We start from the raw sequence: 57,671 nt of genomic DNA on the forward strand, positions 1-57,671 counted from the left end.
TTCCGTGATTCCCTGTTGAACCCGCCGGTATGGCAGGAAGGGGGAAGTTGGCAGTTTATTCTCGGTACTGACGATGTTGGGCGCGACATCCTTTCTCGCTTGATGTACGGAGCACGTCTCTCCTTACTGGTTGGTTGTTTGGTTGTTGTAATGTCGCTGGTGATGGGGATTATTCTGGGATTGCTGTCGGGCTATTTTGGTGGAATTGTTGATACTGCCATTATGCGAATAGTCGATATCATGCTGGCCTTGCCAAGCCTGTTATTAGCATTGGTATTGGTGGCTATCTTCGGCCCATCGATTGTCAATGCGTCACTGGCGCTGACATTTGTTGCACTGCCTCATTATATTCGACTGACAAGGGCGGCAGTATTAGTTGAAGTGAATCGTGACTATGTGACCGCTTCTCAGGTTGCTGGTGCGGGGGCAATGCGTCAGATGTTCATCAATATTTTGCCAAACTGCCTTGCTCCCCTGATTGTACAGGCCTCATTAGGGTTCTCGAATGCGATTCTCGACATGGCTGCCCTGGGTTTTCTGGGAATGGGGGCACAGCCACCAACACCAGAGTGGGGAACTATGTTGTCAGATGTCTTGCAGTTTGCCCAGAGTGCGTGGTGGGTCGTGACTTTCCCTGGGTTAGCTATCCTTTTGACGGTACTGGCATTTAACCTGATGGGGGATGGGTTGCGTGACGCGCTCGATCCTAAGCTCAAGCAGTAGGGGTATGAAATGGCATTGTTAAATATAGACCAATTATCGGTGCACTTCGGTGATGAAGATACACCATTCCGCGCCGTTGACCGTATCAGCTACAGCGTTGAGCAGGGCCAGGTTGTCGGTATTGTTGGGGAGTCTGGTTCGGGCAAATCTGTCAGCTCACTGGCGATTATGGGGTTGATAGATTATCCGGGCAAAGTCATGGCAAAGAAGTTGGAGTTTGATGGCTGTGATCTGACAAAAATTTCCGAAAAAGAGCGCCGCCAATTGGTTGGTGCAGAAATTTCGATGATTTTTCAGGACCCAATGACCAGCCTTAACCCTTGTTACACTGTGGGATATCAGATCATGGAAGCGCTGAAAGTCCATCAGGGAGGAAACCGGAAAACCCGTTATCAACGAGCCATTGATCTGCTGACTCAGGTAGGAATTCCTGATCCAGCCTCTCGCTTAGATGTATATCCGCATCAATTATCAGGTGGAATGAGCCAGCGTGTGATGATCGCGATGGCGATTGCTTGTCGTCCGAAGCTGTTGATTGCTGATGAACCGACAACAGCATTGGATGTGACTATTCAGGCACAAATCGTCGAATTGTTACTGGAGTTACAGCAGCAGGAAAACATGGCACTGGTCTTGATCACCCATGATTTGGCTCTGGTTGCGGAAGCTGCTCAGCATATTATTGTGATGTATGCAGGGCAGATAGTGGAAATTGGTAAGTCGGATGAAATATTCAGAGCACCACGTCATCCTTATACACAGGCATTGTTGCGGGCATTGCCAGAATTTGCGGTAGATAAATCCCGTCTGGCTTCGTTGCCGGGCGTTGTGCCGGGTAAATATGACCGTCCGACAGGATGTCTGCTCAATCCTCGCTGCCCTTATGTCAATGAGCATTGCTGCCAAGTAGAGCCGGAATTGAAAGTTGTTGGAGAACGTCAGGTTAAATGTCATATGCCACTGGATGATGAGGGGAGGCCGACAGTATGAGTGCTCAAGAAGTAGTTATTCAACAACAAAACGGGCAGAAAAAAGACACGGTTCCTTTGCTAAAAGCCACTGAACTGAAAAAATATTATTCGGTTAAAACAGGCATATTTTCACCGGAGAGGATAGTAAAGGCACTGGATGGTGTCTCATTTGAACTGGAGAAAGGTAAGACACTGGCAGTTGTTGGAGAATCAGGTTGTGGGAAATCCACCTTAGGGCGTTTGCTGACCATGATAGAAAAACCAACAGAAGGCGAACTTTATTATTTGGGGCAAGACTTACTATTACCAGATAAGGCAGCACCAGATAAAAAAGCAGAAAAACTCCGACGCCAGAAAATCCAGATCGTATTTCAGAATCCTTACGCATCCTTGAATCCGCGTAAAAAAGTGGGTCAGATTCTGGAAGAACCTTTGCTTATCAATACATCACTGGCACCGACTGAACGCAAGGGAAAAGTTCTGGAAATGATGGAAAAGGTGGGATTAAAGCCTGAACATTACCAGCGTTATCCTCATATGTTTTCTGGCGGCCAGCGTCAGCGCATTGCGATTGCTCGTGGGTTGATGTTAAATCCTGATGTGGTGATTGCGGATGAGCCAGTTTCTGCTCTGGACGTTTCCGTACGGGCGCAGGTTTTGAACCTGATGATGGACTTACAGCAGGAATTGGGGCTGTCATATGTATTTATTTCCCATGACCTCTCAGTGGTTGAACATATTGCCGATGAAGTCATGGTTATGTATTTGGGACGTTGTGTTGAAAAAGGTGCGAAGGAAGCGATTTTCAATAACCCACGTCATCCTTATACGCAGGCATTGTTGTCTGCAACGCCGCGATTGAATCCGGCACTGCGGCGTGAACGTATCAAACTGACAGGGGAATTGCCAAGCCCGATGAATCCACCTCCGGGGTGTGCTTTTGCAGCCCGTTGCCGTCATGCATTTGGCCCATGCACTCAATTCCACCCTAAACTAAAGCAATATGGTGAGCGACTTGTTGCCTGCTTTGCCGTTGAGCAAAATACAAATCCACCTGCATAATTGTGTCAGATCGTAGTATAACGTTATCTGATTCATATCGAATGGACTTCAAGTGACTGTACAACGTTAAATGAGTCACTCCCCGGAAGCTGAAGGTTATAGGATAAGGTTACAGTCATAAAACCTATGTGACCGGGGAGAATGAATATAGTTAATAAAGCAGTAACTTGAAGATGAAAGGGATGAACGTCACAAAAAGCAAATACTATATTGCAGTCATTTATCTCACTTGCATTTATCAAGACAAGACGATAGCAAGAAAAATCAAGTATACTCAGTCGCATTATTAAGGTGTGGTAGCCAGTCTTTGGTCAAGTATTGGTTTGGATAAAATGAAATTGCGAGTCAAACGTTCGTTAACCATTAAACAAATGGCGGCAGTGACAGGAGTCACTTTGGTCACTCTTGCTATTTTCATTACTATCCAATTATCGCATTTGTTGCAGCAACGAAAAGATGATTATATTAACCAGCTCAATAATGCAGCAGTTCAGATCCAGGCTCCTTTGACAGATGCTTTGCTGAGATCTGATCTCAATAAAGCGAAAACGCTACTGATTGGGTTAAAAACGTCGGGCATCTTAGGGCGAGCTGAACTGATATCGCAGAATAACTCCCGGATTATGAGTTTGGACTTCGCGACTCATCGGCCTATACCTGAACTGGCAAAGCGGGTTTTTGGTATTCCGGTTGAGTTAAATATTCCTTTACATGTTTATGGTATTTCATCAAAAGACATAGCATCGCAGGGGCATCTTATCTTGCAGGTTGATTCCAACCGTGTGTACCGATTTGCTTTGAACACACTGGCATTAATGTTAACCACTTATTTATTGCTTGCACTTATTCTTACCGTGTCGATAAGTTGGTGTGTAAATCGTATCGTCATACATCCGTTGCGTGACATCGCACGAGAACTGAATGAAGAGCATGTTCCTGCCCCTATGCCTTGTCCCAAAAATCACCAAGATGATGAATTGGGGTTGTTGATGAAAGGTTATAATCGTCAAGTTAGTAAGCAAAAACCTCCATCAAAATGAAACCTTATAAGGTGAATAAAGGTCTAATTTTCGGTGATAATATCCAGAGGCCTTTTATTGGTTCAAACAAGGATAAAACTAAATAGGTAGGGGTAAGTAAGAATGCAAGGCAAGAAAATCGGATATCTTATTGGTGGCACCATTCTGGCTACGACTTACTTTGCTCAGGCGGAAACCTTACAGCCTGATCCAGCCTGGCAACAAGGCAAACTGGAAAATGGGTTCAGTTGGCAAATCCTGCAAACTCCACAACGTCCCAATGACAAAATACAGTTGCGTTTAATGGTGAAAACGGGCTCTTTGGCAGAGAAAAATCAGCAGCAAGGTTACACCTACCTTATTCCCAAGATCGTCTTATCTTCCAGTAAAGATTTATCTTCACAAAAATTAGAAAATCTGTGGTACAACGCAGTAGATAGCAAAAACCCCCTTCCCCCTGCCATAGTTTCATATGATTTTACTCTCTATAGCCTGAGCTTACCCAATAACCGCCCTGAATTATTACAGGATGCGCTGATCTGGTTATCCGATATTGCGGGAGGGGCAGTATTTACGCCACAGACTTTGGCTCAGGCTATGAAAACGTCTGAACATCTGGTATCGACTTTGCCAGCAGATGTCCAGGATCCGGCATGGCGTATGCGCCTGCAAGGTTCGACCCTGCTTGGTCATGATCCCGGAGTGCATGTATCAACATCTGTAGATGTGAAAAAAGTCGAAGAATTCTATCGGCAGTGGTATACGCCGGATGCAATGACATTATATGTTGCCGGCAACGTTGATAGTCGGGTATTGCCAGAACGGCTTAATCAGATATTTTCATCATTAGAAGGCAAACGTCAGACACCTGTTGTTGTTCCCAGTCTGTTGCCAGTAAAAGCAGAAGTATTGGGAGTGAAAAGTGATAAAGCTAAACAAGATCGGCTTTCTTTAGTTTGGGATTTGAACTGGCAACCGATTAATAACTCTCAGGCATTACTTCAGCATTGGTCAAACGAACTTGCCCGCGAAGCTTTTTACCGTTACTTACAATTGTGGCTGAAAGAAAAGCAAAATGACGCAAAATTAGATCTGGATTGTCGGGTCGTTTACCAGCGGGCGAATTGCTATCTGAATCTGGACACATCATCGGATAAATTGACGGAATCCACACTTTACCTGGCCTCCGCGCTGGTGTCATTACGTGAAAACGGATTGCCACAAAAACAATTCGATGAACTGTATAATCAGAAACGCCTTCAGCTTCAGCACCTCTTTGCAGCATATGCGCGTACAGACACGGATATATTGATTAACCAGCGTCTGCTTTCCCAACAAAATAATGTGATAGATATTGCCCCTGAGCAATATCGCAGATTGCGGCAGATGTTTTTGTCTTCCCTTACGCCACAGGTTTTGAACAAAAAACTGAAAGAGATGTTATCTCAGGAAACGGCATTTATTCTGGTGCAACCTAAAGGTGAAGCGGCTGTTGATGTGAATCAGCTCAGGAACAGTTTTAATCAGATTATGAGACCAGGACCGCTGCCGGAAGAGCCGAAGACTGGGGTAGCTGAGGCCCAAAAAACTGAAGGTTAGTCATTATAATGATAGTTAATTTGGACAGTTTTTTGGCAATCCTTGCAATAATAGCGAGGTAAATAAAGCTGCTAAAACAGAACGTTATTATACCGTGGGATACGTGCCGCAGAATGACAAGGCCACAGCCCCGCCCGCAATACACCTTAAAGGCCAGTGGCTTAAGGCGGCAGGGTTTGATAAGGGCTGTACCCTCACGGTCAAAATTATGGACGGCTGTCTGGTGCTCATCCCTGACAGTGATGACACCCGCGCTATCCGGCAACAGTACCCGCGTCAGCAAGACCAGCTCAGTGAGATCAAGCTGAGAATGCGGGAACTGCTTGGCCGTCATGCGGCCCGCATCATCATATTCAAATAAATGCTGGCCGAGTTGGCCTAACCGGTGGCACCAAAAATTCTCCCTGGTTTATCCGCCACCGACTTATTTGGCAGCACGGTCACGCTGTTCAATCGCATGACGCAGGCGGTCATAACGGCCGAGCAGAGCGTTAAAACGGTCATCGATTCCTTTCATCAGTACAGGCGGAACAGCTTCACCTTTTTCCGCATGGGTGCTCAACTGGCGCAACAGCTCTTCCAGCGGTACTTCGCTGCCGTGGCTGCGCTGGATGTCGTAAATAGCAGTCTTAAGATAAGAGAGGGTAAAACTGCCACGGGTGCGTTCCTGCAACAGAATTTTGTCCGCCAGTTGCTGGAGTTGATCACGAGTGGTGTACCAACTGCCTTTCAACGGTACGCTGTCGATACGGGCAGTCATTTGTTGTTGCCAGTGACGGGTGGCGTTAACCTGCTCTGCCGATTGGGGCCACTGTTTCTCAGCGGTTGTTGTTACTGTCCGGGCAGCCTCCCATGTGGCGAGTGGAGATGTCTCTGCCAAACGATCAAGTTGGAATGAGTAGTCTGTTAAGGCCGGCTGGTAAAGCCACGCCAACCGTGAGCCTGCGGGTTGTTCTGTAATGGCATTCAGTTGCTGTTGTAACGGTTTGTAGAGCAGCAACCAGCACCCTATCAGTACCAATATCCCCAACAATGCCCCAAGCCCAAAGCCCTGCCATGCTGTCAGGCCGCGCGGCGGTTGTTCAGGAAACTGCACTTTGACCCTCTGTTGGTTATCCGTCGGAATACTTTCAGGATGCGTCGGTAGAGAAGATGGTGATGTTTCCGGCTCTGATTCGGATTTAGACAAGTAGACCAGTGGTGGCATCTGTACCGGTTGTTGTACCGGTTTCGCGGCCTGGCGTGGTTTTTCCAGTTTTTTCGCCGCGTTCTGGAAGAACCACAGTAAGTTCTCCACCCTCGGTAGGCGTTTCAGATCGGATTGCTGTAATCGGTCAACAATAAGCTGGAGTGCACGCTCGGCACGATAAATCATCCGCAGGTCACTGGCGGCAAAGTCCAGTTGACGCAGTATGCTACCGGTACGGTTGTGGAACCATTCCAGCAAATCAGTACGTACCTGCGGTTGCGGCGGCCACAAAGCATCCCATTCACTGACGATAACACCCGCCAGCAATTCACAGCCCTCGGTGAATCCCGCCAGTCCGTTTAGCTGCATTCTGGCTAATGTGTAATAAATTGCCGTCTGTAAATCGACGCCATTGGTTTTGAACAAGGTCAGTGACAGCGATTCCACCAGCATCCAGTTCACTTCCGGTTGTGACGGATGACTGGTTTTATTGATTTCGTCGCGGATAACCGCGAATTCCGGCAAGTTCAGTGGACTGCCACCCGCCCGGATAATGAGATTTTCAGGGTGCCCGCTCATGTCTGTTTTTTCTCCTTAAAAAACCCCTGCCCGAAGGCAGGGGGAATTTTGCTTTCAAGACTGACCCACACTTTCACCTCAATAGAGGGTGTCCGGCAGTTTGAACTGGCTGAACAACCCACCGGCAAACGGATTGTCCGATTCATCCACGTAGATGCGGTAGGTCACCTCACCCCCCTCTACGCTAAAGCGTACGTCGAAGGAACCCGGTTGAACGTTGGTCAGCTTGCCGCTGTTAATCAACCGTAATTGCGCCCACGGCCCCACATAGCTGACAGAACGCGGTGCCTGGTTGCTTCTGTCCGGCATCAGAGTCAGCTTACTTTCTGTACCCGCACGCATGGTGTTCGGCCATATCAGACGCGCAACATTACTGCGGCCGTGGGTATAATCCACCAACTGACCATCAAGGTTCAGCAGAGCTCGGCGTTTGTTGCCGGTCAGATTCACTGGCTCAATGGCAAACTGGGTTCCCAATCCGTTTTGTGGTGAGAAGAAAGTGGTGCGAATGCGGTTCGCATTCTCCAATTGTTTCAACACGTCAGGGCGGATCAATTCACGACCATCCGTACCCGTAGTGAGGTTGTTCGCCACAAACGGTTTCAGGCTCTGCTTGTAGAAAGTATCCAGTGTGCCGTCTGGCCGGAAGAAGCGCTCAAATTCGCTTAACGGTACTTCTTCTTTAGCATCTGGATTGAACGGGTAACGGCCAGCCAGATAGGTGTTGTACTGTTTGACGACAGTATTTTGCCATTCCACTTCCAGTGAGCGTACCGCCTCCATCATCACCACACGCCACGCCTGATTAGCTAGCTCCCCAACCCAACGATCCAATGGCTCAGGCAGATTTTTCGCCATTTGCTGTACTTCAAAAATCGCATCACTGTTGTTCTTATCCAAACGCATCTGAACTGCTTGCAGTGCCGCTTTACCGGGAGTTGGTGAATTCTGGATAGCCAGCAGATAACGATGCAATGCCATCAATTTCTGGTAGACGCTTTGCAATGTACTGCCCTTATCACCATGCTCAATCAATACACCGGTTTCCTGTGCAAAACCACGGCTGATATCTGTCAATAAGCTGTAATCCTTCTTCTCCAACAACGCATTTCTTTCCGTGTTGCCCAATGAGCTGTCGATCATCGGCGGATTGGTGTTATCGCTCAGGATTTGTAACGCCCGTTTGATCGGCTGTTCACCACTAATCACCTGTTCAATCGCACTGATAGCCTGTGGCAAATCCTCAAAATCACGGACTTCGAGGTTGTTCATTGCTGCCCGCCATGTTGCGGTGTAATCTGCCAGATACAGTTCAGTGATTTCACTCTCGATCCTTTCTCGATCTGCTTTACTGTAATTGTCCTTACGCTGTGACGGCTCCGACTCTTTGTATTGTTCTTTATTCTTCGATAAGTTCAGCACCCAACTATCCATCTCGGTCAGCTCTACCAACTTATCACTCTGCTGGACGAAGTAATCCATAAGGCCATGACGGGTCAGGAACTGAGGTATCACCAACCGTTTTTCGTTACTGGCGACAAACACGCTGTCAAAACTTGGGCCAATCTGATCACGCAGATTGATAGGCGCTGACAGAGTATCCTGAGCCTTGATACGCAGGTTCTGATAAACCCGTTGTTTGACGGAGAGCGTACTCAGTTCCTGCTGAGCCTGTCGGATTGGTTTCGCAAACGGAACGAAGCTATCAATGGCCTCCCTATCGCCTGCATCACGTTTCTCTTTCCATTTAGAAAGATCCAACGCGTAATTCAGGTGGGTCAGCAGGGCATCCTGCACATCACGCTGGCCATAGAACGCTTTACTCCAGCGCTCACGCATATACTGTGCCACCAACCCTTTATTACGTTTACTCTCATCTTCCATCATGCGCATGACACGCAGAATTTCGAGTTTTTCCTCACTGCCTGTCGGTGCCTTATTCAGGTCATCCAACAGAACACGCATCAGGGATGGCAGGAAATGCTGCTCCAGCAGATTCAGATACGTGTTTTCCACTTTCTTCCCTACACGGCTGCCCTGATACAACCCCATATCCGTCAGGAAAGATTTGTTCTCATAATAGTTGCCGTAAGCCAGTGTTGCGTCACGGATCGGGTTCAGCAATGGCAGTTGGAGACTACCGTAGTTGTCATCGCCTTTCGGAGCAGGTACAGAGAGGAATTTTTTCGCCTCTGCCAGTACCTCTTCCCCGGCCCGATAGTTTTTCTGGTAGAAGTAATGCCAGCCCCCCCACATTGTCAGTATGACCAGTGCACTAACCGTGGAGAAGGTGTACAACTGGCGGCGATTGCGACTCAGCCAGATACGGTTTTCTGCCGCCAGATTCGGTTCTGCCAGCAATACGTCTTCAAACAGGGATTGAGTGAAGTATGGCAAAGTGTCACCCGTCGGCCATGTCGGAAACGCCTGCGTACCGAGGTGATACTGCGCCGAGGCCGATTGAGTAAATATATCGTCCATCTGTCCCACCTGATGGGCGGAAGTCAGGTAAACTCCGCGCAGCTTCGGACGATGGTTTTCGTCGTTGTACAGGATGTCTTCCAGCATCTGCACGATATAACTGTGCAGGCCCTGAATCTGACGGGTGAAACTGAACAATGCGCTGCGCTGGTTGGCATCAACACTGTTCAGCATCATGTCCGGCATTGCACCGTTCAGGTTGTTCATCCACTGTTGCCAGAATTGTTCCAGCTCACTGCGCCATGCTTTTTCATCACGGCTGCTAAGGTGATTGTTGAGACTGAAAGTCACACCGAGGATCTGATCACGCTGTTTGCGATCCAGTGACTGGTACATTGCCTCAAAGCCGTGCAACAGGTCAATCTTGGTCATTACCAGATAGAGCGGCAACTGACTGTGGAAAGTCAGACGGATTTCTTGCAAACGTTGGTGGATTTCCCGTACGTAACGATCCCGTTGTTCGCGGTTATCCGTCAGTAAACGCAAGGTATCTACGGTCAGAATAATCCCGTTAAGCGGCTGACGCTGGCGGTTTTCCGATAACCAGTTCAGCAGGGCTTCCCACAAGCGACTGTTGATCTGCGGTTTGTCACTGTTCAGCGGAATAGGCTGGTCAATCAGACGGCCTCTGGGGTCAATGATGACGGCTTTTTCCCCCAACCAGCAACGCAGCAACAGAGGGATTTCCCCGTCCTGACGCAGATATTCTGGTGCAGCAATTTCAGACAGTTTGTAACCTTCCTTAATCAGGGAGGTTTTACCGCTCTGTTGGCTACCGATCACCATGTACCACGGACGTTCATACAGGTAGTTGTAAGAATCCAGGTGGCGCTGTAACTGAGATTTCCAGTGATCAAGGTAACGGTCTTGGTATTCAATATCTACACGTACCGGATCAACCACTTTCAGTTCAACGTCAAGGTTCAGTTTTTCAAGCTGACGCAAGCGACGCCATGCTTTCATGCCGATCCAACCTAGCACAGCCATAATGATAATGGCCGTCGCCAACCAACGGGCAGCAAGGCTTTCCAGCGGGTAATCTTCACGTATTTTCCATTCCGGTCCCCACCACCAGACCGCTATCAGAAGCAGACAGGGAATAAGCGCCAGAATAAGTGCTGTTGTTGCCTTAAGGCGTGGCATGGATTTAAATTTCCCTAGCGCCGGCAAAACCGATTTCAATTGAGAGATTGATGACAAAGAGGGCCATTTCATGGGTTAACGCTCCTGTTTGAAGCAGTATCCTTATCAAGCGAAGGGATTTTTTCAGCCAGTAAAGTTAGCAAGCCGGGTTCCCATTGAGTCAATAACATGTGTTGTCCAGTGTGTAACAAATTCCGGTAATGTTGCTGTGCCAGTGCTGTCATGCCGGCTTCTTCAAGAAGTTGAGCATTGAGCAACTGACCATAGAATTGATCACGGGGTTCCGTGAGTTGTTGCTGGTGCTCTTCCAGCATCTTTAGGGCGGCTTCCAGCCCTTGTTGCTGGAAACATTGCCAGATAGCCTCCTGATCAGCGGACATCGAACCGCCTCCGGTTGATGCAGTCGGTTCAGGTGCCAGCCAATTCAGGGTCTCTGTAGAAATGAACGGACTCATATCGGAAAAATTTAAGGTTTTTAATATGGGTAACCGTTCTAAAAACGCATTCAGTTCGTTACGAATGGCCTGTGCAACATTTTTATAGCCCAGTTGTAACGCTGCCTGAGCTGCAATGGCGTGCCCATCCAGCCAGTAAGGTGCAAGCGTCAGGCTCTGCTCAATCTGAGTCAGCAGCTTGTTATCCGCTGTTGGCAACCTTGACAAATAATCAGCAGTGCGATCAGCAGAAGTTGGTGCCAACGGTGTTTTGCCCGTGGTATTCGCCATGGGTGCCGTCGTGATGGTATGCCAGACGGCATGTCGGCGCAGACAATAACCGATAGGTGATTCTGGATATCGTTCACAAAGCAAATCAGAAACCGTCATCAGAGTCTGCTTCCACGCTTTTTCGCTGGAGCTATTGACGTCCACTTCCGGCATCGGTGCAATTTCATTTACCGGATGTGAATCTGTCTGATGTGAACCTGTCTGATATGAATGTGCTCCAGTCTCCGCTTTGGGTGCCGTTGATACCGCAGAAACAGGCTGTAATGGTGCTGTGCCTGTTTCTGGCTGACGGTTATAACGGGTACGCAGTTGATCAATTTCTTTTGCCAGATCAGGTTCACTGGCGTGCCAGCACTGTGCAAGATGAGCTAATACTCCTTGAGCATCATTCCGTTGATTTTTGCTGGATTGCTCTGTAAAGACTGTCTGAGCAGAATCAAATCGTTTGATCACCTGCTGTGCAAGACGGCGCTTTAACAACGGCTTGCTTGGCCATGCTTTTTCCCAGTAGTTTTTCACGTATTCAGTCAGCAGCTCCATCGCCAAGAGCAATTCAGCAGGATGCCCTGCGTGTTGCAGCGTTCGCAGCAAGTGCACCATCAACCGAAAATCTTTGCTGGTTTCGCTGAAAAGTTGCAGAGCCTGTCGCTGGATTTCTCCAATATCCAGCGAGCCATGCGATAGCGAGCCGAATTTAATCATTTCACCATCAATAAATTCCCATGCGGGCTCATTGTCATCCAGAGCTTTGCCAATTTGTTCGTCGGACAGTGGGGCCAGCAGGGAGCCGAACCAGTCGAATTGTGTTCTGATATCCATGTCGATTACCAACGACAGGCTTCGCGCAATGGTTTCGCGGCCTGCTCCAACTGAGAAATGTTAAAGGTTATCTGGCTACCTTGATTTGGTGTGATAGTCATCTGGTCGCTGCCCATTAAGCGTTTGATTTCATCAATCCCCGGCAAGCCACGGCTGGATTCCCATAAGTAACCACGTTCCCGCAGGAACCATTCGGTTTTAAACTGGGTTTTGTTTGTCATGATAGTGACCTCCCCCGACTCTGCCGGTTTAGGCAGAGCTACCTGCAAACGGGTGATGCGATCAATACAGCTCAACATCAAGACAGGACGCGGTGGCGGAACCCCGATTGCAGGGGTAGTCAGGACTATCCGGGTTGTACCGTTTTCCCCCTGCGTGACGATGAAACCAGTGGAATAATCGGTACGTTGCATTTCCTGCTCCATCGCCTGCCGCCACAAAGGTCCCATGTTTTCCAGTGTCACTGGCAAGGCATTGACCTTAAGGTTATCCAACTCCTTGTCATAACATGCCAGCCGGATAAGAGGAGATGGCTCGAAACGGCATTGTTGCAGTGCATCTAATTGTTTTTCCTGTTGTACAACCACTTCTTGTACAACCACTTCCTGTGGCTTGGACTCTGCGATTTCTTTTTCCCCTGCCATTTCCGCAAGTTTGGGATCGCCTGCCAATGACGCAAGTAATGAACTGATAATTAAAACAATATTCATAATCTACACCCGTATTTTGCCAGTTTGTAAACCAACGTGCGCTGAGCAATGCCCAGACTTTGAGCAATCAGTCTGGTGTCATTGCCGTACTGACGCTGACGTTGAACCAACACGGCACTTTCAAATTCTTCTATGGCCTTTGGCAGATTATCGATGTGACTGTAATCCACGGAGATACTGCCTGCCCTTGAGTTTTTCGATTCACTCAGGGAGGCAAGCAGTTCATCCAATTGTTTTTCTTTTTGGCGCTGGACCTGAAATACCTGACGGATCTGGCGTAACTGCCCACGCAGTTGTTCAAGCTCCTGCAACTTTTTCAGACGGTGCTGCATAACATGGCAATAGATGCCGAACATGTTTTCATTGTTGGTAAAATGGCTGACATTTTCGGCAAAAATGGCAATCACACCGCAAGCTTGTTCGTTGTGGTCAAACAGAGGAATACCATACAACCCGCAGTTATGCGGCAGCTCTGCAATGAATGTGCGGAAGTGAATATCGTCAATACGTGCCCCGTGGTTAAGGGAATCCCATAACGTTGGGGTTCCCTTACGCAACACTTGTATCAATGGGTTATTAACATCATCAATATCCACATGCAGCTTGCGAGAGTTGGTTTGCTGATGTTCTGGTAAGTTCAGATCTGGCAGACTAATGTTTGGCAGATTGATGTTTGGCAAATTACAGCATTCCAGCCTGTTTTCATTGATGTTAAGCAGGAAAACCAAAAGGGCATCAAAACGCGAGCTTTGGCTCACCAGCAAAAAATGGTCAACCAGTTGTTCAATGGTGTTATGTTCCAATAACGCTAACGCGCTTTTCAGCCTCTGTTTCATTATTCTGCCTCCTCAACCTCTGCGTGGAACTCATGCTCTGCCACGGTTAACCGAATGGCACTGATTGGGGTGCCTGTTGCCATTTTCTGCAATAGCAATAGTGAAACCGGTGGCAACAGTGCGCCATCAATGATGGATTCCAGCATACGGGCACCGTTTTCCGCACGGGTAGCGCGTTGCAGGATCTCTTCTGCCACATCATCGCTGATGGTGACTTCCGCGTTGAAGCGCTGTGACAACAGGTTGTCCAGTCTGTCCAACTTGGCCCGAATGATAGTCTTCAGCGTTTCATGGCCAAGCGGCAAGTAAGGGATCACTTCCATACGAGCCAGCAGGGCAGGTTTGAAGAATGCCGCCAGTTCCGGGTAAAGCTGATCATTGATCTGCTCTGGTTGCTCGGCGTAATCAACAATGGTTTGGTAACCCAGATTGGAGGTCAGGAAGAACACAACGTTTTTACAGTCGATGATACGGCCTTCACCATCTGCCAGTTCACCTTTATCGAATGCCTGATAGAACAGATTCAAGACATCAGGGTGAGCTTTTTCCACTTCATCCAACAAGACAACGGAATAAGGTTTCTGACGGATAGCTTCGGTCAACACGCCGCCTTCTCCGTATCCCACATAACCCGGAGGAGAACCGATCAGACGTGAAACCGTGTGTTTCTCCTGAAACTCAGACATATTGATTGTCGTGAGGTACTGACGGCCACCAAACATCAGTTCGGCAAGTTGCAATACTGTTTCGGTTTTGCCGACACCACTTGGCCCTACCAACAGGAATGCTCCCAGAGGACGCCCCGGACGACGCAGATCAGCACGCGCGGTCAACAGGTGTTTATGCAGGTATTGAATAGCAATCTCCTGCCCTTTGATGCTTTGGCCCAAATGGATAGGTAATTCAGTCACAATTGATAATTCGCTCTGTGACAGACGGTTCAACGGAACCCCTGTCCATTCCGCGATAACAGCGGCAATCTGGGTTTTGTCCACATGCGGAGAAACCAGTGTTTGTTGCTGCTGAAGTTCAGCCAATTGTGCGTTGAGTTGAGCCAGTTTTTCGATCAAAGCTGGTTCATCGGCGGGTTCTGTCGCAGGTTTTTCTGCTTCATCACCAGATAACAGTTGGCGGCGCAATTCGATGATCTGCTTCACCAGTTCTTGCTGTTGCTGCCAATGGCTTTCCAGTGTGGTCAGTTGTTCCTGGATCTCTTGTTGCTGGTTTTGCAGCTCTTCCAGTCTTTCTGCATGTTCGTTCAGCCCCATCCGTTGTTCTCTTTCCAGCACATCGATTTCCATCTGCATTTGATGAAGTTCGGTCGTCAGGGAAGAAATCTGACGCGGTGGCGATGTCAGGTTAATCGCTACGCGGGCGCAAGCGGTATCCAGAACATCAATCGCTTTATCTGGCAATTGACGACCAGAGAGATAACGGTCACTTAATATGGCTGATGCTTTCAGTGCTTCATCGTCGATCAGAACACCATGTGCCTGCTCGTAGATGGCTCTCAGGCCACGCATAATGATGGTTGCTTCTGCTGCACTAGGCTCAGAGACTTTCACCAACTGAAAACGACGAGACAATGCCGCATCTTTCTCAAAGTATTTTTTGTACTCGCCCCATGTCGTTGCAGCAATGGTTTTCAGTTCACCACGCGCCAGTGCAGGTTTCAGTAGGTTGGAGATATCCAGCCCGCCGGCCTGATTACCTGCCCCAATCAAGGTATGGGCTTCATCGATAAACAGGATGATCGGTACAGATGATTGATGGATTTCAGTCATGATGCCTTTGAAACGTTTTTCAAACTCACCTTTGACTGCGGCCCCTGCCTGCAACGCACCGAGATCCAGAGTCAGCAATTCGCTGTTGCGCAGTTTATCCGGTACACGATCATTGATAATCCGCAGCGCCAAACCTTCAATCAGGGCACTTTTACCTACACCCGCCTCACCCACAACGATGGGATTGTTTTTACGGCGGCGGCAAAGAATGTCGATCATCAGGTCAATTTCATTATCACGGCACAGTACCGGATCGAGTTTGCCCTGACGCGCCTGCTCAGTCATGTTCTGGGTAAAACGCGCCAACAGGCTGTCACTGTTTGCCGGGTGTACACCTTGCCCCTCTTTATCGCTGACACTGAAAGGCTGTTCGGCAGAACCATTTGTCCATTCAGTAAAGTTCTGGCGCAGCAGTTCACGGTTAATGCCCGCCAGCAGACGCGCAGACTGCGGAGCCAGATAGCGCAGAGGGCTAAACAACAGGGCAATCAGCATTACGCCACTGCGCAGTTCGGTATGCTGCATCTCAGTAGAAGCCAGCAGCCAGCTATCCTGTAACCATTCCACCAGCATTGGAGAAAAGTTCGGATAAGTTTGTACAATCGCCTGATGATGTGTGACCACCTGATCGAGTTGCTCTTTCAGCAGATCTTTATCGATGTCTGCTTTATTAAGGATCAAACGCACATCACTGAGTGGTGTATCGATCATTTGAAGCAGTAGCTGAGCAACCGTGATCTCAGGTTGCTGCTGACTGACGCAGGATGCTGCCGCCGCTTCCAGTGCATGACGGGTCATCGGATTTAAACGGTTTACAAGAGTGGGCAGATCAATCTGAATCATGGCGACATCCTATCTTAATAAGTTATTTAGCTGCTTTAATATGTCTTGAGTCTGATCACCGAGGCGGATGGCATAAAAACTATAAATCGCAATCAGCAGACCGACGCTTATCACAAGCAGGTGTTTGATTTTCAAACGCCTGCTCAGGCGATAGCGTGCATCTTGCTCGTTGATATTGACATACAGCGTAGTCGGCGGTACTTCTCCACGCAGTGAGTGAAGCTGTTGCTGCAAGCGGCGGAACAAGCGATCAAAGTCATCATTTTTCTGGGTACTGACTTTGTAACGTCCGCGATAACCAAGACAGAGGCAGAGGTAAATGAACTCCAGCAGATGCTGGTAGCGCTGAGCCTCTCCCATCAGGCGTTCGAGCAACACAAAGACTTTCTCACCGCCCCAAGTTTCATTGTGGAAGTGCACCAACAGTGATTGCTTCAACCATCCATTCTGGCTGTTCCAACCGTGCCCCAATGCGGTTTCATCAATGAAGGTACACAGTACGTAACGGAATGAAACAATCGCACCGGGTTCATAACCTTTAGTTTGCAGAAGCTGCTCAATAGCGCGAATGTCAGTAACAACCTGTTGGTAAAGCTTATCTGGCAGTGCCTGATCACTCATGTCCTGCAAACGCAGTACCATCCCCAGTAAAGGCGTGGCTGCGTCGATCATCGGGTTAAGGCTTTCACCACGTAACGGTAGCTGGTACTGGCGCTGAAACGTTCTCAGCGTTTCAGCCTGTTTTTCAAATTTTTCCAGTGACGGACTGTCAACATTGATATCACTCATGACTAATCCTCATAACTAATCCTTACCGCCCCTGATAGCCCAGAGCTGCATATCTAAGTCAGGGAAATCCCCTGATACGTGGAACGCGATGGAATTGCCCTGTTGGATCTCTTTCCATGCCGGACTCTTCTGATCCAGACGGAAATAGGTATATCCAGAGTGATATGGCAACTGACGAGGTGCTGCGGACAACGCAATCAGTGGTACGCCGGGCAACTGGACGCTGACCAGATCACGGATACGTTCCATAGACGTGACTTTGGTTTGCTGTACGAACTGACGACGCAACTGTTCCTGTGGTGTGCTGGCACTGATAGCCAGAACAAATTCGGCTTTGCGCAACAAGTCGTTGTCGTGGAGTGTTGCGACACGAATGCCCCCTTCGTTCTGTTTCAGGGCAATTGATGTTGCACGTGGTGTCAGAACAACGTTCAGTGCATCGCGGATGGCGTGCATGGCGTCCTGGAAAGTATCTGTCAGATTATTGTGGTCATAGGCCAGAATATTTCCCGGCAGACGGCTTGCGTCCGTGAAGGTTCTCAGTTCACCACAGGTTTGGATCAATTGGGTATACAGATGCAACGGGTGCAGGACGGTTTGTTTAGCATAATGATTGAACAAAGGTTGAACGCGGTTCAACAGTTGAAGCATCATGAATTCTGCCACATCTGCAACCCCCTGCTGACCTGGAGAACCGATGCGTTTCGCCAATGTTCTTGAACGTTCTGTCAGTAACCCGTCAATTTCCACCATGAAGCGCTTTAGTTTATCAGCGACAAAAATGGACAGGCAGGTTGGGATAAATTCGTTATCCAAAACGATTGTGCCATCTTTCTGCTTTTCTTTAATGCGGCACAGCGGAATGGCAGTGTAGGCACTCATATCTTCAGAACCCTGCATCAATACCGGAGTCAATTGAGCAAGATTAAGAATGGAGGAATCACCGCCTTTAGTATGCAGGTCACGAATATCGCTCGGCAATTCGCGATAACGTACCGCGCTTTGAATCTCAGCATCCCGATCAGCCACTTCACGAATGGTATCGCTGGACATCGGTAATGCCAGATAGACGTCTTTACTTTTCAGATCATTGATATTTTCAATATCCAGCGGTTTTGGCAGCAGATCCTGACTCGGTGCTGAAAATACCGTACCGTCCGGCATGATACCGCTGGCTTCGGTGATACCGATGCGTCCTAGTTTGAGCAAATCATCATTGATACTCACGGAGCTGAAACCATGACCGTACGCTGTTAACACGGAGACAAGACTATGAGCCAGATAATCATTGTGTTTTTGTTGTTGTTGGAAATGTTGTGGCTTAATGAATAATCCTTCGTGCCAAATCACCCGATTTTTTCCTGGCATGATTACTCTTCCTCCTCTTTTCTAAGTTCGACGTCGTTATTTCTGACATGCACCAAAATGTTGTAATGGCGACCCATGTCTTTTACCCGGATGATCTTTTTCCATTCAGACTGATTGACGCCTGCATAATGAACGATGACACCGATGTAACGGTTCTTCTTTTCCAATGTGATTGTTTCCAGCGGCTTATATTGCCCCGGTAACAGGGTGTAATCCTGATGATCGATGTAGTTTTTCCCCAGTGCTTTTTCAAGCTTGTCACTTTCAAGCTGGTCATAGTCGGCAGCCAGAAAACGCGAATCTTCACTGAGATAAACCAGATTCATCTCAACAGGCGCTGGTTCACCACTTTCATTGGGGTTGATATCGGGTTCAGCCAGCAATGTGATGTTGGCGATTGAGGCTTGTTCACTCGGCCTTCCCACAGGAGTGGAAGGGTCCCAAATGACCTGCCCAACTTTTTTAGTGGCGTTCCATGCGCTGCTACAGCCGTTCAGTAACATCACTGACAGTAATAAGATCCCTGTGGTCCATATGCGCTGACTACCGGAACGTTTCATCACTGGTGTCCTCTAAGCCCTGACGCAGTGCGCGGTCATAAGCCTGCTCGTACACCTCGCGGAATAACTTTTCAAACCCCTGCTGGCGGCTGGAAGCTAATTCGCGGTAATAGTTGGTGTACATTTCCCACGCCCAGGACGCATCTTTGTTCCTGACCTCATTACTACGGCGATAATGTGAAAATCTGCGGAGTAATTGTTCAGGGGAAAAGGCTTCCAGCATGGTATCCAACGCCGCGGAAATCGCTGTCCGGTTGGCCTGATAATGCAGTTGCAGATTATGCAAGCTTTCTGCTACAGCAGCGGGTGCTGACAGGTGTACCGGACTTTTCTGCTCGGAAAACATCACCTGCATGGTGGTGTCGTAATCCATATTCAGACGTAGTGGGTTATCCTCAATAGGACGAAGCTGTTTATCACGTAATCCGTGCTGTTCACGCTGGAGCGCTAATAGCCCTTCGATTGCCGCTTTCATGGTCTTACCCATCTCTTGCAGAAAATCGTTGGCCTGCTGTGTGTCATGCAGAGGCAACTGCGTATCCAGCCCACGCATCAAAGGGGTAATGGCGACATGATCAACATCCATATCTTCGTACTGCCGCTCGGAAGCGATATCCGGTAAGTCAAGAAACTCCTGATCCATAACACTGCCTCGGTTATCAGAAATAGGGTTAGCAAATGGGGGGGATTGATAATGATCCGGCGGCAAAAGCTGCTCCGTATCATCGGCTTCAACCTGTGGTTGCAACGTAGTCAGACTCTCACTATCAAGTACTCTGAGAGGATCATCGCTGAAACGGTGCATGACGGTTGGCGCAATACTGTCATCTCTGGCAAACGCGGATTTTTGCAGCGATACACCTTCCATCATGGCATCCAGCGGATTTCTGTAACTGGAAACCAGCGCCTCCGGTGATACTGTCGAAGGATCAACCTGATCTGATTCAGAAAAACTGATGTGGATCTTGATGGACAAGTTACCCGCTTTAATCTGATCTCCCTGTTGCAAACGGATCAGACCGGATTGCGGTGTTAATGGGGCATTATTTATCTGTACCGGCTCAGCAAGCACTTGCAGGCAGAATGAACCATCACGCCATTGAATGGAGAATTGTGACGGCTGGATATTGCCCTGGCTGTCCTGAACAGACCACAAGTGACTTTCACTGCTGCCGACCGTACCGCCCTGTGTCGAAAACTGGTAACTGGCGGCTCGACCACTCTCTAGTTGCTCACTGTTGAGCACCCGCAATGAAAGCGTTGGTTGATATTTTTCCATAGTCGTTATTCCATAACTGAAATTGTGACAGAGGGTTTCTTTTCTGGCTCACCAAGAAAGCTGGTCCACCCCAGATGGTTATTCTGCTTCGCCCCCAACACCATGCCACTAACCTGATTTTCCGCCAGGCCAAGACGCAATTCCCAGGCAAACTGGCTGCGCATGACGAAAGAGATAAACATCACTAACGGGAGATAGTTCTTCCCGTCCGGCAGAAATGACAGGAACCGATCACGGGCCAGATTGTTGATACTGAGCAGAAACTTTCCGCTGTAATCCCCGATCCATGATCCGATGGTGAAGTTCTGCCCCAATACGGACAGTTCGGTATCACCAATCTTTTGCCCTTTATTCGTGCCACCCAGTCGATTCTGTTGATCAACGGGGATGATGACTTTTCTGAATTGCCAGCCGTGCAAAGTGACATCCTGCAAATCAAAACAGTGGGAAACCAGGCTGCATATCACTTCCGGTGAACGACCGGGGCTTGCCAACAACCCGGCATACGCCAGCATTTTGCTGTGGTTGATGTTCAGCATCCGGCGGTTGACATCACTTCCCAATCCCACCAGCGAGAACATGCGCTGAGAGAAGCTATCTTCCCCGCCTTGCTTAAAGCAGATGTAATAGCGGTATTTCCGCCAAATCTGGTGCAAGAGCGTGATTAAGCGGTGATTAAACAGATTGAGGAAATCCGTCAGTCGGTTTTCGCCCTGTGCGTCTTCCCACGCCAGTGAATCCAGGTAATAACCCGGCATAGGAGATTGGCTGCCATGTAGCCCCATGAAAGAGACTTCCAGCTCAAAATACCCTTGCCTGGATTGCTTCAGTGCAATCACATCACGAGTAGGAAATGCCAGACTGGCATTGGATTTAAAACGGACAGATTCACGATCAGGCCGATCCGTCTCCCCGGTTTTTTCCCACGCTACCGCCAACTGATTGAGCAATTCGACCAGTTGATAAAAGTTGTATCGTGAGATGTCCAATGCCAGTGGTGTGGCAGGATCTTGCTCAGTGATTACATCAACGAGTGTTGACCTATCTGTACCGGCCATTCATAACATTCCTGATTATCTAAATTGATTACCTTCAACATATGAAAAGCGTTGACGCTGGCATACAGTGAGAAAAACCGTGACAGAATCGTACTGAACAGATACAGCTCACCTTCCGAACTGAATGCCTGTTGCCGGATATACAAAGTAGAACGCAATCCACGCACAGGATGGCCGCGGAACAGGCGATCTGTTGGCTCTGTCTCAATCTTTTCAATGGCATCAAGCCGTTTCTGTGATGATCGTTTGGACTGTCGGTTGTGAATACTTGGGAAATCGTAAGTACGCAGAACCTGTTTCAGCGCATTCTTATCCAGCAATGACATGTAGTTCAGCGACATATTTGACAGCAACGACCAGTGCAGACCACCATCCAGCAACGGATAAAGCGGTACTGACGGACGCGTGATATTGCGGAATGTCGCAAATGACGGGCTGCCGATAGAGGGGTAATTAATGTCGCCGACACGAAGCTGTAACGGCAATTCACGGTTGGTACACGTCAGGCTGATAGAGACGTTTTCTTTTAATTTGAGCCTGAGCAGGTCTGATTCATCGCCACGTACAAATGAGATGAAATGTTCCAATCCTCTGCGGAAAGGTGACTCTTTCACTCGCAGACGGTAATAGCGCATTGAGTGTTCATTTTCGTTATCAATCTGATGATTGAAACTTTCAAACGGGGTGTAAACCCGTTCACCGATACGTGCCCGACTGCGTTCTCCATTTTCTCCCGTCAGCCAACTTTCAACACCATCTACAGAAAAGATATCGTAGTTATCCGGAAAGCTATAACTGGCCTTCAGTGGGTATTCCGTCTGACTGCCATTCAGTTCAATCGCTTCACTGTCCATCGGAAACAGATTAATAGCCGGCGTACAGTGCAGGCGGAAAGTATCGTGGCGAATCTTAGCTTCTGGGGGTAACGCCTGAGAAAAATATAAATTCAGTTTGAAATCTTTGGTTTTGAGATCTTCAGACAGTTCAGGGAATCCCTTAACGTCAAAAAACAGAAAACTTTCCGCAAAACAGAAATATTCCTGCAAAATGCGATATCCCATATAAGCATTTTTAGGATAAGGCAACAGGGCATCTTCCCGTTCGAATCCGACCGGTACAAAGTCAAAATCTGGCAGAGGAATGACCGTATCACCAATAACCAATTCCGCTTTTCTGAAGTAATAGCAGAGCCAGAAATAGAGTTGAGAAGTGGTATAGTCATCGCCACTCAGATAGAACCGCAATTTACCCAGTTCCAGTTCATGCAGGTTCAGTTCCGTTTTCGACGCAAAATTCAGGCCAATAATCCCTTGCTCATTACTGTTATTAACGGAAATGTCCTGAATGGAGAGAGGAAAAAGCCAGACATCGCGGCACAATGTAAAAGTGCAGCGGCTATGATCGTCTCTTTTGCCACTCGATTGTCCATTCAAAGAATGGTCGTTCGAGTAAATATCATCATGAGTTGACAGCGGATTACTCATAATCTGTGTGCCGCGCTTAACCTGTGTTGCTTTTGTCACAACACTCTCATCAGGAGTATATTCGATGATGGTCATACTGGGCGTCGGACGCAGATAATTAGGCCAGAGCATATTAAGCAAGCCGTGAGTCAGTTCAGGGAACTGATCGTCAATCTTTGCCCGCAGATTGCCTGTCAGAAATGCAAAACCTTCAAGCAAACGTTCAACGTCAGGATCAGAGCCTTGTTCAGACAGAAATGCGGCAAGATGAGGACGCTCAACTGCGGCTTCTTTCCCCAGTTGTCGCAAATAGTTCAGCTCATCTCTGAAATATTTTTCAAATGACATTTATTGAGTTCGCTCCAGGCAATAGCGCCGGTTGTTATCCAACTGGATGCTGAATTCGACAACATCGTTGATATCATCCAGGGAAACCTCAGCACTGATATGAAAGCTCAATAACAACGGATCTGAATCATCATTGATGGCACTGACAGAAACCGCTGATATTCTGGGCTCATAATTTCTGATGCACTCTTCTATCGCCCATTCGATACTTTGCTTGAAATCCACTGACGTTGCGGTTGCATCATTGAGATCAATGACACCCAATTCAATGGCACTCTGGCAGGCACCAGGGCGCGTATTCAGCACTTCGTTCAAATGCTTCTTAATAGAATCAAGCAGTGCACGCATCCTTGACTGACGGGAAGAGCCGAGGCTCTTCCCTTGAATGCGCTCGAACAGACTGGCAGAGCTGCCTCTGTTCCAACTGTACAGCGCAGCCATGATTATTCCTTATCCAAACGTCCGACCAGAGACAGTTCGAAACTTGCACCCATGTATTTGAAGTGTGGGCGAACCTGCATTGCCACCTGATACCAGCCTGGATCGCCTTCAACGTCCAATACCTTGATTTCAGCAGCGCGCAGTGGGCGGCGGCTACGAACGTCAGTCGGTGGGTTTTCCTGATCAGCAATGTACTGTTTCAGCCACATGTTCAGTTCGCGTTCCAGATCCTGGCGCTCTTTCCAGGAACCGATCTGCTCACGTTGCAAGACTTTGATGTAGTGTGCCAGGCGGTTGATGATGAACATGTATGGCAACTGAGTGCCCAACTTGTAGTTGGTTTCCGCAATTTTCCCTTCGCGGGTATTTGGGAAAATTTTTGGTTTCTGAACCGAGTTTGCAGAGAAGAATGCAGCGTTATCACTACCTTTACGCATAGTCAGAGTAATGAAGCCTTCTTCCGCCAGTTCGAATTCACGACGGTCAGTGATCAGTACTTCAGTTGGGATCTTCGCCTGAATCTGGCCCATTGCTTCATACAGATGGACCGGCAGATCGTTTACTGCCCCACCACTTTGTGGACCGATGATGTTCGGACACCAGCGATATTTAGCGAAGCTGTCAGTCAAACAACTTGCCAACAGATACGCAGTGTTCCCCCACAGATAGTGTTCGTGGTCACGGCTGACATTTTCCTGATAGTTGAAGTTTTTGATTGGATTTTCAACGGTGGAATATGGCAGACGCAGCAGGAAACGTGGCGCAGTTAAGCCCAGGTAGCGGGAATCTTCTGACTCACGCAATGAACGCCATTTGGTGTGTGAAGGGCCTTCAAATACAGATTTTAGATCTTTGATAGCCGGCAGATCAGTAAAGCTGTTAACACCAAAGAATTCTGGTGAAACAGAAGACAGGAATGGCGCATGAGCCATTGCACCGACCGAACTGACATACTGCATCAATTTGATGTCAGGCGTGGTGTTGCTGAAAGCATAGTTACCAACAACGGCAGCAACAGGTTCACCACCGAACTGGCCGTAACCCGCAGAATAAACATGTTTATAGAAACCGGATTGGATGATTTCAGGAGAGAATTCAAAGTCTTCCAACAATTCATCTTTAGTCGCATGAATCACGTTGATTTTGATGTTCTCACGAAAATCAGTGCGATCCACCAGCATTTTCAGTGAACGCCAGGAAGATTCCAGCTCCTGCAACGGCTTAGCGTGCATGATTTCATCCATCTGCTCACTCAGCTTTTTATCAAGCTCAACGATCATTTTATCAACGAGAAGTTTGTTGATCGGTTCTTCGTTAGAGCCTGTGTCCAGAATGCTGCCAATAAAAGCCGCTACACCCTGTTTTGCAATGTAATAGCCATCATTTTCAGGAGTCATCCTCGCTTGAGACATGATTTCATCAAGCAGAGAAGTCGTTGCGCCAGAAGCAAGTGCTGTGCTGTTTTCTTCGTGCTGAGCCATTTAAAATTCCTTTAACGAGTTATTTTTTATTGATGATTTCAAGTTCTTTCAGGAGTTGCTCACGAACGGATTCATCATCCAGCAGTGACTGCAAGCGAGCGCGAAATGCAGGGATATTTCCCAGAGGGCCTTTTAATGCAACTAATGCTTCACGCAGTTCCAGCAGTTTATTCAGCTCTGGTACCTTCTTAGCGATATTATCCGGTGAGAAATCACTCAGTGATTTAATTTCCAGATTAACTGGTAGATCTTCTTCACTATTTTCTTCAAGGCGATTAGGGACGTTAAAAGTCAGGTTGATGTTCGCCTCATTCATTACCGCATTAAAATTATTTTTATTAACGGAAACGGTCTGTCGTTCTTCAATTGGCGTATCTTCTTTCTTTCCTTTCAAGTCACCAATAACCAGAAGATTCAGAGGTAATTCAACTTCTGCGGTCTGGTCGCCAGTATTAGGAACATATTTAATATTAATTCTTTCTTTCGGAGCTACGCTACCAGGACTATTCTTACTCATATTTCAACCCTTTGGCTAATACAACCATGAACTGTCTAACAACCCATTATTGGAAAGAGAATAATTACAATGTTTAACCGTATAACAAATGCAGCAGGCTTTCCTAAAGAAATAGGCTGCGGAAGACAACTGTATTTGCAGGAACAAATAGATTTTTATATATCAGCATATAGATAAAGATACAGAGATATTCTATCCAATCATGGAAGTAACATCGATATAAAAAATCGTCAATAGCGAGTTTGACACTTTATTTTTTTGATGTAAAGCCAAAACACTTATTGATAACACCCTCTATTCTGGCTTTTAGTACTTTTATCGTGTTTTCTAGAAACTTATAAATATTTTCCCCTTGCAAAATAGATAAAACTTTGTCTTTACTCTCTATAAGAGTATACAGACCGATTACCTGTCAATTGTATATAAGGTAATATTTTTCATATATTATGAATAAAATATAGTCTGCAAGTTTGTGTCTTATCATTATTATCAAGTATATTTTTTATTTATTTAGATTAATTGTTCTCCATTAAAAATCTTATCCAACTCATATTTTTGACGTACATCACACTTTATAAATGATCATAAAAATCATATGATTTAAAAATTAAAACACATTATTTATCAATTAATTATATAAATCAAAAATATGAAGATTAATTTTTATACAGAAAAACAATCTTGCTTTTTATAAAAACTCAGTCATAAATATCACAACGGCAATGATTATAAAATTTTTATTTGTCATTGAATTTGAACTCGCGTTGCAATTTACAAATAACTTTGCATTAGACAATTTCAGCTTTATTATTCGCCCCGAGTGTTCGGCATCGCTAATTTTATTTCATCAATGAATGGAATAATCACGCAAGGAATGAGCACTTACACTTATATTGGTAAATTTTTATAGGATATTCATATGCCAACTCCATGTTATATTTCCATCAACGGAAAAACTCAGGGTAATATCACTGCTGGCGCATTCACTGCTGAATCAGTAGGCAATATCTTTGTTCAGGGTCACGAAGACGAAATGCTGGTTCAAGAATTTGACCACATTGTTACTGTTCCAACTGATCCACAATCTGGTCAGCCTTCTGGTCAGCGTGCACATAAACCATTCCGCTTCACCGTTGCACTGAATAAAGCAGTTCCTCTGCTTTACAACGCACTGGCTTCCGGCGAAATGTTAACAACTGTAGAACTGAAGTGGTATCGTACTTCTATCGAAGGTAAACAAGAGCATTTCTTTACGACTAAACTGATAGATGCAACTATCGTTGACATCGACTGCAAAATGCCACACTGCCAGGATCCGGCAAAATCTGAATTCACTCAGCTGGTTCGTGTTTCTCTCTCTTACCGTAAGATCGAGTGGGAACACACTACTGCTGGTACTTCTGGTGCTGACGACTGGCGCGCGCCAATTGTTGCTTAATATCTTATTCATCAAGTTTTAGATAATAAGTTTTTAGCAATAAATTTTCAGCCAATGAATATTATTCATTGGCTGAATAATACTCTCCTACATTACCTCCCCCTATTAATTTACTTTAATTCATTTTTTCCTTGTTTATATTTTATTTTTTTGTTTTTTTTTAAAGTGAGATTTTTATATAGTGATTATTTTCTCAATAAATAAGAATATATAAATTAATAATCACATGTACTATTAATAACCAATGTCACATTTTTAAACATGAATTTAAAAAAAACAAAATTCATGTCTTTCCACCATTTATTTGAAATTTCAATTAAATCTACTTCTCATTTGAGTTAATTCTAAATTATGCGGTAAAACATAACTAAAATGGGTGATAGTAAACGGTTAAGTTAAATATATAACTATAAATAATCATATAAGACAGACTGCTCCCGTTAATCAGAGCCAAATAAAATAATTTCTATGCTTTAATGATTAATTAGTGAACCATTATAACTATATCTGATCGATATCTGATCGACCTCAGGTTACATTTCAACTTAACCATTGTCATTTGGGTGTTACGATGTTCAAAAAAACAGCAATCCTCATCTTATTATCTACCTCTATTCAGGTAATCGCTTTGCCTGAAACACCCGACTTTGCACTATCTATGACTGAATCCGCTATGGCTGAATCCGCTATGGTTGAATCCACCATGGATGAAGCCAGAAGAACCTTACAGGACAGTTCACGAGAAATAGGTCGGTTAATTGAACAACGCCGACACCAAGGATTCATTGATCGTACTGATACCACTGCGCCACAAACTGTATCACCCGTATTGGTTGAAGCCTCACCCTGTCTGAATATCAATGGTGTTTATCTTCAGGGGATGACTCTGCTCTCTCTGACAGATTTAGATACACTCAGTGCATTACCCGATCATTGCATTACTAACAATGACATCAACAAACTGACAGCAGAAATCACTAATCTCTATCTTGCCAAAGGCTATATTACGGCACGGGTACAATTTATTCCCCCCAATCATCGTGGAGAATTGGGACTCAATGTTGTTGAAGGATTCGTCGAAGCCATTGAAGGCGGTGATCACTGGGTCAACAGCCGGATGTTATTCCCCGGATTGATCAATCAACCTTTGAATCTTAATCAGTTGGATCAAGGGCTGGATCAGTCGAATCGTCTGCAATCAAACAAAACAACGCTTGATATTCTGCCCGGTTCAGTTAATGGTGGTTCTATCATCAGGCTGCATAATCGGCATTCCACTCCGTGGCGGATCACCACAATAACTGATAACTATGGGCAAAAAAGTACCGGCGAATGGATTGGCCGACTGAATACCAGTATAGACAGCCCTCTGGGATTATCAGATTTCATCAGCTTCAGCGGTGTCAGTACTCTCGATAAACCCAATACCCAATATAACCGCGCCGCCACCCTATTCTATTCGCTCCCTTACGGTGCTGTGACTTTCAGCGGCTTTACCAGCTATTCCCGCTATACAAGCCATCCAAAATTGCCGAAACACTCAATCAAACTGCACGGTAATTCACAACAGTCGGGCGTACGTATGGATTGGATATTCCACCGTAATCAATCGCAACTCTCGACGGTCAACAGTCAATTTGTCTATAAGAATTACAACAACTATTTCGGTATCGAGAAACTTAGGCACAGTAGCCAGACATTAACTGTGTTTTCACTGGGAATAAGCCACTTGCAAATTATTCCCAGTGGTCTTATCACTTTTGATGCTGGTATTGAGCAAGGAACACCGTGGTTCGGTGCCCAAACCTCCACAGACAACCTGAATAAACAATTTACCAAAGGGAAGCTATCGGTAAATTTACAGCAGCACGTCAAACTACTTGCCATGCCGTACCGATTTAACAGCCAGTTTTACGCTCAGTACAGTCCAAAAGGCTTACCCAGTGTTGAGTGGCTCAATATTACCGACCGTAATACGGTGCGGGGGGTCAGTAATAACGTCCTTTCCGCAGATAACGGCTGGTATCTGAGAAATACCTTATCCCACTCAATACCATTGTCTGAAAGTTCACTTACCCTGCGTATCGGCGCAGATATCGGCCAGATCAAAAGCCACAACCGACAGGAATCATGGAAGAGCAATGCGGGATTAAGTGTTGGTATGACTTTGCGCTATCAACATTTTTTCGCCGATGTTGAGATGAGCCGTGGCAAAACGCTGGCCCATAAAAATAAAGGTAAGGATGAACCCATGCAACTATTAACCCGTTTTTCTTACACTTTTTAGTTTATTAAATCATCAGTTTTTTAACCGTAGCCAACTTGGAAGCCTTCTTCCAAGGTAGCTGCACACTCACAAGAAAGAAAGTAAACAGAGGTAATAATATGAAGAGAAAAAAGTTCAGATTATCTCCTGCGGGGAAACTTGCTGCATCAATGGCAATTATTCTGACAACTTGTTCAACCAGTTTTGCCAACGGCATTACACCTGGTGGTGATGCAGATCATCGCCCGGATGTCACCATTGCAGAAACAGGCGCTACAGTCGTCAATATCGTCGCCCCTACCGATTCGGGTTTATCTCATAACCAGTATCAGGACTTTAACGTCAACCAAATGGGTGCTGTATTAAATAACTCATTGGTTAATGGACAATCGGAACTGGCCGGGCAGTTATCCGCTAATAATAATTTGAATGGGCAAGCCGCCAGTATCATTCTGAATGAAGTGGTCAGCCGTAACCCTTCATTCCTGCTCGGTAAACAAGAGATCTTCGGCATGGCCGCCGATTATGTGCTGGCAAACCCCAATGGCATCACCTGTAACGGTTGTGGCTTTATCAACACGAATCAGGCATCTCTGGTTGTCGGTAACCCGTTAGTTGAAAATGGTATCCTGCAAGGATTCAAGAATTTCGATAACCAAAATGCTCTAAATATCAAAAACAATGGCTTGTCCCATAATGATGTTCTGAACCTGATTGCCCCCAGAGTTGATATCAACGGCAAAGTCATCACCCCAAAAATGCTCAATATCACAATGGGAAATAACCAAATTGCAGCGGATGGCCAAATCCTGACATCACAGCAATCTGTCATGGACGCACTTGATAGTTACTATCTCGGTAGTATGCAAGCGGGACGTATTCGTCTGTTGAATACTGCGGAGGGAAGCGGAGTCAATCTGCAAGGTAAGATGAGTGCCGATGATGGTATTTACCTGACCTCCCACGGTGACGTGAAATTGGAGGCAGCTAACCTGCAAGGCGGAGATATTATATTGCAGGGTAAAAACCTGCTGTCTCAAGGGCGCCTTAACCGGAATTCATCACATGAAACAGGCGAAGATAACTATGATAGCCGTTTTAGTGGTGTTCATACCTCGCAAAAGCAAATTAACGAATCCATTGCCCGCACTCAACTGGCTGGTAAGAACATCACGCTGGTCGCCCACCAGAATAATCAGGTGATGGCAACCGATATTGAAGGGGATAATATCAAACTGACTGGCGCTAATCTGAAACTGGATGGTCAACAACTTCACCAGCTTAACCGTAACGTCGATAACAAATGGCGATTATCCTGGCAGTATGATGTCACCAATGAGAATGAAAAGTATCAATATGAAGGAAATTCCCTCAACGCACGGGAAAATGTTCATCTGACCGCCAACGAAGGCAATGCAGAAGTGCTTGGCAGTAAAATTATCGCCGGAAACCAACTTTCCATATCCGCTAAACAAGATATAAAACTGGCTGGTTTAGTGGAATCAGAAATGACCGTTGAAACAGGCTATAAAAAAAATCACTCCCTGGCACTGCAAACCGGTAACTGGACAACGGTCAATACTACTCAGCGCAGTGTCAACAGTGAGTTGAACGCAGGGGGAGATATTGGGATCAACGCAGGAGCTAATGCCGAAATTATCGGCTCTCAGGTACATTCAGGCAAAAACCTGATTGTTTCAGCGGGGCAACAGGTAAAAGTCACTACGCAATCTCTCGTCAATGATCTTCACGTTGAGAAAAATAAACACTATTGGGGTGGCATTGCAGGTGGCAGTAATAAAGACAACCAGGATAAAGTGGAAACACACCATGCTTCTGACATCAAGGCAGATGGGCATTTACTACTGAATGGAATAAATGGTGTCACGATTACCGGCAGTAAGGTAAAAGCGCAACAAGGAGCGTATGTTGAAGCTAATGATGGGCAGTTAGTCATCGATAATGCCGTTAATCATGCCTATAAAAAGATTGATGAGAGAAAGGGAACAATCTTTAATATCACCAAAAATTCCAATCAGGAACAAACAAACCAGCAAACCAGTTCCGGTAGCCAGTTAATTTCTGATACTGACCTGAAGTTACTCAGTAACAAAGATATCAATGTTATTGGCAGTCTGGCGAAAAGCGCAGGTGAACTTAATCTGAACACATCAGGCAATATCAATGTACTTGCCTTTGATGCACAAAATAAGTATCAGCAGGAAAAAACCAATCTTGGCTGGAACTATTACGCTAATGAGACGAAAGATAAGCAATACCGCGCTGGTGTAGGTTTTGAGCATACCTCCGATAACCAGAACACCCATTCCACTGCACAACATCAAGCCGAGTTGCAGGGTGGTCACCTTTCCATTAACTCAGGAAAAAATGTCACTATCACAAGCACAAAGCTAGTCACAACACAGGGTGATGCCAAAATTACAGGCGATAATATCGCATTGCTGGCAGCAGAAGATCATGCAACAACCGAAAATTCACAAGCCAAAGTCCGTGGCGGTGTATTCGCTACTGGTGGCATGGATAGGATCGGGGGTGGAGCCGAAGGGGGGTATTCCAATAATGTTTATTCGCAGAACCGTACTACTGCGGTAGTGTCAAACGCTCAAGTCAATGGCAACCTTGAACTGAACGCAATGGGAGAACTGAAACAACAAGGCACTCAGTATCAGGTACAAGGAACTTATCAGGCGAATGCGGGCAGCATTAAAAATGTTGCGACGGCCAATACAGAATCAGCGTCTACAAGCCAATTACAGGTAGGTGGTGAAATCAGTGGTTCAGCCGATTACAGTGCAACGTCCCGCCCGGTGGAAAAAACGGCTAAAGCGGCAACAGACGGGAAATTGGATACCGCGATCTCAAAAACCGGATTGCCAAATGCGGGTCTTGAGCTTGCCATGAATGGCAAAAGCAATAACACCAATACTTATCAATCAAATGCTGTAGTAACTACTGTTAAAGCTGATGATATCAAAGTAACCACCAATGGAGATATTTACGATCAAGGAACCCAGTATCAGGCGAACAAAGGCGGCGTGTCACTAACTGCGGGCAGCCATACCAGTGAAGCAGCCTACAATCGTCAGAACAGCAATTCATCTAATACTGTTGGCGACGCTCGTCTGCGCATTTACACCAGCACAGGCAGTGACCTTTCTGTCAATGGCAAAGGTAACGGCAGCTATCAGGCAACATCCACCAGCGATAATCATGCCGTTACCAGTGGTATTAATGCCCAAAATGGTATTCACGTTCAGGTGACCAGAGACGCACGTTATCAGGGAACATCCATGAATGCGGGCAATGGCGGAACAAACGTTAATTCTGGCGGAAATATTCAGTTCAATCAGGCTACCAACCACAGGGAACAAAACAATTACGGCTATAATGGAGAACTTTCCCTAACTGTAGGCACTAATCCAGATGGTAAAAACTTCAGTGGCAGTGCAGGCGCAGGCTATAACACCAGCCAACAGAACAGTACTACAGCCCAGACCAGTGCTATCACCGGCGGGCAAGGTATCAATCTGAATGCGGGCAATAATTTGACACTACAAGGTGCGAATGTCTCTGGTAAACAAGTGGATTTAACTGCGCAACGTGGTGGAATTGAACTGGCTGCTGCTCAGGATACAGTTAACAGTAATGGCTGGAACTTTGACGTTAAAGGCAAAGGTGGCGTATCCAGTAAAGTCCGTAACAATGAAGGCAGTGATAGTACGGGAGATAATGGAGAAACAAATAACAGCATCATCGACAGCAAATACGATATTGGTGGTGGAGTTAAATTCGGTGTCGATCACCTGAACAAAGTCACTCACCATAACAGCCAGGTTTCTGGTGGTCATGTTGTATTGACCAGTGCCCAGGACACATCCCTCAAGGGAACTAATATTACCGCAGATCAAGTGACGGGTAATATCGGTGGCAACCTTAATGTTGAAAGCCTCAAAAATAGAACTGATAGCCTGAATGTCGGTCTGGATGCAGGATTAGGGTATAGCAAAACCGTCAAAGGAGATAATTCTCATAAAACAACACTACCGATTGCTGACAGCAACTTACCCGAAAACTCATCTGAAACAGCGGCAACCAATGATGAAAAAACCAATGCGGAAGCCCCAAGTCTGACTGATCGCCTGACCGCGGCCTTCAAAGGATACAATGGGAAACTCAAGAGTAATTACGATACTCTCGATCAGGAAACCATTGGTGAGCAATCAACCATCAACGGTGCTAACGGAGTGAATCTGGACGTCGCGGGTAAAACCCAATTAATCGGCAGCCGGATTGACAGCACACAAGGGCAGGTATCCGTTAATACCCGGCAAATCGAGCATCAATCTGTAACAGGCTACGATAGAAGTAAAAATATGGGAGTTAACCTGCCGGATTCCATCGCAGGTCTTGCTAACGAAGCTCAGAAAAATGTCTTCTCCGGCAAAATGCCTTTCGTGAAAAATGAGAATCACAATACAGAAATACCCGCTACACATAGTTGGATCAAGGATCACCCGTTGGATTAATTGACCTCTCTTTAATTCACTCACATCGCACATAATACATAGTACGGTAGCCAGCAGCGTAGCTACCGTACTTTTCCCCTATTCGGCCAACCACTTATCCTCACCCCTTTCCCCTCTCTGGCAATAGGATTGGGATAAGTAAACATGATAAAGCTGCAACTTGGAAGAGGGCGGCTATAATGGGCTACATTACAGTCATATCAGGTACAGTCATATCAGGCAAAGCCAAGGGGATGTAATGCCAAATGATTTCGAAAAAAGGGAACATTCCAGCAAAGGAACAACCAACACACCATTACAGAAAGGGCTAGATGGCAGCAAAAAAGCGCTTTCGGTGACGATCCGCATTGGCAACGATATCCGCCACATACCATTTATTGCCCATCTTATCCGGGCAGCTCAACGTTTCAATGATCGAATGGGAAGTCAGTTTGGTGCAGCGATTACCTATTTCTCCTTTCTGTCACTGATCCCAATACTGATGCTCTCTTTTGCTATCGCAGGTTTTGTACTGGCTTCCAATCCTGATTTGCTGGCAAAACTCATCAACGGTATTGCCAATAGCATCAGCGACCCAACGCTGGCAAATACATTGAAAAACAGTGTGGATACTGCCATAAAACAGAGGACAACCGTTGGATTGACAGGCTTGGCGATCGCGCTCTACTCAGGCGTGAATTGGGTCGGCAATCTGCGGGAAGCGATCCGTGCTCAGTCCCGTGATGTCTGGGAACGTAACCACGAAGATAAAGAAAAAATCTACTCTCAATATATCCGGGATGTTTTCTCTCTGTTTGGCCTGCTATTCGCATTAGTGATAACACTTTCCCTAAACTCCATCGCTGGCTCTGCTCAGGCAACCATAGTCCATGCGCTTGGCTTAGAAAGTATCGAATGGCTACGCCCCGTATGGACATCCATTGGCATGACGATTTCCATTTCCGCCAATTATTTATTATTTCTATGGATATTGTGGATCTTACCTCGTCATCGGCCTGAGCGGAAAGCCCTGCTTCAGGGAACATTAATGGCCGCCATTGGGTTTGAGATCATCAAATCGATTATGACCATGATGCTGCCACGCCTTGCCAGTTCACCTTCTGGCGCAGCCTTTGGCTCAGTAATTGGCCTGATGGCATTTTTCTATTTCTTTGCCCGACTGACCCTGTTTTGCGCTGCCTGGATCGCCACGGCAGAGAAAAAAGAGTAACAAAACAAAACCGCATCATAAGAATCATTTTATAACAAACCTAAAAAGGAGTTATTTATGCCATTTGTGAACATCAAAATCACCCGCGAAGGGGCAACTGTTGAACAGAAGAAACAACTGATTGAAGGTGCAACCCAGTTGCTGGTGGATGTACTTGGCAAGAATCCGGCAACAACATTTGTCATTATTGATGAAGTGGAAACGGATAACTGGGGAATTGGTGGCAATAGTGTGACGGAAGTACGGGCTGCTGCAAAGAAGTAATGCATATTTAAAAAATGAACGATTAGGGCGAATATATCGCCCTTTTATTTTTTTAATATCAACAAAACCCTAATCAATATGGTTATTATTTTTATTGAATATAATAAGAACATTAATGATAAATAAACAAAGTAAGTTATTTAAAATAAAATACTATCGCGAAATAACATGGATATTCATCTACCAAATAGCTTTTTTTGAATGATAGAAAATAAAACATACAAGATATCATGCGGCCATGCTCCCAATAATTAAATCTTGTGATAAACGCCCTATTTTTTATTATGGGTGAGATATGACTAAAGTCGATGTGGTTTGTCGTTATTGTTATAAAACAGAAGAAGTTAAAGGGCATGGAAAAGAGTGTACTGGTCACCCCGTTATCACTGCTATTCCTGTCGTAAAACCTTCCAACTGAACATACCTATCAAGCCTGCCAACCCGGCATGAAAGAGCAGATTGTTGATATGGCAATAAATAACGCGCGTGTCGGGGATACCGCTCGTGTTCTGAAAATTGGCATTAACACCGTCATTCGCACATTAAAATGCTTATGCTAAGAAATGTAACCACACTGCCGCTTGCAGGCAGTGATATTCAGATTGTCTGTGAAATGGACGAACGGTGGTCCTTTTCTGGCTCCTTTCAACATTCAGTTCTACTTTACGGATGATTATGTTGTCTACGATTGTCTTCCTGAGGAAAAACACTTCACGGGCAAGAAATTACCCAACGTATTGAGGGAGCTAATCCCACTCTGCGAATTCGGATAAAAAGGCTGAACCGCAAAACGATAGGTTATTCCAAACCGGAAACGATGCATGACAAAGTGATTGGTACATTCATTGAACGTGAATACTATATTTCATAAGAGATCTAACTATTGGGTTCATGATTGCCGGAGCGGACAGAAAACGTTGAGTACCGTGGATTATCCCCAGAATTTTAATTTCAAATGAACAGGTTTTCCCTGGTGTAGGTAAGAATAGCAATATTTTAAAATTAATGAGGCAGAGTTATAATAATTGTAAGAATTTGTTTTTTTACATGTGCATAAATGTTAAATTTGAATGCTTGGCTTAATAAAGAGTAAAAAATACTCATTCGAAATATAAGGATGTAATTGTGATAGAGTTTGCTAGTTTTTCTACAGAAGATGCTATCAAAGATGATGCTGTTGGTATTTCTGTCAGGCAGATGATAAAAAAAGAAGGACTAAACGCTTATGCTACGTTTATCAATGCAGGAAAAAGAGTTGGATGCCATAATCACAGTAGCGGAGATGAATGGTATATAATACTTTCTGGTGAAGGAGAAATATGGACAGGTGAGGTAATCGATAATGAGGTTCATGATGTCCAAAAAAAGCGATTTTCCCAAGGATGTATTTTTTGTATTTATCCAAATACAGCACATCAACTTGTTGCTCATGAAAATGTAAAATTAATATTTTTATGCCCAGAGTCCCATTTATCCCATGATAGAGTATGTTTTGCAGATATATGTGAATAATTATTTTGCAAAAGTGATAGACTGTGATTCCCTGAAAAAGCTTTCAGGGATATAGTTAGCTATGTTATTTTCATAACAATATCCAACCAAATCTTTCTTACATTTTACCCCTGTTTTTTGATACACATTTTGGATGTGATTGGCGATTGTTCTGTGGGACAGAAATAGTCTTTCGGCGATATCTTTAGTGGAGAAACCTTGCAGAATATAAAACACTATTTCCCATTCTCTTTTGCTAAAAAACGCTGATGGGGGTGTAAAAACTAATGATGTTTGCATATTTATTTTTTTTAGTTTTTCTAGTGTTATAGTATCTACTGGTCTTCCATGGAAAATAGTTCCTCTGCATGTCCCATTTTCATCAATTAATGGATATTTGTCGAAATACCATGGTTGAAGGTAGGGGAGATTTTGAAAAGGATGAATCTCAATAGAGGTGACCCGATCTAATAATGTTTCAACTTTTCTGTCGTGTTTCTGAAATTCATCCTGAAAATTTGCAGTAGATGCCGGAAGTTCACCATCAAAATGGCCCTCTACATCATACCCTTTAGGAAGGGAAAGTAATTCATGATATTTTTTATTAGCATATATAAATTTTGAGGTATGATCTTTTGCCCCCCATGGCTCATTACTAATTTCCCAAAATTTTATTAGCGGCTTAATCAACTTTTCTACTGAACAATTCATATGCTACCTTTTGAAAATCATTCTGATTAATTATTATTCTTTCTCATATTTATAATTTTAAATATGAATGATATTACTATAGCTTTTATGGTTTAGCGTTGTCAGATTAACTGTTTGAGTGAAAAAATTCAATAGCATAATTAAATAGATTCAAATAACTAATTGTGAGGATTTTTTTACCTGAATTGGGTATAAACTTTAGAAGTTCTTTAAAATGAATTCTATTAAATAGAAACTGTGCTATGGATTTAAAAATAAAAAAATAAAGATGTGGCATGTACAATTTATCAGGATGATTCATTAGAAATCGCCAAAAGAACGAATACTTTTAGGAGATAGAATTTTCAGAGATTAGTTTTATAATTTTGATTAAATATTTTTCTTTCCCAAGAAATTAAAATATAAAATCCGCCATGAAAAAATACGAATCTGTATAAATAAACAGTATTTTATTTCCAGATGAGTCTGTTCAAATCTATTTTTTATAGAAAATTTAATATGCTTAATTAGCTAAAGATCACCACTAAATTACATTAGTAATAATTAGTTTCATTTATTATTTGTTTACCATATTTTTCTATTTGAAACAGGGAAAATTGTTAGTAGACTTAATATACTTTTCCTTTGCATAAAGCACCCCTGCATAGTGCTGTTTATGCTGAAAATGATAATAATAGAGGTTAATTCGTTACCTTATAAGCCCTCATAAGACATGAAATAGCAGTGTAGCGTAATCGCTTTTTGTGAGTGATGTGGAGCTATCTCCTCCATAAGTGAAGTTATATTATTGTAATATTTTGTGAATTTGTAACAGTAAAGCTGCTGATTAAAAGCAGTTGAGGGACTTTTTCGCACGGATTTTTATATTGATATTCAATCAATATAGAGTATGAGATTACTCCATTGTAATAAAATTGGCATAGCAAGGCTTTTAGTGATGCAGAAATGTGTTGATTAAAAAGGGTAAAATTCCAAAACCGTTTTCTCATATCAAATTTGATTATGAAGGGGGAATGATGTTTTTCCATGCTGTCAACAAAAATAATATCGTTGCACTTACATTAATATTGAGCATTGTCATTTTCTTTTTATCTGTTAGTAACAGTAAGTTGAGTATTATCGATTATGCAGATAAACATTGTCAGAAGAATACTGCTTGTCTGATTGATATGAATAAAATCGCACCCTTTGACTGGGATAAAATGTATATCCTGGATAAAGGAATGGATCATAAAGATATTGAAGATATTATCGGGGCTGCTTTTACAGGAAAAGCCAACCTTTTTTATAAGATTATTTTTGTCAGAAATCAGCGAGTGGTTTATGAAGATGAGTATGATCCCTATGTAAAAACTTATGAGAAAAAATTTCTGAAACCGGATTTTCAGTATCCTTATGATGGTAAAGTAAATTATTTAAATTATTACGTCGTCTCTAAGGATAACGCGATTCTTTCAATGAAAATTGAAAAGAGGCTTCCCGCAAGTGACAAAGTTTATTATAAGTTATCTCCTTCCAATCCACAGCAGGTTAAGGAAAAAAACTTGTAAATACATTCAATTATTGGTTGGTGCTTCAGTGCAGTCCTAATATTTCTTTTTGGCCTGCACTTTTTTAGTTTTATTCTTTGTTTTGTATTTAGAGTGGGAGCGTGAATTTTTTGAGGAGTTAACTTTATTTGATGGAATATCAGAAGCCGAATTACTTTGATGTACTGGAGTTTGTTCTTGCAGGTTTTTTAAACGTCTTTCCCATTCACAAGTTGCATTGAGGCTTTCCAGCGTTCGGGTTAACCCAGCAATCAATCTTTTATCCTTATCATTTTTTGCATACTTAAGTTGTTTTTCTAGTGTTTTCTTTTTTTCCTCACATCCAGCTTTACTGGGGTTTGCATAGGCAATACTCATACTGAAAACGATCAATACAGATAAGATCATAGTTTTCGACTTCATGAATTATTCCTAATATGGGTTTAAGGTAATTATCCAAAATTTTATATGCTGATCTGGATTTGATCCTAAAAATTTGACCATAGTTACAACTCACAGGGGAGGATGGAGGCTTTTATCTTTTTATTTATCTTTTATGTAAGCACACGGTTTTGAGCGGCTGTTAACCCTGACAAAATTTGGTTAATCCATCCCTAAAATTATGCAGGAGTGCCGGAAGGATTATCGAAAAACGAGAACAAAGAAAGGGTCTTCTTATAATGTTGAGCTATCGGAGGAAGCAGAAGAATGGCTGCCGTCGCTACCTGAGCATAAAAATCTCAATATTATACCATGATAGGTTTTTAGGTTTAACTATGCACTCTGTACATTAAATAGCGTATTTTTCTGATTTTAAATATAAAAATAGGATGTATAGTTATTCGTCTTCTGTACACCAAGTATGCATACTATACATAATCTGAAAAGGTTTTGGTTAACAGGTGAATAGTTAATGAATACTCTGTTAATGGTCACAAATCCAGATATAACAGGCTTCTTAAAAATCATGCGCTGTGTGTACAGTGAGTGACTTCAAAAAGATTTTTGGGGAGTCATCGGGTATAAGATAGTGATTTTTTATTAGTATTATGATGATATTTGGAAATATTAAACAGTATGGAGAGCTTACATGACAAGACGTAAAAGTTATAATCCCACTTGGGACGGTTACCTAGGGGATTATTTAAATGGTAAAATAGGAATTAACCAGTTAACTCCTCAACATGAATTTTTTGATTCTATAGGGTTAGAAAAGGTATTAAGTGATAATACCCAGTATCACTATGTGCTTACATTGGCTCAGGCTCAAAGTATTATTGAAGATATTAATCCTAGCCCTCCACAAAAACCAAGTTATGGCGAAGAATTTGCAAGAAGTAGCGAGGTAAGAAATAAGAAGAAAAATCCTATGGCAGCAGTGTTTTCTGTCACAGACCCTATTTCTACCTATGCTGGAAATATCTATGATTCACATGGATTCTCTGAAGTTTGCCGGGAATTTAAGAGGTTAAGTATTACTGCAAAAACCTATGTGGGAGAAAATGGGAAAAAATATATTCACCTGTCAGGTCATGCGGGACTTAGGCGTCTTGTCAGAGGAACCCGATACGGTGCTAGCCACCCTCAAATGTTAGCCATGGGGATAGGACAACAGGGTCTTAATAATAGTATTATCAAAGGTGTTAGATTCTGTATTGTCTTTTCGATTAGCTATAGATTGATAGAAAGTATTTTTAAGGATGAATATACCTTAGCTGATTTTATCGGCAACATAACAATGGATATGGCTAAAACCGCTATTATTGCTGCATCCTCTTGGATTGCCGGGTCACTTTTAACTGCTACTGCTTTTTTGGGTGGAAGTATTATTGCTGTTGCGGGAATAGTTTTAGCAGTTGGAATTATAGTGGCTGTCGGTTTAGATCTTGTTGACAAGCAATATGGAATAAGCGAAAAATTAATAGCACTCTTAAAAGAAGAAATGAAGAGAAAGCCAAGAACACCGGAAGCAGACTTACAATATTTTTTTAATGCGATGGGAAGAATTAGGTGAATAGCAAATATTTAAAAGCCTTGGGTGGAGTAATATTGTTATTATTCCTTACGTTTTTGATGTCCTTCATTATTAAATCTGCTGTTTCATTAATATTAATGAAAGATGAAATAACATTCTCCGGCGCAGTTATTATAAGCATTCTATCTTTTCCTATAATATTTTACTCTTTATCAGGATCTATTTTTTTCTTTATATTTGATAGATTACCTAAATTTAACAAGATAATTGTTAAATATCTGAGTAGGTTGATGATTGCATCATTTATAATTGGTTTTCCTCTCTCTTTTTATGTTGATTATAAGTTAAAAAATGATGGTTATCTGACATGTGATAAAATATCGTGGATGTCACCAACTACTTACGTGAAAAATTTATCCCTGTGTAAATGAAATTTTTTGTAAATATTCTGTCTTTATGTTTTGTCCTGTTTAGCCTCCAAACTTTGGAGGCTTTTTAATTATTTTGCATAGTATTAAATAGTGTCTTTGAGGAAAATAAATAACCATAAGACACCATGACCGCAGATGGCGGTTATACTGTTATCCCTGAACTTAACAAGCAGATCATGCAGCAACTGGCTGATGAGTCAGTCATGCGCCGAATCTGTACGATTAAAACCACTCGCCGCAACGAATATAAACAGCTTGTTTCGGTCGGTGGCGCAACGGTGGCCCACGGGGTAATCCGTTACCCCACACTTCACTTTCTTTAGCCTACATTTACTCTTTTTAGGATGCGGTGACTGCACTTACTTTGTTACTATGCTTTATTGTGTTTTAGTGCTCGTGCAATGATTTGTGGGGTAATTCGTGGGGTAATAAAATGATTTATTTGCCTTATGCCAAACTAAAACTAGTTAAAAATCAATAGGAAATAAATTAATGCTAAGTTATCGTCACAGTTTCCATGCGGGCAATCACGCTGATGTGCTTAAACACACTGTACAAAGCCTGATCATTGAATCACTTAAGACAAAAGAGAAGCCCTTTCTTTATTTGGATACCCATTCAGGCGCGGGTCGTTATCAATTAAGCGGAGAGCATGCCGAGCGTACGGGTGAGTATCTGGAAGGTATTGCTCGTATCTGGCAACGTGATGATATTCCTGAAGAGTTAAATGCTTATATGAGGGTTGTTAAGGCACTGAATCAGAATGGGGTTCTGCGTTACTACCCTGGTTCCCCGTTGATTGCCCGTCATTTATTACGGGAAAACGATGAGCTTAATCTGAGTGAATTGCATTCGAGCGATTTTCCTTTATTACGCAGTGAGTTTTCCCGTGACAGACGTGCACGTGTTTTGCGTGAAGATGGTTATCAGCAACTGAAATCAAAATTACCTCCTAAAACTCGTCGTGGGTTGGTACTGATCGATCCATCTTATGAATTGAAATCAGATTATCAGAGTGTCGTTAAAGGTATTTTGGAAGGGTACAAACGCTTTGCGACGGGAACTTATGCGTTGTGGTATCCGGTTGTGCTTCGTCAGCAGATTAGACGTCTAGTTAAAGAACTGGAGGCGACAGGGATCCGCAAAATTTTGCAGATTGAATTAGGTCTGCGTCCAGACAGTGATCAACGTGGTATGACAGCATCTGGCATGATTGTTATCAACCCACCGTGGAAGTTGGAACAGCAGATGCGGTCTGTTCTGCCATGGCTGCATCAGGTACTGGTTCCTGAAGGTACGGGACATACTTTAGTAGAATGGATTGTGCCGGAATAAGGCGTCGTTGGTTTGATAGCTCTGGCCTATGACAATAAGAGCCAGAACCGTCATGAATAGTGATAACTTTTTGTAATAATATGATTTACGCTTAAATTTTAGTCGGTAAGTTAATTGATTAGACGGAAGTGCCTAAGATGAGTAAACATTACGATTATATTGCAATTGGTGGTGGCAGTGGTGGTATTGCTTCCGTTAACCGTGCGGCCATGTATGGGCAGAAATGTGCCCTGATTGAAGCAAAAGCATTGGGTGGAACATGTGTTAATGTGGGATGTGTACCGAAGAAAGTGATGTGGCACGCCGCGCAGATTGCGGAATCTATTCATCAATATGGCTCTGATTATGGTTTTGATGCAACAGTAAATCATTTTGACTGGAAAAAATTGATTGCCAGCCGTTCCTCCTATATTGATCGTATTCATATGTCGTATGAACGTGTGTTGGGTAACAATAAAGTGGATGTTATTCAGGGATTCGCGCGTTTTGTTGATGCAAAGACAATTGAAGTAAATGGCGAAAAAATTACGGCTGACCATATTTTGATTGCGACCGGTGGCCGTCCAATGTCTCCTGCTATTCCCGGTGCAGAATATGGTATTGATTCAAACGGTTTCTTTGAACTGGATGAGATGCCAAAACGAGTTGCAGTCGTAGGTGCAGGCTATATTGCTGTGGAAATTGCGGGTGTTTTGAACGCGTTGGGAAGTGAAACCCATCTTTTTGTTCGTAAACATGCACCATTACGTTGTTTCGATCCGTTGATTGTCGATACGTTGTTGGAAGTTATTAAAAATGAAGGACCGACATTGCATACGGAAGCAATACCGAAAGCGGTGATTAAAAATGCTGATGGCAGTTTGACGCTGCAATTGCAGGATGGCCGGGAGCAGACGATTGATACATTGATATGGGCGATTGGGCGTGAGCCAGTGACGGATAATCTGAATCTGGCGGTGGCAGGTATTGAGCTTAATGAGCAAGGATACATTCAGGTCGATAAATACCAGAATACGAATGTGAAAGGTATTTATGCCGTAGGCGATAACACGGGAGCGGTGGAGCTGACGCCAGTTGCGGTTGCGGCAGGTCGTCGTTTATCGGAACGTCTGTTTAACAACAAGCCGGAAGAACATCTGGATTATGCCAATGTCCCAACAGTCGTATTCAGCCATCCGCCAATTGGTACTGTAGGATTAACAGAACCACAGGCAAGGGAGCAATATGGCGATGATCAGGTGAAAGTTTATACATCATCATTTACCGCAATGTATACCGCGGTAACAAGGCATCGTCAGCCATGTCGCATGAAGCTGGTTTGTGTAGGTAAAGATGAGAAAATTGTAGGTATCCACGGTATCGGTTTTGGTATGGATGAGATCCTGCAAGGCTTCGCAGTTGCGCTAAAAATGGGGGCAACGAAAAAGGATTTTGATAATACGGTTGCAATCCATCCAACGGCGGCAGAAGAGTTTGTGACTATGAGATAGGAAGATGATGCAGGAAAAGCATCTATCTTATTTCTATGACTGATTGAAAACCACGTTCTATGGGCGTGGTTTTCAACAGGTTCTGCTTTATTGATTTTTGCTTTTATTTTTGAATACAAGGTCAGAACAATTCTGGCTTTTATTATTGAGGGGCAGATGGTTCGTTCTTTCTTATTACTGGGCATTGAGTTAATACTCGGTTCCATTGTTGTACAGTCATACAATGTACGTCAAAAGGTTTTTTCCATCCTCTTTCGGGGCCTTTTATCCAATCTGTATGCCAAAGTTTGTGTTGTAAACCAGCAAGTTCGGCAGGTTGTAATGATGATAAGCCAATGAGAATGATATATTGCATAGGTTTATCTACTATGCCTTGTTCTAAGCTGAGATAGATTAAACTATCGCGTAACTTAGGAAATAACTCTTTGTTAACAAGGTTATCGCTTTGCAGTTTGCGTCGGAACTTTGTTTGTTCTCTTTCTTTAAGATGATTAGGGATCATTCTATTTTCAGGATCCTTAATTTCTATTAACCAAAGTTGGTTTGACCATTCGACTACAAAATCGACGGATTTCAATAAGTGACTGAGACCATGCCCCTCAGAACCTTTTTTATCTAATTTTCTTACTGATTGCGCTTTAGAAAAATCGAAATACAGATCACCTTCAATCCACTCAGGATGCATTTGTGCTGTCATCTTGCATTCCCTAATGAATGTTGAATTTCAAGGTCATACAGACGTAAATATTCATCAGCAATTTTATTGGGTCTCACATCTTTATATTGTTCAAACATATGGTTTATTACACCATTTTGTTTGGTTTTTTCTAGCGCAAAATAACGTATAGGGTTGTTTTGCTGTTTAGCAAATTCCAGTTCTTTCAAAAAAGCATAGTTATGTGTTGCAACGAAGATTTGCACACCACGTTCGGCGAGCATTACGAGTATTTTCGCGACATTCTGCATTAAAGAGGGATTAAGATTAGCTTCTGGTTCATCCCAAAATAGGGTGTTATTACTAAATAGAGAGCCATTATGAATGAGTTGCCAAATTAGCGCTAATTTGCGATGACCTTCAGCGATCAAAGAAATTTCTAATTTAGAATTCCCTGAAGTCAACTGGAATTCTTCTCCATGAAGACTGACACGGCCTCCGACTGTTCTACGAATTAATTCCAGCAAAGGTTGTTCATCTTTAAGTGGCATTCCTTTGCGAGCAGGTAGGTAAGCCTGTTTTACGATGTCGTAATAGATTTCTTCGAATGCCAGTTCATATTTGTCGTATAACGAAATAAACCCAGGAGCAAAGGACAATACTTCTTTTACTGGAATAAAAACAGGTTCTTTAGATAAATTAAGTTGACCTTCTACTTCGAAGAGATGATGACGTGTATTGTCGAACTTAAGTGTAAGCGTTTTTTCAAACAGGCCACGATGTGAAGTAATATTGACTAATGCACTGGTTGACCCTTTTTTGCGTGCTACTAGTCTGGAAACGTTACCACCACTTGGACGAAAGACATTCGCGAGTTTTTGTTTTAACTCATCGGTATTGTGCCCTTTTTGTTGCACACAATATAATAGTTTCATTAAATGGGTTTTACCGGTTCCGTTTTCACCAATAAAGACGTTTATTCCAGAAACAAATTTAAATTCTGTCTGTTTAAAGGCACTAAAATTTGTTAATTCTAAAGTGGTAAACATGGTGCACTCCTACCCGGTTGTTTTTGTAAGAGTAATGGCTTTAGTATGACTGAGCAAGCCGTTACACTTGCCCAAATTTCGTTTATGACTGGAAATCACAATCCCGGTGCCTTCCACAACGAAGTTGTCAGCCCATCATCCACCAAATGCAGTTGATCTGCATATACTGTCTGCCAGTCTTTCTTCGCTTTTTGGTAAACCTCTTGGTGGTTTAAGTTTGGTTGATATTCCCGTTCCCAACGCACCAGTCTTTCCCCTGTTTCTGGCATGGAATCATACAGCGAAACCCCGACGCCCGCTGCTATCGCACAACCCAATGCCGTTGCTTCCTTAACTATCGGAACCCGCACGGGTAACCCGGTTACGTCGGAGAGAATCTGGCTCCAGAGTTTTCCTTTTGATCCCCCGCCTGCGAAAACCAGTGAATCGGGTTGTACGCCTGAGAATGCTGCAACCATATCGAGGTTACAGGCTGAAACGATAGCGGCGTTTTCCTCTAATGCCCTAAATAGTGTTGCCTTGTTGCATTTTTCCGGATCAATCGACAGGTTGAGAAAGGAAGGGGCAGCGTGATACCACGATTTAAAGCGCATGACATCGGAGAAAATGGGCATCACACCATATGCACCGGCAGGAACTCGCGCTGCCATTTCTTCCAGCAGGTTGTAGGCATCAACACCCAGACGTTCCGCCATCAGTTTTTCTTCCGCACAGAAAGCATCACGGAACCAGCGCATAGTGAGGCCAGTGAAGAAGCTGATGGATTCTGCCTGCGCCATGCCAGGGATCACGTGAGGATTAATGCGGATATTCATGTTGGGATCGGTCATCGGCTCTGGCAGGTTAACCACTTGCTGCCAGAATGTGCCGCCAAGTACCGCAGTCTGAGCAGGTTTGACAACACCAATACCGAGACAACCGAGCTGGACATCACCACCGCCCATAATAACCGGTGTACCACTATTCAGACCGCACTCGGTTGCAGCTTTATCTGTTACGTATCCAAGTAAAGTACCGGTTTCTTTAACTGGGGAGAGGATATCGGAACGCAATCCTGCCATTTCCAGCAGGCTTGGGCGCCAGTCGCGGCTCACTAAATCCAGCATGCCCGTTGTTCCTGCGTTGGAAGGATCAACTGCCAGTTCGCCACTCAACATATAAGCCAGCCAATCGCTGATCATCGTCAGGGTACTGGCTTGCCGATAGATATCTGAACGGTGATGGGCAAGCCACAACAGACGAGGCATTGCGCCCAATGCTAAGGTCTGGCCGGAATAACGATACACATCATATTCAAACGTATTGTTGTACAACTCTTTCAGTTCACTGACTTCATGACTGGAACGGGCGTCTACGTTGGCACATGCCCAGATGGGATCACCGTTGCGGTTGTAAAGGACGATACCTTCCCGCATGGAACAAGCTGCAACACTCTGAATCGCACTGGCGGGTAGTTCCGCTTTTTGCAGTGCCTGCCGGATACATTGGCAGGCCAGTTGCCAGTTGGTTTTCAGGTCAAATTCCATTGAGCCTGCGACATTCGGCACTGGCTGGTGAACCCATTCCGCCTGTCCAACAGAGATTTGATTTCCCTCCAGATCAAATATTACTGCACGGATACTGCCTGTTCCTGCATCAAGCGCCATCAGATACTTCCCTGATGAGTGAGCATGAGTGCGTTGGTTCATGATGCTATCCTCGTTTGTCGTTATCTTATTAGCCTACTGGTTGTTGATTATTGACTACGATATGGCACAGGGGATATCCCCTAATCTGTTGGGGATAAATGATTAGACGATCACATCAGCATAGCCCTTGCGGTTTTTTCTTCCGTGACCAACGAACTGATATAGCCTCCTTTTAATGCAGCAACAATAGCTTCGGCTTTTTCAATACCACCAGCGACACCAATCACGTTCGGAATGGTTTTCAGCTCAGACAAGGTGAGACCAATCAGTTCCTGATGAATGTCGATATCATCGACCAGTTCCCCTTCGGTATTGAAAAAGTGGCCGAGAATATCTCCCACCGCCCCTTTGCGTCCAAACATCAATTGTTCCCCATCACTGATATAACCGGAACGCATAATCGTTGCCTGTTGTCTCTGGTTGATTGCCCCAATACCGACTACTGCGATATCGGCGGCACAGGCGGTGAGTATCACATCCCGCACACTGCGTTCTTCGCGGAATGTTGTTGCGACTTGTTGGGTTGATGCCCTGAGTGGAGCAGGAATAATACTGACAGGGCAATCTGCATCAAGCTGACCAATACCTGTCATATAAGGGCCAACGCCACCCGATAGCGTCACTAGCTGGATCTGTTGGGAAGAAATAAAACCGCTCAGATGTTGCAAAGTACACATGGGGGCTTCACCAAAACCAATAGCCAAAAGTTGGCGAGGTTCAATCAGTGACATCAACAGATGAGCGGCCCCGGTGCCTAGCCGGGTATTCGGATTAATCCCTTCAAGGTCTGGCAAGACGCGTACTTTATTGAGGTTAAAGTGTTTTTTAAGGGTATCTTCCAGCTCCAGACATCCTTCATAGCGTGAGTTGATCTGAACATGGATCACACCGGATTTCCGCCCTTTTTCCAGCAAACGGGAGACCTTAAGACGGCTCAGGCCAAGCAGTTCACCGATGTCCCCTTGTGTCAGACCATCGTGATAGTAAAACCAGGCAACACGTGCCAGTAGTTCTTCTTCACTCATGCTGTTTCCTGGATAGCTGTTTTCTGTATAGCTATTGCTTGCATAGTTATTACCTGCATAGCTATTACCCGAATTATTACCCGGATAATAAAACTCCCCGGATGACACGTCTTTCTCTGAAACTGATTTTTTCTTGTTTGATTTGTTCGTCATAACAACTTCTTTAATCCCCTGGAAAAGAATTAAGCATGAAAGCCTCTGGTGTACCAGAGGTATTCCGCGAAAAATTGAACATATTTTAATGAAGATCTAACTTTTTCACAAAATGTGATCGAAATATTGCAAAAAATTCAGATTATGGATTAGAGTCATGAACAAAAGTTTTTTAAAAAAATAAATGTTCATATCGGTATTCAGGTTAAGTATCCGGGGTCACAAACGGAAAGCAGCAATAAGGTACAGCAGCGAAAATCATATAAACACCCTGAGGTAGCGTGATGTCACAAAGCAATTCCGCTAGTAATTCATTGCAAAAGCATTCATTGCCAATACGCTCATCGCAAAAACATGCTGCCAATATGCCACCGCTTCTGGCTGTCCGGGGGATCAGTAAGCAATTTTCCGGTTTGGTGGTGTTGAAACAGGTTGATTTCACTCTGATGTCGGGGCAAGTTCATGCTTTGTTGGGAGGAAATGGGGCAGGTAAATCGACGTTGATGAAAGTCATCGCAGGTCTTGAGCAGCCGGATGCCGGAACACTGATGTTGGAAGGAAATACCATTAACCCTTTGACACCTGCCAAAGCCCATCTGTTAGGTATTTATCTAGTACCACAGGAACCTTTGTTATTTCCCCACCTTTCTGTTCAGGAAAATATTCTGTTTTATCTGCCTAAGCATCAAGCCAGCAAAAGCCGGATGCAACAATTGTTGGTGCAACTGAATTGTCGGTTAGATCTGAGTGCACCAGCCGGCAGTCTGGATGTGGCCGATCAACAGATGGTGGAAATCATGCGCGGTTTGATGCGCAATTCCCGCATTTTGATCCTTGATGAACCGACGGCTTCTCTGACTCCCGCGGAAACAGAACGATTGTTTGAACGGGTACGGGAGTTGCAACAGCAACAAGTGGGGATCATCTTTATTTCCCATAAATTACCTGAAATTCGCCAGCTTGCTGACTATGTCAGTGTTATGCGGGATGGTGGAATCGCACTCAGTGGGCCGACTGTGGATTTTTCAACTGAAACAATTATTCAGGCAATTACACCAGAGGCAAGGGTTTCTGCATTAACAGATACACAGAAACTGTGGTTAGATGCTGCTAATTATTTATCCGATAGCAATATTCAGGCTCCGGTACTTGACGTGATTTCCCTGTGTGGCGAAGGTTTTCGTGATATCAGTCTGACTTTGAAGGCGGGAGAAATTGTTGGTTTGGCAGGTGTTGTTGGAGCAGGGCGTACAGAACTGGCAGAAACGTTATATGGATTGCGGCCTGTTGTGAGTGGCGCGATCCGTTTGCGCCAACAGAGTCTCAATCCACTGGATACAGCAGCACGATTGCGATGTGGTCTGGTTTATCTGCCAGAAGATCGACAGGCATCGGGATTGTTCCTTGATGCTCCCCTGAGCTGGAATGTTTGTTCACTGATCCATAACCAAAGCACGTTTTGGGTTCGTCCTGCTTATGATACCGCAGTGCTTGAGCGTTATCGCCGGGCGCTCAATATTCGTTACCGTCATGCCAGCCAACCTGCGCGTACCCTGTCAGGCGGGAATCAGCAAAAGATTCTGCTTGCCAAGTGCCTGGAAGCAAAGCCAGTCGTTTTGATTATTGATGAGCCGACACGTGGTGTTGATGTCAGCGCACGCCATGAAATTTATCAACTGATACATCACATTGCCAGCCAGCAAGTGGCAGTTCTGCTGATTTCGTCTGATCTTGATGAGGTCGTACAGTTGGCGGATAGGGTATTGGTTATGCACCACGGAGAAATTTGTGGTCACCTTGATAAATCCAGCATGAGTGTGGATGCGATTATGCATCTTTCTTTTGGTGAACAGGAAAATGGCGAGAGGGCATCATGCTGAAGTTTATCCAAAACTTTATTCAGAACAATCGTGAAGTCACTGCGCTGATTGCCATTTTAGGATTGTTTCTCCTATTAAGAAGTCTGGAGCACCATGCTTTCAATTTCCAGACCATCACGATGATTTTCTCTAATGCGCAAATCCTGATGTTATTGGCGATGGGGGCAACGCTGGTAATGCTCACCCGCAATATTGATGTCTCCGTTGGTTCAACAATGGGGTTGTGTGCTGTTGTATTGGGAATGTCACTCAATGCGGGTTTTCCATTATCGGTAGCCTGCCTGATAACACTATTGACCGGTGTGATGGCAGGCTTGGTAAATGGTGTGCTGGTGGTATGGCTGAAAATTCCGGCCATTGTCGCGACGTTAGGTACGCTAGGTTTGTATCGTGGTTTGATGCTGCTGCTGACAGGCGGTAAATGGATTGAGGGGTTACCTGCGGATGTGAAAGCGCTCGCTAATCCAATCTTATTCGGCATTTCTCCCATTGGATGGTTGTTGATATTACTGGTTCTGACAATGATGTGGGTGTTGAGGATGACGGATTTTGGTCGTGGATTCTATGCCACGGGCGACAATCTGCAAGGTGCTCGTCAGCTTGGTGTACCTATTAGTCGTATCCGTATTACAGCTTTTGCCGCGAATGGCGTAATGGCAGCATTGGCAGGTATTGTATTTGTCGCCCAGATTGGTTTTATCCCAAATCAGACCGGGAACGGGTTGGAAATGAAAGCAATAGCTGCCTGTGTTTTGGGGGGAATTAGTTTGCTCGGTGGGATGGGAACGGTAACAGGAGCAATTTTCGGTGCTTATTTTCTGACGCAAATAGATAGCGTGCTGGTATTACTCAGACTGCCGGCATGGTGGAACGATTTTATTGCGGGTCTGGTTCTGCTGGCAGTGTTGGTATTTGATGGCAGATTGCGTAGTGCCGTTGCAAAGAACTTACGTCAGCAACGTTATGCCCGTTTCCTCAAGCCAGATAATGATTCTGTTAAAGATTCAGCAGCAGAAAACAGGAGGTAGTCATAATATGAATGCGCTTAAAAAGCATGGGCGACAACGTTATGGTTGGGAAACGGCTCTTGCTGTTCTGTTGGCTCTGGAAATCCTGTTATTTGGCATAGCAAATCCACGGATGCTGGATATTAATGTATTGCTGTTCAGCACCAGCGATTTTATCTGTATTGGTATCGTCGCTTTACCGTTGACGATGATAATTGTCAGCGGTGGGATTGATATCTCGTTTGGGGCGATTATCGGCTTATGTGCCATTGTATTGGGGATGATGAATCAGGCCGGGCTACCGATGGTTGTTGCTCTTCCTTTGACGCTGATTACAGGAGTGCTCTGTAGTTTGATCAATGCCGGGCTGATTTTCTACACCGGCGTTAATCCTCTGGTTATTACTCTTGGGACAATGTACCTGTTCGGTGGCAGTGCATTATTACTGTCCGGGTTATCGGGGGCGACAGGTTATGAAGGCATTGGCGGTTTTCCGGCTGCATTTACTGATTTCGCTAACCTGACATTGCTGGAACTGCCTGTACCGTTAGTTATCTTTACTGTTTGTGTCATCGGGCTCTGGCTGTTCATGCACCGTACTCACTATGGACGCAATGTCTTTCTGATTGGGCAAAATAGCCGCGCCGCCCGTTATGCTGCAATTCCTGTCAATAAAACCCTGTGCCTGTTGTATGCCCTAACGGGGTTAGCTTCTGCACTGGCTGCGATTGTTTTGGTGTCTTATTTCGGTTCAGCACGCGCTGACTTGGGCAGCTCATTCCTGATGCCAGCTATCACTGCGGCGGTGTTGGGGGGAGCTAATATTTACGGCGGTTCTGGCTCTATCATTGGCACCGCATTAGCTGTCCTGTTGGTGGGTTATTTGCAGCAGGGGCTACAGATGGCGGGTATCCCAAACCAGATATCTAGCGCGTTATCTGGTGCTTTGCTGATTATGGCTGTGGTCGGACGCTCTGTTTCACTGCATCGCCATCAAATTCGTGATTGCTGGCAACGTTGGCGGGCTGCGGTTTTTCAGTGAGCTATTCTTGAATGATTCCTGAACTATTCCTGAAATAGAAAAGAGTGGAGACAGGCATGAAAACATCGATAGTAAAAAAACTGGTTTTGGCGAGTGTGTTAAGTCTGGTATGTGTTTCCTGGGCACAAGCTGCTGACAAAATTGCATTTATTCCGAAGCTGGTTGGTGTCGGGTTCTTTACCAGTGGCGGACAAGGAGCACAGGCTGCGGGTAAAGACTTGGGGATTGCTGTTACTTACGATGGCCCGACTGAGCCAAGTGTGGCAGGGCAGGTACAGCTCATCAATAATTTTGTTAATCAGGGTTACAACGCGATTGTGGTGTCGGCAGTATCACCGGATGGTTTATGTCCGGCACTGAAACGCGCCATGCAGCGTGGTGTGAAAGTGTTGACCTGGGATTCAGATACTGCGCCAGAGTGCCGTTCTATCTATATCGATCAGGGAACGCCAAAACAACTGGGTGGGATATTGGTAGAAATGGCTGCCAATCAAGTGAAAAAAGATCATGCAGTGAAAAAGGATAAAACAAAAGTAGCGTTTTTCTACTCCAGCCCCACAGTGACAGATCAAAACCAATGGGTGAAGGAAGCGAAAGCCAAGATTGCAGCGGAATATCCCGACTGGGACGTTGTGACTACCCAATTTGGCTATAACGATGCTGCCAAGTCTTTACAGACAGCGGAAGGTATTCTGAAAGCATGGCGTGATTTGGATGTAATTATTGCTCCTGATGCCAATGCGCTGCCTGCGGCGGCACAGGCAGCGGAAAACCTGGAACGTAAGGATGTGGCGATTGTTGGATTCAGTACGCCGAATGTGATGCGCCCTTATGTAGAAAACGGCACCGTCAAACAGTTCGCCCTGTGGGATGTGGTGAAGCAGGGCAAGATAGCGGTTCATGTTGCCAATGAAATGCTGAAAAAAGGCAATTTGAATGTGGGGGATAAATTGGTTATTCCTGACATCGGCACACTTGAGGTTTCACCGAACAGCGTTCAGGGATACAGCTATGAAGCGAAAGGCAATGGCATTGTTGTAATGCCGGAGCGTGTGATTTTTACCAAAGAAAACATTAACCAATACGACTTCTGATTCATATCCGATAGATTTCGCGTTGTAACCTTCCGGAGGGAGAAATGGCAGATTTAGATGATATCAAAGATGGTAAAGATTTTGGCATTGATACACCGCAAAAGAATACATTGTTTGAACTGAAAGGCTGTGGCGCGTTGGATTGGGGAATGCAATCCCGCTTATCGCGGATTTTCAATCCCGCTACCAATAAAACGGTCATGTTGGCATTTGATCACGGTTATTTTCAAGGGCCGACAACAGGGCTGGAACGTATTGATATTAATATCGCTCCACTGTTTGAACACACCGATGTGCTGATGTGTACACGCGGTATTTTGCGTAGTCAGGTTCCGCCCGCGACAAATAAACCTGTAGTACTGCGCGCATCTGGTGCGAATTCCATTTTGACTGAACTGTCTAATGAAGCCGTTGCGGTAGCGATGGAAGATGCGCTGCGGCTGAATGTCTGTGCAGTCGCGGCGCAGGTTTATATCGGTTCAGAATATGAGCATCAGTCCATCAAAAACATTATCAAGCTGGTGGATCAGGGAACGCGTTATGGGATGCCAACAATGGCGGTGACAGGTGTCGGTAAGGATATGGTTCGTGACCAACGTTATTTCTCTCTGGCAACCCGAATTGCAGCGGAGATGGGCGCAAATATCATTAAAACCTATTATGTCGATACTGGTTTTGAGCGGATTGCCGCGGGTTGCCCTGTACCGATTGTTATTGCGGGAGGTAAGAAACTGCCTGAGCTGGATGCGTTAATGATGTGCTATCAGGCGATTGATCAAGGCGCATCCGGTGTTGATATGGGGCGTAATATCTTCCAATCAGAAGCACCGGTAGCAATGTTGAAAGCCGTTCAGGCAGTTGTACATTGTAATGAGAAGCCTGCTCAGGCTTATGAATTGTTCCTGAGTGAAAAAGCGAAGGGAGAATAATATGCACGTCACATTAGTGGAGATTAATGTCAAAGCCGACAAGATCGACGAATTTATCCAGGTATTTCGCGATAATCACCTTGGCTCGGTGAAAGAGCCGGGTAATCTGCGGTTTGATGTATTACAAGATGAAAAAATCCCGACCCGTTTTTATATCTACGAAGCTTATACCGATGAAGCCGCAGTCGCAGCGCATAAGAAAACCCCGCATTACCTGCGTTGTGTTGAAAAACTGGAATCACTGATGAGTGAGCCACGGCAAAAAACCACGTTTATTGGTTTGATGCCGGAAGGGAAGTAAGGAAAAGATAAATTATCAAGCAGGAATAACGCCCTTGAGCTGGTTATCGGGGGCGTTGCACTATCGATAATAAACCGAAATATTTTCCAGTTATATGTTTTTCATATTTTGGTTTTTCTTTATTTAATGGATATTATTTTATTTAAAAATAAATATAGTTATCGGTAATAATAATATTGATATACGGAATTAATAATTTTTCAATTAAAATTAATATTTCTTTAGGCTGATTGATATTATCTATATTAAGGTAATTCTAACATCCGTTTATCAGGGGTTAATACTTATGAAAGAAAAAAAAGCAAATTATGATTCTATTGGAGAGAGTTATGAGAATTACATAGAAAACAGTGCATTGCGTATATTGGACGCTCGTTTTGTCTTAGATATGGTGGGTGATGTGAATGGGAAATCAATTCTGGATTTGGCTTGTGGATATGGTTATTTTAGCCGGAAATTATATAAGCGAGGGGCTTCAAAGGTTGTAGGGATAGATATTTCGGAAAAAATGATAGAACTTGCTAAGGCAAAGTTGAAACAATATGGTGATGGCCTGGAGTTTCATGTGCGAGATGTTGGTAAAATGGAATCATTTGGCAAGTTTGATCTCGTCACTGCTATTTGGCTGTTTAACTATGCTGCATCGGTCGAAGAGCTGGAAACTATGTTTCAGACGGCTGCCCGACATCTTAAGCCCTCTGGTAAATTAGTGGCATATATGACTTCACCTGATTATCGATTGGAAATAAGTAACTTTGATAGATATGGTATACATATCGTGAATAAAGAATCATGGAAAGGCGGTTTTCGTTATCAGGCTGAATTTCTTAGCACACCCCCTAGTCCTTTCACATTCTATCAATGGAGTCGTGAAAGTTATGAACAGGCTATTAAGAAAGCCGGATTCAGTAAATTCGAGTGGAAAGAAGCAAATCTTCTGGAGAGTGAAATTGAATCCCAGCCAGAAGGTTTTTGGGATATCTTTCAACATAATAACCTTAACACCGGTATCATTTGCTACTACTGATGATTTTATGTCTCTGTTTCTGTTGACGGGATTAATGAAAGCCACTTTGCAATAAACTCTGCCACTTGCTCTGGTCGATTAATATCAAGCCGCGGCAATGAGGTAGCCAGCGGGATATCGCTGGCAATGGCAATCACATGGGGATCAATCAGTTCCTCAAAGGAATGATTCAATCCATGCCGATACAACGCAATTTTGGAAATGGCTTCGTCCTTGAAACCCTCAACCAGAATTAAATCCAGAGAATCTGTATCAAATCGGCTGGCAAGATAGTGCAGATCCAGTTCAGGTAATTCAGGCGTTTCTGCCATCAACGCCCAGCGCTGCTGGCTGGCAACTAATGTTTGTGCTGCACCCGCTTTACGCAGTTCGTAACTATCCTTACCCGGTTTATCGATATCCATATTATGGTGAGTGTGTTTGATCAATCCCACACGTATTTGTTGCTGACATAACAGAGGAATGACCTGTTTTAGCAGGGTTGTTTTACCGGTTCCACTGTAGGCGGTAATTCCCAGTAATGGCAGGTTAGGTGGGAAGGTACTTTGATTCATGCTGACTCCCGAAGACATTCCCAATGCTGGCATTGCCAGTGTTGGCACTCTTCTGGTGTATTCAAATTGGTGAAAGCGGTGGGATTCGGGATATAGACCGCCTTTGCTTTAATCATCTGCATAAAGAACATCAGCTTTCTGTCTCCCAACGCAAGATAGCTTTCTAATCTGGGTATCAGGCTGCGGTGCATCAGAGCCAATGTCGGATGGGCGCGTTCGCAATCATGTACATAAGCCGCCCATGAGTGTTGTTTATAGCGCCAAAGTTTTGCTACTACGTCATCAGGGAAATCCGGCACATCACAAGGGACAAACATAACCCATTCATTAATCGCTTTCTTCAATACCGCTAGCATTCCTGCCAGTGGCCCAGAAAAATCAGTGATAATGTCCGGTATAATTGGGTAACCACTCTGCTGATAAACCGACTGATTACGGTTGGCATTAATTAACAGTTCATGAACTTGTGGCTGCAATTTTGTTGCTATGTGTTGGTATAATGGTATGCCACCAAATTGTAATAGTCCTTTATCATTTCCTCCCATACGAGTGGATAGCCCTCCAGCCAGAATTGCACCACTGATTTTTGGATACGTCATTGAAATCACCTGATACTTGGTCATGAAATATTTTATATTTGGTTATATAACCCTTGTAAATCAATATGTAACAATACATCACAGGAATTAGGGAGTATAACTCTTACTCTTGTTAACAGACCAATTTTTTCTCCTAATCATTCTTCTTGTTGTAAGAACTGTATAGAAGCTGGCTGAGGACTGTACACACAAGG

General features: G+C 44.4%; 46 protein-coding genes and 4 pseudogenes. 27 read left to right on the forward strand and 23 right to left on the reverse strand.

Translation table 11 applies throughout. The features are described 5' to 3' along the window. The 6 genes and pseudogenes from dppC to AAC147_RS10330 all read left to right on the forward strand — a co-directional run. The coding region (dppC, locus tag AAC147_RS10305) for a dipeptide ABC transporter permease DppC (RefSeq protein ID WP_047680650.1) at window positions 1–723 on the forward strand (723 nt) is incomplete at its 5' end. A gap of 9 nt (window positions 724–732) precedes the next feature. Beyond that, entirely contained in the window at window positions 733–1,713 is a 981-nt protein-coding gene (gene dppD, locus AAC147_RS10310) for a dipeptide ABC transporter ATP-binding protein (protein ID WP_047680653.1), read from the forward strand. Next, the gene (dppF, locus tag AAC147_RS10315) at window positions 1,710–2,756 is read left to right on the forward strand and encodes a dipeptide ABC transporter ATP-binding subunit DppF (protein ID WP_047680656.1); all 1,047 of its coding nucleotides are present in this window, start codon (window positions 1,710–1,712) and stop codon (window positions 2,754–2,756) included. The genes dppD and dppF overlap by 4 nt, the downstream gene beginning before the upstream one ends. 332 nt (window positions 2,757–3,088) lie before the next feature. Then, window positions 3,089–3,796 (forward strand): hypothetical protein, encoded by a 708-nt coding sequence (locus tag AAC147_RS10320; RefSeq protein ID WP_047680659.1) that lies wholly within the window; start codon window positions 3,089–3,091, stop codon window positions 3,794–3,796. Window positions 3,797–3,898: 102 nt separating this feature from the next. Further along, complete coding sequence (locus tag AAC147_RS10325) at window positions 3,899–5,374, forward strand: insulinase family protein (RefSeq protein WP_047680662.1); 1,476 nt, start codon at window positions 3,899–3,901, stop codon at window positions 5,372–5,374. 91 nt (window positions 5,375–5,465) lie between these two features. Next, a pseudogene (locus tag AAC147_RS10330) lies at window positions 5,466–5,735 on the forward strand (SymE family type I addiction module toxin); the annotation flags it as partial. A gap of 63 nt (window positions 5,736–5,798) precedes the next feature. Here AAC147_RS10330 and AAC147_RS10335 read toward each other — a convergent pair. The 15 genes from AAC147_RS10335 to tssB form a co-directional block, all read right to left on the reverse strand. Then, window positions 5,799–7,142: a VasL domain-containing protein gene (locus AAC147_RS10335; RefSeq protein ID WP_047680667.1), complete on the reverse strand. Its 1,344-nt coding sequence runs from the start codon at window positions 7,140–7,142 to the stop codon at window positions 5,799–5,801. A 78-nt stretch (window positions 7,143–7,220) separates the two neighbouring features. Continuing rightward, the gene (gene tssM, locus AAC147_RS10340) at window positions 7,221–10,838 is read right to left on the reverse strand and encodes a type VI secretion system membrane subunit TssM (RefSeq protein ID WP_047680669.1); all 3,618 of its coding nucleotides are present in this window, start codon (window positions 10,836–10,838) and stop codon (window positions 7,221–7,223) included. Then, window positions 10,835–12,310 carry a type VI secretion system protein TssA gene (tssA, locus tag AAC147_RS10345; protein ID WP_047680672.1) on the reverse strand — a complete coding sequence of 492 codons (1,476 nt, stop codon included), beginning with the start codon at window positions 12,308–12,310 and terminating at the stop codon, window positions 10,835–10,837. Before tssA ends, tssM begins: the two co-directional genes overlap by 4 nt. A 5-nt stretch (window positions 12,311–12,315) precedes the next feature. After that, entirely contained in the window at window positions 12,316–13,020 is a 705-nt protein-coding gene (gene vasI / locus AAC147_RS10350; protein WP_047680675.1) for a type VI secretion system-associated protein VasI, read from the reverse strand. After that, the gene (locus AAC147_RS10355; protein ID WP_047680678.1) at window positions 13,017–13,856 is read right to left on the reverse strand and encodes a Fis family transcriptional regulator; all 840 of its coding nucleotides are present in this window, start codon (window positions 13,854–13,856) and stop codon (window positions 13,017–13,019) included. Before AAC147_RS10355 ends, vasI begins: the two co-directional genes overlap by 4 nt. Beyond that, window positions 13,856–16,483: a type VI secretion system ATPase TssH gene (tssH, locus tag AAC147_RS10360; protein WP_047680681.1), complete on the reverse strand. Its 2,628-nt coding sequence runs from the start codon at window positions 16,481–16,483 to the stop codon at window positions 13,856–13,858. Before tssH ends, AAC147_RS10355 begins: the two co-directional genes overlap by 1 nt. 9 nt (window positions 16,484–16,492) lie before the next feature. Further along, window positions 16,493–17,272, reverse strand: a complete 780-nt coding sequence (icmH, locus tag AAC147_RS10365) for a type IVB secretion system protein IcmH/DotU (protein ID WP_047680684.1) — start codon at window positions 17,270–17,272, stop codon at window positions 16,493–16,495. Window positions 17,273–17,287: 15 nt separating this feature from the next. Then, on the reverse strand, window positions 17,288–18,640 hold the full coding sequence (tssK, locus tag AAC147_RS10370) for a type VI secretion system baseplate subunit TssK (protein ID WP_047680687.1): 1,353 nt from the start codon (window positions 18,638–18,640) through the stop codon (window positions 17,288–17,290). 2 nt (window positions 18,641–18,642) lie between these two features. After that, complete coding sequence (gene tssJ, locus AAC147_RS10375; RefSeq protein WP_047680690.1) at window positions 18,643–19,200, reverse strand: type VI secretion system lipoprotein TssJ; 558 nt, start codon at window positions 19,198–19,200, stop codon at window positions 18,643–18,645. After that, on the reverse strand, window positions 19,184–20,479 hold the full coding sequence (gene tagH / locus AAC147_RS10380; protein ID WP_047680693.1) for a type VI secretion system-associated FHA domain protein TagH: 1,296 nt from the start codon (window positions 20,477–20,479) through the stop codon (window positions 19,184–19,186). Before tagH ends, tssJ begins: the two co-directional genes overlap by 17 nt. Window positions 20,480–20,484: 5 nt before the next feature. Next, window positions 20,485–21,537: a type VI secretion system baseplate subunit TssG gene (gene tssG / locus AAC147_RS10385; protein ID WP_038269541.1), complete on the reverse strand. Its 1,053-nt coding sequence runs from the start codon at window positions 21,535–21,537 to the stop codon at window positions 20,485–20,487. Next, complete coding sequence (gene tssF / locus AAC147_RS10390; protein WP_047680696.1) at window positions 21,501–23,348, reverse strand: type VI secretion system baseplate subunit TssF; 1,848 nt, start codon at window positions 23,346–23,348, stop codon at window positions 21,501–21,503. The genes tssG and tssF overlap by 37 nt, the downstream gene beginning before the upstream one ends. Next, entirely contained in the window at window positions 23,349–23,789 is a 441-nt protein-coding gene (gene tssE / locus AAC147_RS10395) for a type VI secretion system baseplate subunit TssE (protein WP_047680699.1), read from the reverse strand. It lies immediately after the preceding gene. A gap of 2 nt (window positions 23,790–23,791) precedes the next feature. After that, the gene (tssC, locus tag AAC147_RS10400) at window positions 23,792–25,270 is read right to left on the reverse strand and encodes a type VI secretion system contractile sheath large subunit (protein ID WP_047680702.1); all 1,479 of its coding nucleotides are present in this window, start codon (window positions 25,268–25,270) and stop codon (window positions 23,792–23,794) included. Between the two features lie 19 nt (window positions 25,271–25,289). After that, the gene (tssB, locus tag AAC147_RS10405; protein ID WP_038269549.1) at window positions 25,290–25,787 is read right to left on the reverse strand and encodes a type VI secretion system contractile sheath small subunit; all 498 of its coding nucleotides are present in this window, start codon (window positions 25,785–25,787) and stop codon (window positions 25,290–25,292) included. A gap of 919 nt (window positions 25,788–26,706) precedes the next feature. Here tssB and AAC147_RS10410 point away from each other — a divergent pair. From AAC147_RS10410 to AAC147_RS10440, 7 genes and pseudogenes are all read left to right on the forward strand, one after another. Beyond that, window positions 26,707–27,225 (forward strand): Hcp family type VI secretion system effector, encoded by a 519-nt coding sequence (locus AAC147_RS10410; RefSeq protein ID WP_038269551.1) that lies wholly within the window; start codon window positions 26,707–26,709, stop codon window positions 27,223–27,225. Window positions 27,226–27,796: 571 nt separating this feature from the next. Continuing rightward, on the forward strand, window positions 27,797–29,512 hold the full coding sequence (locus AAC147_RS10415) for a ShlB/FhaC/HecB family hemolysin secretion/activation protein (protein WP_047680705.1): 1,716 nt from the start codon (window positions 27,797–27,799) through the stop codon (window positions 29,510–29,512). Between the two features lie 98 nt (window positions 29,513–29,610). Then, a complete protein-coding gene (locus AAC147_RS10420; protein ID WP_047680708.1) occupies window positions 29,611–34,038 on the forward strand; it encodes a hemagglutinin repeat-containing protein in 4,428 nt (1,475 codons plus the stop codon). A 238-nt stretch (window positions 34,039–34,276) separates the two neighbouring features. Beyond that, on the forward strand, window positions 34,277–35,248 hold the full coding sequence (gene yhjD, locus AAC147_RS10425) for an inner membrane protein YhjD (protein WP_047680711.1): 972 nt from the start codon (window positions 34,277–34,279) through the stop codon (window positions 35,246–35,248). Between the two features lie 57 nt (window positions 35,249–35,305). After that, window positions 35,306–35,512: a 2-hydroxymuconate tautomerase family protein gene (locus AAC147_RS10430; RefSeq protein WP_047680714.1), complete on the forward strand. Its 207-nt coding sequence runs from the start codon at window positions 35,306–35,308 to the stop codon at window positions 35,510–35,512. 295 nt (window positions 35,513–35,807) lie between these two features. Continuing rightward, a pseudogene (locus AAC147_RS10435) lies at window positions 35,808–36,383 on the forward strand (IS1 family transposase). A 254-nt stretch (window positions 36,384–36,637) separates the two neighbouring features. Continuing rightward, window positions 36,638–37,024, forward strand: a complete 387-nt coding sequence (locus tag AAC147_RS10440; protein ID WP_047680717.1) for a cupin domain-containing protein — start codon at window positions 36,638–36,640, stop codon at window positions 37,022–37,024. On the opposite strand, the gene AAC147_RS10445 is transcribed toward AAC147_RS10440, so the two are convergent. Then, window positions 37,025–37,714, reverse strand: a complete 690-nt coding sequence (locus tag AAC147_RS10445; RefSeq protein ID WP_047680720.1) for a helix-turn-helix transcriptional regulator — start codon at window positions 37,712–37,714, stop codon at window positions 37,025–37,027. A gap of 947 nt (window positions 37,715–38,661) precedes the next feature. Here AAC147_RS10445 and AAC147_RS10450 point away from each other — a divergent pair. Next, window positions 38,662–39,264: a hypothetical protein gene (locus AAC147_RS10450; RefSeq protein WP_231571383.1), complete on the forward strand. Its 603-nt coding sequence runs from the start codon at window positions 38,662–38,664 to the stop codon at window positions 39,262–39,264. A gap of 36 nt (window positions 39,265–39,300) precedes the next feature. On the opposite strand, the gene AAC147_RS10455 is transcribed toward AAC147_RS10450, so the two are convergent. Continuing rightward, window positions 39,301–39,666: a DUF1090 family protein gene (locus AAC147_RS10455; protein ID WP_047680723.1), complete on the reverse strand. Its 366-nt coding sequence runs from the start codon at window positions 39,664–39,666 to the stop codon at window positions 39,301–39,303. Window positions 39,667–39,787: 121 nt separating this feature from the next. Here AAC147_RS10455 and AAC147_RS10460 point away from each other — a divergent pair. The 6 genes and pseudogenes from AAC147_RS10460 to gorA all read left to right on the forward strand — a co-directional run. Then, window positions 39,788–40,000: pseudogene (locus AAC147_RS10460) on the forward strand (primase-like DNA-binding domain-containing protein); the annotation flags it as partial. Window positions 40,001–40,333: 333 nt separating this feature from the next. Further along, entirely contained in the window at window positions 40,334–41,257 is a 924-nt protein-coding gene (locus AAC147_RS10465) for a hypothetical protein (protein WP_081988990.1), read from the forward strand. Next, window positions 41,254–41,649 (forward strand): DUF1240 domain-containing protein, encoded by a 396-nt coding sequence (locus tag AAC147_RS10470; protein ID WP_072032500.1) that lies wholly within the window; start codon window positions 41,254–41,256, stop codon window positions 41,647–41,649. Before AAC147_RS10465 ends, AAC147_RS10470 begins: the two co-directional genes overlap by 4 nt. 131 nt (window positions 41,650–41,780) lie before the next feature. Continuing rightward, a pseudogene (locus AAC147_RS10475) lies at window positions 41,781–41,939 on the forward strand (phage major capsid protein); the annotation flags it as partial. Between the two features lie 202 nt (window positions 41,940–42,141). Next, window positions 42,142–42,984 (forward strand): 23S rRNA (adenine(2030)-N(6))-methyltransferase RlmJ, encoded by an 843-nt coding sequence (locus tag AAC147_RS10480; protein WP_047680729.1) that lies wholly within the window; start codon window positions 42,142–42,144, stop codon window positions 42,982–42,984. Window positions 42,985–43,121: 137 nt separating this feature from the next. After that, a complete protein-coding gene (gene gorA / locus AAC147_RS10485) occupies window positions 43,122–44,474 on the forward strand; it encodes a glutathione-disulfide reductase (RefSeq protein ID WP_047680732.1) in 1,353 nt (450 codons plus the stop codon). Between the two features lie 142 nt (window positions 44,475–44,616). Here the strand turns inward: gorA and AAC147_RS10490 are convergent, their stop codons facing one another. The 4 genes from AAC147_RS10490 to lsrR form a co-directional block, all read right to left on the reverse strand. Continuing rightward, window positions 44,617–45,171 (reverse strand): hypothetical protein, encoded by a 555-nt coding sequence (locus AAC147_RS10490; RefSeq protein WP_047680735.1) that lies wholly within the window; start codon window positions 45,169–45,171, stop codon window positions 44,617–44,619. Further along, window positions 45,168–46,178, reverse strand: a complete 1,011-nt coding sequence (locus tag AAC147_RS10495) for an AAA family ATPase (protein ID WP_047680738.1) — start codon at window positions 46,176–46,178, stop codon at window positions 45,168–45,170. The genes AAC147_RS10490 and AAC147_RS10495 overlap by 4 nt, the downstream gene beginning before the upstream one ends. Window positions 46,179–46,273: 95 nt before the next feature. Continuing rightward, complete coding sequence (gene lsrK, locus AAC147_RS10500) at window positions 46,274–47,866, reverse strand: autoinducer-2 kinase (RefSeq protein ID WP_047680741.1); 1,593 nt, start codon at window positions 47,864–47,866, stop codon at window positions 46,274–46,276. A gap of 110 nt (window positions 47,867–47,976) precedes the next feature. Next, a complete protein-coding gene (gene lsrR / locus AAC147_RS10505) occupies window positions 47,977–49,044 on the reverse strand; it encodes a transcriptional regulator LsrR (RefSeq protein WP_047680744.1) in 1,068 nt (355 codons plus the stop codon). 284 nt (window positions 49,045–49,328) lie between these two features. Here lsrR and lsrA point away from each other — a divergent pair, with 284 nt between their 5' ends. The 7 genes from lsrA (at window position 49,329) to AAC147_RS10540 (ending at window position 56,324) form a co-directional block, all read left to right on the forward strand. Then, the gene (gene lsrA / locus AAC147_RS10510) at window positions 49,329–50,924 is read left to right on the forward strand and encodes an autoinducer 2 ABC transporter ATP-binding protein LsrA (protein WP_081988992.1); all 1,596 of its coding nucleotides are present in this window, start codon (window positions 49,329–49,331) and stop codon (window positions 50,922–50,924) included. A 5-nt stretch (window positions 50,925–50,929) separates the two neighbouring features. After that, entirely contained in the window at window positions 50,930–51,952 is a 1,023-nt protein-coding gene (lsrC, locus tag AAC147_RS10515; RefSeq protein WP_369793145.1) for an autoinducer 2 ABC transporter permease LsrC, read from the forward strand. 7 nt (window positions 51,953–51,959) lie between these two features. After that, window positions 51,960–52,973 (forward strand): autoinducer 2 ABC transporter permease LsrD, encoded by a 1,014-nt coding sequence (gene lsrD, locus AAC147_RS10520; RefSeq protein WP_047680750.1) that lies wholly within the window; start codon window positions 51,960–51,962, stop codon window positions 52,971–52,973. 56 nt (window positions 52,974–53,029) lie between these two features. Further along, the gene (lsrB, locus tag AAC147_RS10525; RefSeq protein WP_047680753.1) at window positions 53,030–54,067 is read left to right on the forward strand and encodes an autoinducer 2 ABC transporter substrate-binding protein LsrB; all 1,038 of its coding nucleotides are present in this window, start codon (window positions 53,030–53,032) and stop codon (window positions 54,065–54,067) included. Window positions 54,068–54,111: 44 nt separating this feature from the next. Continuing rightward, window positions 54,112–54,996, forward strand: a complete 885-nt coding sequence (gene lsrF, locus AAC147_RS10530; RefSeq protein WP_047680755.1) for a 3-hydroxy-5-phosphonooxypentane-2,4-dione thiolase — start codon at window positions 54,112–54,114, stop codon at window positions 54,994–54,996. Window position 54,997: 1 nt separating this feature from the next. Next, complete coding sequence (gene lsrG / locus AAC147_RS10535; RefSeq protein WP_047680758.1) at window positions 54,998–55,297, forward strand: (4S)-4-hydroxy-5-phosphonooxypentane-2,3-dione isomerase; 300 nt, start codon at window positions 54,998–55,000, stop codon at window positions 55,295–55,297. 286 nt (window positions 55,298–55,583) lie between these two features. Beyond that, window positions 55,584–56,324 (forward strand): class I SAM-dependent methyltransferase, encoded by a 741-nt coding sequence (locus AAC147_RS10540; protein WP_047680761.1) that lies wholly within the window; start codon window positions 55,584–55,586, stop codon window positions 56,322–56,324. Between the two features lie 5 nt (window positions 56,325–56,329). Here the strand turns inward: AAC147_RS10540 and mobB are convergent, their stop codons facing one another. Together mobB and mobA are read right to left on the reverse strand one after the other, a co-directional pair. Beyond that, window positions 56,330–56,878 (reverse strand): molybdopterin-guanine dinucleotide biosynthesis protein MobB, encoded by a 549-nt coding sequence (gene mobB, locus AAC147_RS10545; RefSeq protein WP_047680764.1) that lies wholly within the window; start codon window positions 56,876–56,878, stop codon window positions 56,330–56,332. Beyond that, window positions 56,875–57,477: a molybdenum cofactor guanylyltransferase MobA gene (gene mobA, locus AAC147_RS10550; RefSeq protein WP_047680767.1), complete on the reverse strand. Its 603-nt coding sequence runs from the start codon at window positions 57,475–57,477 to the stop codon at window positions 56,875–56,877. The genes mobB and mobA overlap by 4 nt, the downstream gene beginning before the upstream one ends. Window positions 57,478–57,671 lie beyond the last annotated feature (194 nt).

This window comes from Xenorhabdus sp. NBAII XenSa04, from assembly GCF_963866145.1.
In the GTDB taxonomy this organism is placed as follows: Bacteria; Pseudomonadota; Gammaproteobacteria; order Enterobacterales; family Enterobacteriaceae; genus Xenorhabdus; species Xenorhabdus indica.

What these genes read in the sequence shown, in the direction of transcription:
- tssJ (WP_047680690.1), bottom strand. Translation starts at nt 19,200, where the DNA reads ATGAAACGTTCCGGTAGTCAGCGCATATGGACCACAGGGATCTTATTA.
- lsrF (WP_047680755.1), top strand. Translation starts at nt 54,112, where the DNA reads ATGGCAGATTTAGATGATATCAAAGATGGTAAAGATTTTGGCATTGAT.
- AAC147_RS10320 (WP_047680659.1), top strand. Translation starts at nt 3,089, where the DNA reads ATGAAATTGCGAGTCAAACGTTCGTTAACCATTAAACAAATGGCGGCA.
- yhjD (WP_047680711.1), top strand. Translation starts at nt 34,277, where the DNA reads ATGCCAAATGATTTCGAAAAAAGGGAACATTCCAGCAAAGGAACAACC.
- AAC147_RS10355 (WP_047680678.1), bottom strand. Translation starts at nt 13,856, where the DNA reads ATGAAACAGAGGCTGAAAAGCGCGTTAGCGTTATTGGAACATAACACC.
- AAC147_RS10495 (WP_047680738.1), bottom strand. Translation starts at nt 46,178, where the DNA reads ATGTTTACCACTTTAGAATTAACAAATTTTAGTGCCTTTAAACAGACA.
- tssK (WP_047680687.1), bottom strand. Translation starts at nt 18,640, where the DNA reads ATGCCAGGAAAAAATCGGGTGATTTGGCACGAAGGATTATTCATTAAG.
- tssE (WP_047680699.1), bottom strand. Translation starts at nt 23,789, where the DNA reads ATGGCTGCGCTGTACAGTTGGAACAGAGGCAGCTCTGCCAGTCTGTTC.
- tssF (WP_047680696.1), bottom strand. Translation starts at nt 23,348, where the DNA reads ATGTCATTTGAAAAATATTTCAGAGATGAGCTGAACTATTTGCGACAA.
- icmH (WP_047680684.1), bottom strand. Translation starts at nt 17,272, where the DNA reads ATGAGTGATATCAATGTTGACAGTCCGTCACTGGAAAAATTTGAAAAA.
- dppD (WP_047680653.1), top strand. Translation starts at nt 733, where the DNA reads ATGGCATTGTTAAATATAGACCAATTATCGGTGCACTTCGGTGATGAA.
- AAC147_RS10465 (WP_081988990.1), top strand. Translation starts at nt 40,334, where the DNA reads ATGACAAGACGTAAAAGTTATAATCCCACTTGGGACGGTTACCTAGGG.
- AAC147_RS10445 (WP_047680720.1), bottom strand. Translation starts at nt 37,714, where the DNA reads ATGAATTGTTCAGTAGAAAAGTTGATTAAGCCGCTAATAAAATTTTGG.
- AAC147_RS10430 (WP_047680714.1), top strand. Translation starts at nt 35,306, where the DNA reads ATGCCATTTGTGAACATCAAAATCACCCGCGAAGGGGCAACTGTTGAA.
- lsrR (WP_047680744.1), bottom strand. Translation starts at nt 49,044, where the DNA reads ATGACGAACAAATCAAACAAGAAAAAATCAGTTTCAGAGAAAGACGTG.
- tssC (WP_047680702.1), bottom strand. Translation starts at nt 25,270, where the DNA reads ATGGCTCAGCACGAAGAAAACAGCACAGCACTTGCTTCTGGCGCAACG.
- dppF (WP_047680656.1), top strand. Translation starts at nt 1,710, where the DNA reads ATGAGTGCTCAAGAAGTAGTTATTCAACAACAAAACGGGCAGAAAAAA.
- tagH (WP_047680693.1), bottom strand. Translation starts at nt 20,479, where the DNA reads ATGGAAAAATATCAACCAACGCTTTCATTGCGGGTGCTCAACAGTGAG.
- lsrK (WP_047680741.1), bottom strand. Translation starts at nt 47,866, where the DNA reads ATGAACCAACGCACTCATGCTCACTCATCAGGGAAGTATCTGATGGCG.
- lsrA (WP_081988992.1), top strand. Translation starts at nt 49,329, where the DNA reads ATGTCACAAAGCAATTCCGCTAGTAATTCATTGCAAAAGCATTCATTG.
- lsrG (WP_047680758.1), top strand. Translation starts at nt 54,998, where the DNA reads ATGCACGTCACATTAGTGGAGATTAATGTCAAAGCCGACAAGATCGAC.
- tssH (WP_047680681.1), bottom strand. Translation starts at nt 16,483, where the DNA reads ATGATTCAGATTGATCTGCCCACTCTTGTAAACCGTTTAAATCCGATG.
- AAC147_RS10415 (WP_047680705.1), top strand. Translation starts at nt 27,797, where the DNA reads ATGTTCAAAAAAACAGCAATCCTCATCTTATTATCTACCTCTATTCAG.
- mobA (WP_047680767.1), bottom strand. Translation starts at nt 57,477, where the DNA reads ATGACGTATCCAAAAATCAGTGGTGCAATTCTGGCTGGAGGGCTATCC.
- AAC147_RS10480 (WP_047680729.1), top strand. Translation starts at nt 42,142, where the DNA reads ATGCTAAGTTATCGTCACAGTTTCCATGCGGGCAATCACGCTGATGTG.
- tssM (WP_047680669.1), bottom strand. Translation starts at nt 10,838, where the DNA reads ATGAAATGGCCCTCTTTGTCATCAATCTCTCAATTGAAATCGGTTTTG.
- AAC147_RS10410 (WP_038269551.1), top strand. Translation starts at nt 26,707, where the DNA reads ATGCCAACTCCATGTTATATTTCCATCAACGGAAAAACTCAGGGTAAT.
- gorA (WP_047680732.1), top strand. Translation starts at nt 43,122, where the DNA reads ATGAGTAAACATTACGATTATATTGCAATTGGTGGTGGCAGTGGTGGT.
- AAC147_RS10420 (WP_047680708.1), top strand. Translation starts at nt 29,611, where the DNA reads ATGAAGAGAAAAAAGTTCAGATTATCTCCTGCGGGGAAACTTGCTGCA.
- AAC147_RS10490 (WP_047680735.1), bottom strand. Translation starts at nt 45,171, where the DNA reads ATGACAGCACAAATGCATCCTGAGTGGATTGAAGGTGATCTGTATTTC.
- lsrD (WP_047680750.1), top strand. Translation starts at nt 51,960, where the DNA reads ATGAATGCGCTTAAAAAGCATGGGCGACAACGTTATGGTTGGGAAACG.
- AAC147_RS10540 (WP_047680761.1), top strand. Translation starts at nt 55,584, where the DNA reads ATGAAAGAAAAAAAAGCAAATTATGATTCTATTGGAGAGAGTTATGAG.
- tssG (WP_038269541.1), bottom strand. Translation starts at nt 21,537, where the DNA reads ATGGCCGGTACAGATAGGTCAACACTCGTTGATGTAATCACTGAGCAA.
- mobB (WP_047680764.1), bottom strand. Translation starts at nt 56,878, where the DNA reads ATGAATCAAAGTACCTTCCCACCTAACCTGCCATTACTGGGAATTACC.
- vasI (WP_047680675.1), bottom strand. Translation starts at nt 13,020, where the DNA reads ATGAATATTGTTTTAATTATCAGTTCATTACTTGCGTCATTGGCAGGC.
- tssB (WP_038269549.1), bottom strand. Translation starts at nt 25,787, where the DNA reads ATGAGTAAGAATAGTCCTGGTAGCGTAGCTCCGAAAGAAAGAATTAAT.
- AAC147_RS10325 (WP_047680662.1), top strand. Translation starts at nt 3,899, where the DNA reads ATGCAAGGCAAGAAAATCGGATATCTTATTGGTGGCACCATTCTGGCT.
- AAC147_RS10455 (WP_047680723.1), bottom strand. Translation starts at nt 39,666, where the DNA reads ATGAAGTCGAAAACTATGATCTTATCTGTATTGATCGTTTTCAGTATG.
- AAC147_RS10335 (WP_047680667.1), bottom strand. Translation starts at nt 7,142, where the DNA reads ATGAGCGGGCACCCTGAAAATCTCATTATCCGGGCGGGTGGCAGTCCA.
- tssA (WP_047680672.1), bottom strand. Translation starts at nt 12,310, where the DNA reads ATGGATATCAGAACACAATTCGACTGGTTCGGCTCCCTGCTGGCCCCA.
- lsrB (WP_047680753.1), top strand. Translation starts at nt 53,030, where the DNA reads ATGAAAACATCGATAGTAAAAAAACTGGTTTTGGCGAGTGTGTTAAGT.